This is a genomic window from Ochrobactrum sp. 19YEA23 (assembly GCF_029909865.1).
Classification (GTDB): Bacteria; Pseudomonadota; Alphaproteobacteria; order Rhizobiales; family Rhizobiaceae; genus Brucella; species Brucella gambitense.
In genome coordinates, this window is sequence record NZ_JASAMQ010000016.1 from 1 (window position 1) to 57671 (window position 57671).

Here is a 57671-nt window from a genome sequence, read left to right on the forward strand (position 1 = left end):
TTTGGCGTTTAATGTTCGAGATGAGAGAGGAGGGCACTCTCCTGTAGTCAGGCCCCGGCCTCACGCCACACAAAATGACCGCCGCCAAGCTCCACGTGCTCAAGATGCGGCGCCACATAATCAAGCGACTTCACCGGACTTGGAAGCTCGCCCTCATTGGCAACAAACAACCGACGCTCACGATCCGGATCCGCAACAGGTACAGCTGACATCAGCCGACGCGTATAGCCATGCTGGGGGTTCTCAAACACCTGAGCACGCGTGCCAGTCTCAACAAAACGGCCCGCATACATAACCGCAACACGGTGACTGATCTGTTCGACGACAGCCATGTCGTGGCTGATGAAAAGATACGACACGCCCGTCTCGTTCTGGATGTCCTGCAAAAGATCCAGAACCTGCGCCTGTATCGATACGTCCAGTGCCGCAACACTCTCATCAGCAACAATCAGCTTCGGAGACAACGACAATGCACGCGCAATGCAAATACGTTGGCGCTGGCCGCCGGAGAATTCGTGCGGATAGCGCTTCATCTGATCCGCAGACATGCCGACCCGGCGGAAGAGATATTCGACACGGTCCTTTAGTTCACTACCCGATGCCAGACCATGGATGGTCAGCGGTTCGCCCACAAGGTCGCCAACCCGCATGCGCGGATCAAGCGAAGCATAGGGATCCTGAAAGATCATCTGAATGTCACGCAGTACTGGCCGCATGGCTGTGCGGCTCAAGCCCTTCGTGCTCTTGCCGTCGATGCGGATATCGCCGCTCCATGGAACCAGATTGAGCAGAGCTTTGCCCGTCGTGGACTTACCGCAGCCGGATTCACCGACAAGTGACAGTGTCTCACCGCGATTGACGGTAAAGGATACGCCCTCCACGGCATGAACGCGCCGAACAGGGCGCTGCAAGATACCGCCCTTTATGTCGAAGCGGACAACCAGATTATCGACTTCGAGAATGGGGCTCGATGGCGCAGGCGCTGGCTCGGCTTTCGGTTCGGCTGGCGCGCGTTTGGGCTTATCGGTGCCGGTCATTTCGCCGAGCCGCGGCACAGCGGCGAGCAATCGCTGCGTATATTCGTCACGAGGGTGGTGGAAGACATCGCGAAGCGGGCCTTGCTCCACTTGCTTGCCCTTGTTCATCACAAGAACATGGTCTGCCATTTCGGCGACGACGCCCATATCATGGGTGATGAGAATAACCGAGATGCCGTTCTCTGCCTGGAGCTTGCGAATGAGTGCAAGGATTTGCGACTGAACCGTCACGTCGAGCGCGGTCGTCGGCTCGTCGGCGATGAGGATTTCTGGCTTCTGGGCAAGCGCCATGGCGATCATGACACGCTGGCGCATGCCGCCGGAGAGTTCGTAAGGGTATTGCACCAGACGGCGGCTGGAGTCGGAGATTTGCACCTGATCGAGCAAGTCTTTGCAGCGCTGCTTCAGCGCCGCGCCGGACAGGCCGCCATTCGGGCCAGCTTCATTGGCGACTGCCTCCGCCAGTTGTCGCCCAACAGTCAGAACCGGGTTCAGCGAGGTCATGGGCTCCTGAAAGATCATCCCGATATGACGCCCGCGCACGCTGCGCATCTGGTTTTCGTTGAGCTTGAGAATATCGCGCCCGTTCATCATGGCGGTGCCGCCGGTGACGCGCGCCAAAGACTTGGGCAATAGCTGCATCAGCGAGAGCACGGTCATGGATTTTCCTGAACCGCTTTCGCCGGCAATACACAAGGTTTCCCCGGATTGCAGATCAAAGGAAAGTCGGTCGACGACAGTGCGTGCACCGTCGGGTGTCGCAACCTGCGTCACCAGATCTCTTACCTGCAGAAGCGGAGAAGACGTGTTCATATTTGTGCTCGCTGAGTGATGGAAGAGGGCGACCGGAGCCGCCCCCTTATGCCTTATTCGAAAACGGAACGCGGGAAGTAGAACGATACGACCCAGTTCGGCTGATCGACGATTTCGCTGATACGCAGATCACCGCAGGCCGAGCAGAGCATATAGGCATCCACCGGGTTGAGGTTCTGCGTCTGGCAAAGAAGGTCGATCATGTTGGAGAGGGCGGCTTTCGCGCCTTCCCACAGATCGGACCCGATACCGGTGGTGACTTCGTAACCCTTGGTATCGAGGTGCCGCGTCACTGGCCCCGGCGTGGTGAACCGTGGCATCTTCAGTGGCGTATCCTTGATGAGATCCAGCGTCAGAGCGACATTCATAGCGCTTTCGATGGCGGTGCCGCAGACTTCGCCGTCGCCCTGTGCCGCATGGGTATCACCAATGGAGAACAAAGCGCCTTCGACTTCGATCGGCAGATAAAGCGTGGTTCCGGCTGCAAGATCGCGAATGTCGAGATTGCCGCCGACGCGACGCGGCGGCACGACCGAATGCAGACCCTTTTCCGCCGGTGCGACGCCGATGGTTCCGGCGAACGGCTTCAGCGGAACACGGGCATGCTCTCCGAAAAGTGCTGGCTCCAGCGTTGTGGGATTGTAGTTCCACAAGGCCAGCGCCGGTTCCTTGAAGTCGTCGGCGAGAAGACCGAAGCCCGGAATATTTGCCGTCCAGCCGAAACCTGAAGGCTCAAACTGGTGAATGGTGATTTTCAGCACATCGCCCGGCTTGGCACCATCAACGAAAATGGGGCCAGTAACCGGATTGACCTTGGAAAAGTCCATCGTTGACACATCGGCGACCGTGCTGCCGCGATGATAGTGGCCTGCGCCGCTGTCCAGACATTCGAATTTCAGGGTCGAGCCGGGCGCAACCGTTTCAGCCGGCTGGAACGAGTTGTCCCAGCCGAAATGATGATGCCGACCATGAATGGTGTAATGGCAATTATTGCACATCTTTTGCATAAACCTCGTCGTAATTGACCGGGATGTGGACAGGATCGACGAAGATCGCGTCGGGACCGCCCAGACGTTCGGAGCGTACCGAGAAGCGCTCCTCGTTGAAGATCGGCGCCCATGGCGCGTCGTCCATGATCTTCAGATAAATATCGCGCCACATGGCTTCGCGTTCTTCCTTGCGGGCCGGGTCGACGATGGCGTCAGCTTCCTGCGCCTTCTTGTCCAGCTCTGCATTGCAGTACCACGACCAGTTCCAGCCGCCCTGTACCGCGCCGCTGCAACCCAGGATCGGGCCGTAGAAGTTGGACGGATCGGGGAAGTCGGCAATCCAGCCCATGCCGCCGGACCAGACCATGGGCGCGCCGTCAGGCTCGCCGCCCGCTGCGATGACATTGGCCTGCGCCAGCGACTTGATGGAAGCCTTGATGCCAATGGCGGCCAGATCCTGCTGGATGGCCTGTGCAATGCGCGGCTGCGGATCGGTATTGGCGACGAACAACTCGGTTTCGAAACCATCTGCCACACCGGCTTCGGCAAGCAGCGCCTTTGCCTTTTCAGGGTCGTAAGGATAGCCCTTATAGTCCTTGGCATAGCCCGGCATCGACGGCGGCAGCGGCTGATTGGCCGGAACGGCGCGACCGTTGATGATGCGGACGATACGGTCCTTGTTGATGGCCATGTTGACGGCCTGACGCACCTTCACATTGTCGAAAGGCTTGATCTTGACGTTCATGGTGACGTAGCCGGTGTGCAGCTGACCGCCCTGAATGATCAGGTCCTTGAACTTCGGATCTTTGGTGACTTCGATGAACTTTGCAGGCGGAATGCCGTCACCCGGAATGTCGACTTCGCCGTTCTGCAAACGCAGAAGGGCAACGACCGGTTCTTGGCCGACCTCGAAGGTGATCTGGTCGAGCTTCGGCAGCGACGGATTGTAATAATCCTTGAAACGCTCGAAGACGATGCGCTGGCCGAGCGTCCATTCGGTCATCTTGAAAGCGCCGGAACCGACCGGATGCTTGCCGAAATCTGCGCCGTATTTCTCGACTTCTTCCTTGGGCACGATATGGGCGAAATTCAGCGCCAGCACATGCAGGAAGGTTGCGTCCGGACGGCTCAGTTCGAACTTGATGGTGTAGGGATCAACCACGGTGATGCCGGAAAGCGCCTCGGCCTTGCCTGCGGATGCATCCTCAAAGCCGACGATGGAGCCGAAGAAGCCAGCGCCGGGGCTCTGGGTCTTTGGATTGACGACGCGTTCGATGGAATATTTGACGTCATCGGCGTTCAGTTCGCGACCGTTGTGGAACTTCACGCCCTTCCGCAGTTTGAAGGTGAAGGTCTTGCCGTCTTCGGAGATCGTGTAATCTTCCGCGATTTCTTTGCGCAGATTGGTGGTGCCCGGCTCGTAGTCCATCAGACCGTCGAACAGCGACTTGATCATCGACCAGTTCTGCCAGTCGTAGCCGATGGCAGGATCGAGCGTCGAGACGTCATCCTTATAGGTGACGATCATCGAGCCACCCTGCTTGATGTCGGCGGCCTGCGCGCCGAACGAGATGGCGAGGCCGAGCGCCAGCGCCGATATGCCGGATAGAAAAGTCTTTTTCATTGGTGTCCCTTTCTCTGGAGTCTTTTGGTTTCACCGCAGCTTGATGCGCGGATCGATCAGTGGAGTGATGAGGTCGGCGATGAGATTGCCGAGAACAATGGCGAAAGCCGAGACGATCGTGACGCCCATGATGATGGGAATATCGACGCGCTGGATTGCCTGCCAGGCAAGCTGACCGATGCCGGGCCAGCCAAACACGCTTTCAACGACGACAATGCCCGACATGAACAGGCCGATGTCGATGCCGATCATCGCGATGATTGGCAGGATGGCGTTGGGCATGGCGTGACGCAGCAGGATCTTCCAGCGTGCCAGCCCCTTGGCGCGGGCGGTGCGGATATAATCCTGACGAAGAACGTCGAGCAGCGAGGAACGCATCATGCGCGAATACCAGCCTGCGCCCAGAAGACCGAGCGTCAGGGAGGGCAGAACGAGATGCATGAACGTTCCGTAGCCGCCAATCGGGAACCAGCCGAGCTTAACCGCAAACACGTAGAGCATCAGAATGCCGATGACGAATTGCGGGGCCGAAACGCCGACGAATGAAAAGATCATCAAGGCGTTGTCGGTGCGGCTGCCGCGCCGGGTGGCCGCGATGACGCCCATGGTGAGACCGATGGCGAGTTCCGAGAAGATGGCTCCGGCCATCAGCAGAAGGCTTGCGGGCAGGCGTGACCAGATCAGCGACGCCACTTCGGTTTTCTGAAGATAGGAGCGTCCGAGATCTCCCTGAATGAGCCCCTTCAGATAGCGCAGATATTGCTCATAGAATGGCAGGTTGAGGCCAAGCTGCTCGCGAATATTCTCGACCGTTTGTGCTGTCGCGCTGCGCCCGGCAATCTGGCGCGCCGGATCGGCTGGCACCAGATAAAGCAGGATGAAGGTCACAAAGCTGATGCCGATCAGGATCATCACAGTCTGGATGAGGCGGCGGGCGATATAGGCGAGCATCAGTGGTGTCCCTGCTGGGTTGGGTCGAGCACATCGCGCAAGGCATCACCGACGAGGTTGAAGGCCAGCGCCAGCAACAGGATTGCCGCGCCCGGAATGAAGACGAGCCAGGGTGCGCTCGTGAAATAGGTCTGGTTTTCGAAGATGATATTGCCCCAGGAGGCTGTTGGCGGTTGCACGCCAATGCCAAGGAAGGACAGCGTCGCCTCCAGAAGAACGGTGGTGGCGATGCCAAGCGTGGCCCAGACGATCATCGTGGAAAAGAGATGCGGCAGGATATGCTTGAGGATGATGCGGGGTGCACCCGCACCCATTGCGCGCTCGGCCTCGATGAAATCGCGTTCCGAGAGAGACCGGGTTTCCGTATAGAGCACGCGCGCAATCTGAACCCAGTTGACCATGGCGATCACCATCGCGACGATCCAGAGGCTCGGCTTGAAGATTGCGGCGAGCACAATGGCCAGCAGCAAAGCGGGGAAGGCCATCATCAGATCGGTAAATCGCATCAGCACGGTTTCCACCCAGCCACGGAAATATCCGGCGCAAATGCCGACAGTCGAGCCGATGAGCACCGCGATACCATTGGCCACCACGCCGATGATCAACGATGTCTGCGCGCCATAGATCAGGCGGGAGAACAGATCGCGTCCGACGAGATCGGTGCCGAACCAGAATTTCAGGTTGGGCGCGAGCGGCGCGCCTTCCAGCGTCAGGCCGTCGAAGAACTGTTCGTTGGGATCGAAGGGAACGATCCACGGCGCGAAGAGCGCGGCTGCGACAGTGACGACGATGACCACAAGGCCGAATGCGGCCAGCGGTCGGCGGATGATGCGGCCAAGAACGCCGCGTTCGGCTTTTTTCTGGCCGACCGGAAGAGTGTCAAGCGCGCTCACGATCGTTCCCTGTCTGCTTTTCGTTCAGAAAGCGTCGGGCAAAGGCCTCAACACTGATGCGCTCCGCCATCGCGGCAAGGCGCAGTTTCTGATAGGCTTGTCTGGCGGAAATATTGTCTGCGAACATCAGGATCGCGGTTGCCTGTGCAATGGCTTCGCGCCCGGCAAGGCTTTCGCGCAGTTCGCCGATTTCGGTTGCCAGCGCGTGGCGACGCTGGAAATTATGCATGGCGATGACCAGAGCGCTATAGACGCCCGCATTGCCGATTGGCTTCAAAAGCTGTGCATCCGCGCCCTGATTGAGCGCCCAGCCGATCCGGCCCGGCGCTTCCGAGCCGATCAGGGCAACTGTGGGCACGGGGGCCTGCTGTGGCGGCCACGGAAACTGCTCGTCATATCCCATATCGACATCGAAGAAGACGACGTTGAACCGGGAGATGTCGGCGTGCTCAGGCAGGTCCGGCCAGCATTCCACGGCGTCAACGCCGATGCGGCGCAACTGCTGCACAATTGCATCGACATTGGTGTGGCGGCGATGGACGATCAGCGCGGTCCAGTTTTCGAATGCGCCCCAACTGGCGACGGTGAAGGCCGGGTCTGTCATGGTCATTTGACGAGCCTCAGAAAGCCGGGCTGCTGGCCCGGATTGGCGGATGTTTGAAGATGCGTTCGCGCCATGAACGGGTCCGGCTGAATGGCGACCTCGGCTTCATGCACGATTTCAAAGCTGCAATCTTGTCTGGCCCGTCCGATATGGGCGGGCAGGGCGATATGGTTTGTCCGCGGTTCGACCAGCACATCGCCGAGCGGCGTGCTGGTGGTGTGCGTCTGGACTGCGGCAAGCACTTTTTCGACATCGTCGGTGCCTGCCCGTTCAATGCCGGCGGCGATCATCAGAACACTAGAATAGGCTTGGGCGAATATGGCCGAAAGGCTGCCGTCGAAGCCATTACTTCTGACGGCTTCCAGAAAGGTGCGATTGGTTTCGCCCGGCAGTGTGCGGAAATAGCAGCTTACGCTGTAATTGCCCTCGGCGGCATTGCCGACATGCTCCAGCTCGCTCTCATAGAGATTGCAGCTCAGAACGGGCCTGACATTGGTGCGGAAATCGCTGTTTCTGCGGCCCAGTTCCGCATAGGCGCGCAGGAACGTATAGGACGATTCACCGATCAGATTGTTGAGGATGAAGTCGGGCTTCTTGCTTTCGATTTCCCGGATGAGATGGTCGATGTCCGTGTCGCCGATGGCGATGGCGCGCTCACCGAGAACTTCGCCGCCAGCTGCATTCAGCATTTCGCGGGCGAGGCGGTTGGTTTCCCAGCCCCAGATATAGTTCGAACCGAGCAATATGGCGCGATTGCCAAAGCGGGGCACAATGAAGTCGATCAGCGGCACAAGATGCTGGTTGGCGCAGGCTGCCGCATAAACGACGCGGTCGCTCGCTTCGAAGCCTTCATAAACGCAGGGATACCAGAGCAGTGCATCGCGCTTTTCGACGACGGGAATAACTTCCTTGCGGCTCCAGGATGTGGTGCAGCCGACGATGTGTTTAACGCCCTGTTGCGAAATCAGTTCTTCGCTCAGCGGCGCGTAACGGTCGGGATTGCCGCTCGGATCGGCAATCAGCGGAACGAGATTGAACGGAAGGTCCCGATCATTGACGGCTTTGATCGCTGCCATAGCTCCGCAATAGCCCTCATAGCCCAGTTTTTGATAAGGACCGGAGTGCGAAAACAGAACGCCGACAGGAATGTCTTTTTTGTTGCTTTGAGACATGCGAAAAGCCAAACACAAAAACCCCTCCGGAATTTTTAGATTCCGAGAAGGGCCCAAATGCCAAATAAGAATTTAGCCCGGAAATTACTGAATTCGGAGCATTTCCGTCAAGCTATTTCTTTTTGCTGTTATTTTGAGCAACATTATTATTTTTTATGCAAATGCATATGAAGGAATATTGTTTCTCGCGGTGCCATCCGCCCGGTTCTCAGGCAAGGCTCCCACACACGCAGTTTTGCCTTGTTCGACGGGGGTGAACCGCGATAAGCCGCTGACAGATAAATAGCACCGTTTGACGGGACACATAGCATGACGACGCAGACCACCAGCCACGGCCTCAATGACCTATCCTCACTCGTTCAGCAGCTCTCGGACAAGGTGGAGCCGGATCTGATCGAGATCCGCCGTGACATTCACGCCCATCCCGAAACCGGCTTCGATGTGGAGCGGACGGCTGGTGTGGTGGCGCGCGAGCTGGATCGTCTCGGCATCGAGCATCAGACCGGCATTGGCCGCACAGGGGTTGTGGGGTTGATCAAGGGCGGGCGTCCGGGGCCGACGCTGGTTATCCGTGCCGACATGGATGCGCTGCCCATTGAGGAGCAGACCGGCCTGCCTTTTGCCAGCACCCATCAGGGCAAGATGCACGCCTGCGGTCACGATCTCCACACGGCGATGCTGATCGGTATTGGCAGCGTGCTCAAGGAAATCGCCCCGCGCCTGAGCGGCAATGTGAAGCTGATGTTCCAGCCCGCCGAGGAAACGCTGGAAAGCGGCGCCCGCGCCATGATTGCGGATGGTATTCTGGACGGTGTCGACTACGCGCTCGGCTTTCATAACCAGCCTGAAGAACCGACCGGCACTTTCACCTTTGTGGAAGGCGTGGCCAATGGTTCGTCGGACGAGTTCGACATCACTGTTCATGCGGCTTCCGGCCATGCGGCCCGCCCGCATCAGGCCGTTGATCCGATTGTCGCGACGGCACAGCTGATCAACCAGTTGCAGACGGTCGTATCGCGCGAGGTCGACCCGATGCACACGGCTGTACTGACAATCGGTTCGATCCATGGCGGTCACACCCATAACATCATCCCGGATGCGGTGACGCTGATGGGCACCGTCCGTTGTCAGGATGCCGCGACACGCGATGTGGTCGAGGCTGCGGTTCGCCGCATCTGTGCCGGGCTTGAAGCGTCCATGCGGGTGCGCTGCGAAATCAATTATGTGCGCGGTGTGCCCTCAATGGTATCCGATCCCTATCTGATCGAGACAACGGGTGCCGCCATTCGCGAGCACTACGGCGACGTTTATTTCAAGCGCGGCGGCAGCCTTGGCTCGGAAGATTTTGCTCTGGTGGCCGAGAAGGTGCCGTCGTTCCAGCTGGGCGTCGGCGCATCGCAGGAAGGCCGCAACGACAAGCTGCACAATTCCGATTATCAGCCGGACGAACGCTCGATTGCAAATGGTGTCGTTGCGTTGTCGCTGGCGGCGATCCGCATTCTTTCCTGATATAAAAAAGGCGGCTGAAAAGCCGCCTTTTTCTTTTGAACCTAGAGCATTTCCAGCAAAAGTGCGTAGCGCCTACGCGGGAAAATCAGTTCACTGGACTGATTTTTGATCCCGCTTCGATGCGTAGGATAATACGTAAAAACAAATAAATAGAGCGGTTCCACGATTCCGTTTTAACCGGAACCGCTCTAGACGCGAACTTACGCGCAGAGATATTTGCTCGACAATGCGTGGATGTGGTTGGTGCCGATGCCGCAGCAACCGCCGATAATGCCTGCGCCATTCTTCACCCAGCGCTGCGCCCAGACGCCATAGGCATCCGGATCGAGATCGGCGCGTACTTCCGTAACGGTTGCATTGGCTTCTTCGTCGCCCTGCTGCGACGGGAAGGCATTGGCATAAACGCCGACAGGAATATCTTTGCCGAGTTCGTCGAAAACTTTTTTCGCAGCCAGAATGGCGGCGTCCATGACTTCCGGCATGGCGCAATTGAACAGCAGCGCTTCCGCGCCGATTTCTGCGGCCAGGCGCGCACCTTCGGCAACGGTTTCACCCGAACGAAGCTGGGCTTCGCCCATATCTTCCGGCGCAACATCATCGCGCAGCGTATAGGAAACCCAAAGCGGCTTGCCGGTGCTGCGGGTGGCCTCATGGGCAGCTTTCACTTCGGCGAGGCTGCTTTGGGTTTCGGCAAGCCAGAGGTCGACCGATGGCGCAAGACCGTCAACCAGAACGCCAAGCAATTCGCCCGCACGGGCCGGATCGAACAGGTCCGGCTGGTAAGAGCCGAAGACCGGCGGCAGCGAACCGGCAACCTTCACATCGCGGTCGGACGCATCGGCGGCTTCGCGGGCAATGGTGCCGGAAAGGGCTGCGAGCTTGTGACCATCCGCGGCAAAGCGCTCTTCGCCGATATGGAACGGCACGACCGCATAGCTGTTGGTGGTGATGACATCGGCGCCAGCGGCAATATAGCCGTCATGCACTTCGCGCACGAATTGCGGGCCTTCCATCAGGGCAAGCGCCGACCATTCCGGCTGGCGGAACGGTGCGCCGACGCGCTCCAGTTCGCGGCCCATGCCGCCGTCGAGAATGATTGCCCCGGTGCGCGCGTTGTTGGTCATGAGGTCTTGTCCTTTCAGATATTGTCCTGTGCTGTGCTGGCGCGTGCGGCAATGATGCCGTCGAGCCAGCCGGGTTCCATTTGCGGAACAGAAGCCAGAAGTCTGGCCGTATAGTCGTCGAAGGGCGGCGTCAGCACGCTGGCCTTCGGGCCATAGCGCACCACCCGCCCGCGATGCATGACCGCAATGGTGTCAGCGATGGCGCGCACGATGGCCAGATCGTGCGTCACAAAGAGATAGGATGTCCCGGTCTCGTTTTGCACCCTGCGCAAGAGATCAAGAATACCTTCGGCCACCAGCGGATCGAGCGCCGAAGTGGGCTCGTCGCAAAGCAGCAGCTTTGGCCGCGCGGCAAGCGCGCGCGCAATGCAAACGCGCTGTTTCTGGCCGCCGGAAAGTTCAGCCGGATAGCGCTCCAGCACGGTCTGCGGCAGTTCAATGCGATCCATCAGTTCGGCCACGGCCTTGCGCCGGTCTGCACGACCCATGCCGAAATAAAACTGCAACGGTCGTCCGACGATATCGGCGATGGTGCGACGGGGATTGAGCGCCAGATCGGGCAACTGGCTGATCATCTGGATATTGCGCAGCGTTTCCTTCGACCGGCCTTCAAGGCGTGGCGACAGAAGGGCTCCGTCAAAGCGAATCTCACCGGCGGTTGGCGGCAGAAGCCCGCAAACCACGCGGGCCAGCGTCGATTTGCCGGAACCCGACTCGCCGACAATGGCAAGTGTGCGACCCTTTTCCAGTTCAAGCGAAATGTCGCTCAGAACCGGATTGGCGGGGTCATAGGCAGCGCTGATCTTGCTGACGGTCAGGAGCGGCTCAGCGGTGTGCTGTTTGCCTTCCACTTCCTTCTGGCGCACGGCAACAAGCTGGCGCGTATAATCTTCGCGCGGCGCGTCGAATATCTGGCGAACAGGCCCCTGTTCGACCATGCGACCATGACGCAACACCATGATGTCGTCGGCGATCTGGGCGACGACCGCGAGGTCGTGCGAGATATAAAGCGCTGCCGTGCCGGTGGTTTCGATGGCCTTTTTGATCGCGATCAGCACTTCGATCTGGGTGGTCACGTCGAGCGCGGTGGTCGGTTCGTCGAATACCACGAGATCGGGCTTCGGGCACAGCGCCATGGCCGTCATGGCGCGCTGCAACTGACCGCCCGATACCTGATGCGGATAACGCTCGCCGAAATGCTCCGGGTCAGGCAGGCCGAGCATGGTGAAGAGTTCTATCGCGCGCTTTCTGGCTTCAGCGCGCTTCATCAGACCGTGCCAGACAGTGGCTTCGATCACCTGATCGATCAGGCGATGGGCGGGGTTGAAGGCAGCGGCTGCCGATTGCGCCACATAGGCGACATGGCTACCGCGCATTGCTTGCATGTCCTTGCGTGACAGCGACAGGATGTTGCTGCCATCAAGGGTCACGGTGCCGCCGGTAATCTGCAAGCCGCCGCGTGCATGCCCGAGGGCTGCAAGACCGATGGTCGATTTGCCCGCGCCGGATTCGCCGATAAGGCCAAGAACACGACCTTTGGCAAGGGTCAGGTCGATCTTGTCGACGACAATGCCGTCATCGGAACGGATTTCCAGACCGGTGATTTTCAGCAAGGGTTCAGCCCCAGTCTCAACCATTGTCCTGCGCACCCCGCTTCAGGCTCGATGTGCGCTGCAAAACCCAATCGACAACGAAATTGACGCTGATCGCCAGGGCGGCAATGGTGCCGCCGGGAATAAGCGCGGCGAAGACGCCGAACATCAGCCCGTCCTTATTGTCTTTCACCAGACTGCCCCAATCGGCCACTGGCGGTTGCACGCCAAGCCCGAGGAAAGACAGGGTGGAGAGGAACAGGATTGCGAAGACGAAACGCAGACCGAATTCGGCCAGCAGCGGCGACAATGCGTTGGGCAGGATTTCGTTGAAGATGATCCAGCCTTTGCTCTCGCCACGCAGACGGGCGATCTCGACATAGTCCAGCACCACCACATCCGAAGCGATGGCGCGGCTGACGCGGAAAACGCGGGTCGCTTCCAGCACGGCCATGACGGCGATAAGCACGAACACGCTTTTCGGCAAAACGGCGAGCACCACCAGCGCGAAGATCAGCGTTGGGATCGCCATGAGCAGATCGTTGGTGCGCGACAGAAGCTGGTCCGGCCAGCCCCTGGAGAGCGCAGCAAGAAAGCCAAGCGGCACGCCGATTGCAAAAGCGGCGATGGTGGAGGCCGCGGCAATCGACAGCGTCAGCCGTGTGCCCCAGATAACGCGGGACAGAAGATCGCGACCGATATTGTCCGTGCCGAGCAGAGCTTGCGGTGAGGGACCTTGCCAGACAGCGCCCACCACTTCCGAAATCGGATGCGGCGCCAGAAAATCTGCGAAAATGGCGACGAACAGGAAGAAGGCGATACCGCCGAAACCGATGATCGCCAGCAGGGCTGAAGATTGCTTGCGCTTTTTCATCGCGGGTGCCTCAACCGTGGATTCGTCAGGATCACAATGACGTCGGCGATGATGTTGAGGCCGATATAGACGGCGGCAAAGATCAGACCGCAGGCCTGCACCACCGGCACGTCACGCTTGGCGACGTGATCGACCATATATTGCCCCATGCCGGGATAAACGAAGATCACTTCGACCACCACGACACCGACCACCAGATAAGCGAGGTTCAGCGCAATGACATTGATGACCGGCGACAGCGCATTGGGCAAGGCGTGTTTCAAAAGGATGCGCCAGCGCGGCAGGCCTTTGAGCTGTGCAGTCTCGATATAGGGCGACGACATGACGGAAAGCAGCGAGGCGCGCGTCATCCGCACCATATGACCGGTGACGGCAATCACCAGCGTCATGCAGGGCAGGGCCACAGCCGTCAGGCGCTGCCAGCCGCTCATCGACGACGTGACGAGCGCGCTCGATGGCAGCAGACCGAGCGAAATCGCCAGATAGGCGATCAGAATATAGGCCACGAAAAATTCCGGCAGCGATATGGTGGCGAGCGTTGCCACGGCTATGCCCCGGTCTATCACCGTACCGGCATAAAGAACGGAAATGATACCGAGCACCAGCGCCAGCGGTATGGCGAACAGCGCCGACATGGCAGCAAGATAGAGCGTGTTCGACAGGCGCGGCGCAATGCTTTTGGCGATGTCCTGCCGGTTGGAATAGCTGCGGCCAAGATCGCCTTGTACGGCATTGACCAGCCATTCGGAATAGCGCTGGATTGCCGGTCGCTCGAGGCCCAGTTCCTTGCGGATGCTCTCGACGGCCTGCGGGGTCGCCTGCTGGCCGAGCATCGCGGTTGCCACGTCGCCGGGCAGGATTTGTGTGCCTGCAAAAATGACCACTGATATCGCCCAGAGCAACACGATGCCAAGCAGAATGCGGCGCACGATCAGCCCGAGAAGCGAGTTGCTGCGCAGAAAACCACCAGAACGTTTGCGTGAGGAAGGCCTATAGGCTCCCGCGACGGCGGCTTGCGCGTCGATATCGGGTCGCTCTGTCGGCATGTCTGTCATTCGTGGCTCAGTGTTGGGGCGTCGATCTGCCCCGGAGAAAACCTTGCGGCAAAAGGGTTGCCCGGTTTGGGACCTGCAACGTGTTAATGGTTCACCGCGCCGCTGCCAAGTCCTGTTTGGACCTCACATCGATTTTCTATAAGTTTGCTTCCGGTTCGGAATGCGTCTCAAGGACAAGCAGGGGGATAAAAAGCAAAAATCCCGGACGAAGCCGGGATTTTGATAGTGCCTGCTGGAAACTGGAGCGGGCGAAGGGATTCGAACCCTCGACCCCAACCTTGGCAAGGTTGTGCTCTACCCCTGAGCTACACCCGCTCGCGCCAGTTTCGACCTGAAAACGTTTCCGAAGGAAGTCGTTTCCGTCAGGCAGGCGGTATATGAACCAACGCATTGCAGATTGCAACAGGCAAAACGAGCCTTTCGATGGAAAATTTTTCATCGCTGTGGATGAATGAAATCATGCCCCCACACGACCGGCGCTGAGGCGTGAAAAGCTGATTACCGATGCAAACAGCGCAAAGCCCGAAGCGATGAACAGAATATAGGGCGTGCCTTCCACACCCCATTGCGACAGCAGGAAAGCCACGAAGGCTGCACCCAGCGACTGGCCGAGCAGGCGGGCGGTGCCGAGCATACCGCTTGCAGCGCCAGAACGGGCACGCGGTGTCGAGGTGATCATCATGCGGTTATTCGGCGCCTGAAACAGGCCGAAGCCGATGCCGCAAATGGCCATGCGCCAGCAAATATCGCCAATCGTTGGATGGGCGGGCAACATGCCGACCAGTGCCAGCCCGGCGGCAAAGGTGATGAGGCCGAGCAGGCCCAGAATCGCCGGGGAATGTTTATCCGAAAGCTTGCCGGACAAAGGCGCAACCAATGCCAGCGCAATCGGCCATGGCATCATGAGAAAGCCGACCTCGATCGGCTTGAAACCAAACACGGTCTGAAACAGGAATGGCAGCGAGATGAAGGCCATCATCTGCGCCAGAAACGACATGATCGATGTGCAGATCGAGAGTGTGAATACGGGAATACGCAGCAGATCGAGTGGCAAGAGAGGATCTGAGGTGCGCAGCGAGCGGCGTGTCAAAAGGATGCCCGCCACGAGACACGCGACAGCTTGCAGCACGACAACAGTTTTACTGATTTCGTTACCTGCGCTGTCGATGGTCGTGATCAGAAGGCCGATGGTCAAAGCGCTGAGGATGGCGCTGACGACATCGAACTTGCGCGCCGAGCGCTCGTTTTCCGGCAGGGTCCGGATGCCCATCGCAACCGCTGCGATACCGAGCGGGATATTGATGACGAACAGCCAGGGCCAGGTCAGCGAGGACAGGATGACACCTGCAAGCGTCGGTCCAATGGTCGAAGAAACCGCGACAAAGAGGGCATTTAGGCCGATGGCCGTGCCGAATTTTGCCTGCGGAACTGTATAGCGTAACAGCGCAGTGTTGACGCTCATCAGCCCTGCTGCGCCCAATCCCTGCACGATACGCGCAAGGGTCAGCGTTTCGAGCGAGCGCGCGAAGACGCAAGCCACCGATGCGACCGTAAACAGTGCAACGCCCGCCAGATAGATGCGGCGATAGCCGTAGATTTCGCCAAGCGCTGCCAGCGGCAACAGGCTGATGACGATGGCGAGCTGGTAGCCGTTGACGATCCAGATCGAGGCGGCGGGACCGGCGGCAAAATCGGCGGCGATTGTCGGCAAGGCGACATTGGCAATGGTGCCGTCGATGACGGCAAGCGTCAAACCGACCATCAAGGTAGCCCATGCCCAATAGATTCTCGGCTTGGGCAATCCGTCCGGTGCGACGGACGTGCCTTGCTTGATGACGGTTTCGTGCTTCATGTCATTGACCAGTCTGAGGGATGGCAGCAACCTTAACCCGATTGGGAAGGTGAGCAAGCTATCTAACTCAAAATTGCCCGCCGAACACCGTTTTTGCCCGATAAATTGATCGGGTAACGCTATTGTGTGCCGTTTGCGGGCGAAACGGGCAGGTTCATCACCCGCGCATAGTGGCGGGGGTTGAAACTGAGATAGAGCGGGCAGATCGCCGCGACCAGTACAAGATGCATGATCCAGCCCGCTGCAAAGCCGCCGGTGATACTATGGAGAAGCGCGGTTGCCACAGGCCCAAGTGCTGCAATCAGAAAACCGCCGCCCTGCATCATGGCGGCCAGAGCGCCTGCTTCATCCGGTTTCGGCAAATGGTCCAGCGAGGTGATCATCGCAAGCGCGAAACTGCCGCCGAGACCAGCGCCGCAGATCGCCGACCACAGAACGGGCGAGATATCGGGCGCGAAGGCAAGCCCGGCAAATCCGACAGCCTGCATCAACAGGCTGAACAGCAGCCACGGGCGGCGGTCGACGCTGCGTCTTGCGAGCATGGGCAGTCCAAAGGCGCTCAACGCCTGCGCAATCGCCATGGTGGCGACAAGGCTGCCTGTCGCCGAGGCGCCAAGCCCCAGCGTCTGATAATAAGGTGCAAGCCATGCGACCATCGAGGAATAACCGGCGTTGACGAGACCGAATGCAGCCATCAGCGCCCATGTGCGCGGACGCCGCAGCAGTGTGGCTGTGATGCCCGACTTTCGGCTTGATGCTTTCGTTGCGCTTGGGCCGTCTTTCAGGATTGCTACGGCTGCGACCAGCGCGAGTATGGCGGGAATGGCCAGCAAAGAGAGCGCATAGCGCCAGTTATGGGCCGCACCGGCAAACCATGGTGCCAGTCGCGCGCCGAGCGCGCCGCCGCCCATGATCGTTGCGGAATAAAGCCCGGTGATTGTGGCGATGGACGACGGAAATCTGGCCTTGATGAGGCCGGGCATCAGCGCCTGTATCATGGCAACGCCAGCGCCGCAGAGAATGGCCGTGATGATCAGCGACAGGCCGTCCGGCACGATACCGCGCAGGGCCGATCCGGCTGCAAGGATTGCAAGTGCTGCAAACATGCTGCGGCGTGTGCCGAAAAGCGACTGGATGCGCGGGGCGACGAAAGCGCCAAGCCCCATCAGCAGCATGGGCAGAAAGGTCAGCAGCGAAAGCGCACCGAAACCCATGCCGGTATCGGCGGCAATATCTGACAGAACCGGCCCCGGTCCCGTCAGGAAAGGCCGCAAGTTGAGGCCGATCAGGGCGACGAGCGTGACAAGAGCAATGGGTGCGGTCTGGTTGCCGCCGGTGCTGGCATGGTTGTTCTGCATGGTGAGACTTTATTGTGTGCCGCTGCGATCCTGCCATGCGCGAAGGAGGCGCTCGCCTTCTTCCGATGGATAATGTTCAAAGCGGATACCGGTCTGCGCGCTGACGGGCTTGGCCAGCTCAGCGGCGATTTTGGCGGTGGAAAGGCCATAGGGTTCGGCCTGTTCGTTGGAATTGGCGAACAGGATCTTGTCGACGCCCGCCATGCGCATGGCCGCAAAGCACATCGGGCAGGGCTGGCCGCTGGCATAGACGGCGCAACCGTCGAGACGCGGCGATTGCAGGGCCTTACCCGCTGCACGCAGCGCCAGCAATTCGGCATGGGCGGTCGGGTCGCATTCGGCCTGCATGCGGTTGACGCCGATGGCAATGACGTCTCCGTCCTTGACCACCACCGCGCCGAACGGACGCCCGCCCTGTTCGATATTGTCGAAGGCAAGCGCTATGGCCTGATCGAGAAAGGCGCGGTCGGTGCTCATTTCGCGCCTGCCTTTTCAAGAAGGGCGACCATTGGCGCAAAGCCGCGCTGGCGCGCATGCTGCAATGGCGTCACGCCGTCCTTGTCGGCAAGGTTTACATCGGCACCGGCATCGATCAACTGCCTGACGATTTCAACATGGCGTTCGCCGCCATCGCCCAGAATGACGGCTTCCAGCAAGGCGGTCCAGTGAAGCTTGTTGACGTGATCGACATTCACGCCTGCCGCGATCAGCGTGCGCACCGTCTCGACATGGCCGCGCTCGGAAGCCGGGATCAGCGCCGTTCCGCCATAACGGTTGGTGCTTTTCAGGTCCGCGCCATGGGCCAGCGTCAGTTTCAGGATTTCGAGATGGCCGCGCGCGCCCGCATAAAGATAGGGGCTGTCATGGATCGCGTCCTTGGCATTCACATTCGCACCCGCCTCGATCAAGGCGCGCGCAACATCGATGTGATTGGCGTGGGTCGCGGCGAGCAGGGCCGTTTCGCCATTTTTGCCGCGTGCTTCAAGATCGGCTCCGGCCTTGATGGCGGCATTCACGGCGGCGAGGTTGCCGCTGCTGGCTGCTTCGATAAGGCCGGTTGCGGTTTGTGCGATGGCCTGATGGCCGGGCAAGGTGGGTTCGCTCATGACAATCGCTCCTGCAATCAATGCCAAGGCACTCAAGCTGAATAGTGTTCGGCGCATTTGCGGCCCTCCTTGGTTGATCGTTTTCATACAGCCTGGCCGTTATATTTGAAAATTAAATGTTGAACTGATATTCAGTGGATTTATGAATACTATGTTCAATCTCGATTTGATGCGGGCCTTCGTCACCGTTGTCGACAGCCGCAGCTTCACGGTTGCGGCGCAGCAATTGCATTCGACGCAGTCGACCATCAGTCAGAAAATATTGCGGCTGGAAGAGGTGGCGGGGCAGGCCTTGCTGGAGCGGGCGCGCCGCGATGTGCGGCCCACCGATGCCGGGGAAAAGCTGCTTGGCTATGCGCGGCGCATGCTGCATCTGCATGACGAAGCTGCCGCGGCCATGACCGGCAGCGCGCTTGCGACGGTGTTTCGTCTGGGGCTGCCGGAAGATTTCGCGTCGCGGTTGGTCACGCCTGCCTTGGCCGCTTTCATGCGGGAGCATCCGAATATCAAACTGGAAGTGACAAGCGGTCTCAGCCGCGACTTGCAGAAAGGTTTTGAGACGGGTGATTTCGATCTCGTGATGGTCAAGCAAAAGCGCGGCGAGACGGTCGGCAAAATGCGCTGGCCCGAGCCCTTGACCTGGCTTGAAAGTGCGGATTTTCCGGTGTCTTCGATGTCGCGGCTTGAACCCCTGCCGCTGGTCGCCTTTCCGCCGAACGGGCTTTATCGCAGCGACATGATGGAGGTGCTCGACCGGATCGGCAGGCCGTGGCATGTGGTGTTCACCAGTTCCAGTCTGGTGAGCATTCAAAGCGCCGTTGCGGAGGGGCTTGGCGTCAGCCTGTTGCCGACGCGCGTTATATTGCCCACCCACCGCGCCGTACCGGAGCTTGCGGGCCTGCCTGCGGTCGAGCCGATGGAAATCGTCATCCGGCACATGGATCATGGCCCCGAACAGATCAGGCAACTGGCGGGGATACTGGCCGAAACCGTCGAAAACTGATGATCACCATTCGAAGCGGGATCGGAAACGTTTCGTCCTCCGGAATGATCCTTACTTTCTGTCTGCCTTTCCCAAAATGATCGGTCGTCAACAGGCTTTCATCTTTTCAGAAAAGTCGCCGAAAATCGGATTGACCGATTTTGTATCCAGGATATAGTTTGAGAAAAGTTGGGAGGCTTTTCGATTGTCGGCTTATGAATGGCGTAGTCAGACCCGGTTGCTGGACGAAGTGGCAGAGGCGCTTCGGGAGCGAATCTATGCGGGCGTTTATGCGCCGGGCGCGATCCTCCGGCAGGAGCATATCGCCACCGAATTCGGCATCAGCCGCACGCCTTTGCGTGAAGCCTTGCGTGTTCTGGAACGTGACGGGCTGGTCATCCATCTGCCGGGCCGGGGGGTGCGTGTCGCCTCCGCCGATCTCACCCGCCTGATCGATGCCTATGCCGTGCGTGAAGTGCTGGACGGTGTGGCTGCGCGCTTTGCCGCCGAGCGGGCGAGCGATGCGGATATCGCCAGATTGCGCACGCATGTTGCGGGCCAGTCGGCAGTGGTCGATCTGTGGGATCCCAAAGCCTACACCCAGTCCAATGTCGATTTTCATATGGCGGTGATGAACACCGCAGGCAATGCCTCGCTGATTGCCTTCGTGCCGCTGTTGCGCATGACATCGCAGGTTTTTGCGCCGTCCTTTTCGCTGTCGGTAGACCGTGCGCGCGACGCCATCCGCGAACATGGCGCTATCGTTGAGGCCATTGCCGCGCGCGATGGTGAACAGGCTGAGCGGCTGGCGCGGGCGCATATCCGCGCCACCACGGCAAGATTGGAGGCGGAACAGCCTCTTCGGGAGAATGAAGATGAAGCATGAGAACCAGACGGGAGGAGCGGGCTTGCTCCGTTATGGCAATTTCATCGCGGGTCAGTGGCAGGATGCGGCTGGCGGCGAGCATATCACCCTCAAGAACCCTTCCGATGGCAGCGATCTGGCGCTGATCGCGCGCGGCGCCAAGGCCGATATCGATCAGGCTGTGGCGGCCGCCCGCAAGTCGCTTTCCGGTGATTGGGGCAAGCTGACCGCAACCGAACGTGGCCGTGTGCTGCATCGCGTTTCGGAAGAGGTGTTGAAGAACATCGATCTCCTGACCGATCTGGAATCGAAGGATGTCGGCAAGCCGGTCGGCCAAGCCCGCGCCGATGTGGTGGCGCTGGCGCGTTATCTCGAATTTTACGGCGCATCCGCCGACAAGGTGCATGGCGACACGCTGCCCTATCAGAACGGCTTTACGGTTCTGTCGATCTATGAGCCGCATGGCGTCACGGGCCATATCATTCCGTGGAACTATCCGATGCAGATTCTGGGTCGCAGCCTCGGCGCAGCACTGGCTATGGGCAATGCAGCCGTGGTCAAGCCTGCCGAAGAAGCCTGCCTGACCATTCTCGAATTTGCGCGTATTGCCGAAAAAGCTGGTCTGCCGGTCGGCGCGCTCAATGTCGTCACCGGGCTTGGCGCGGAAGCCGGTGCCGCACTTTCCGAACATCCCGATGTCAACCACATCTCGTTCACGGGGTCGGTGCGCACGGGTGAAGCGGTACAAGCCGCAGCGGCAAAGAACACGGTGCCGGTGACGCTGGAACTTGGCGGAAAATCGCCGCAGATCGTTTTCGCCGATGCCGATCTCGACCGCGCTTTGCCGTTTCTGGTCAATGCGGGCATTCAGAATGCCGGTCAGACATGCTCGGCTTCGTCGCGCATTCTCGTTGAGCGCAGCATTTATGAAGATGTCGTCGCGCGCATGAGCGAACGCTACCGCGCGTTGAAAGTTGGCCCGGCCAGCGCCGATCCGTCGGTCGGTCCGGTGGTGTCACAGCGCCAGAAGGCGATTGTTGAAAGCTATCTCGATCTGGCGAAGGAAAGCGGGCTGGCCATTGCCGCGCAAGGTGTGCTGACCGAAGACGCGCCGGAAGGCGGGGCCTATGTGCTGCCGACGCTGATCCGCGACGTACCTGCCGATCATCGTCTGGCGCAGGAGGAAATCTTTGGCCCGGTGCAGGTTATCCTGCCTTTCGACACGGAAGAAGAAGCCATCGCGATTGCCAATGGGACGTCATACGGCCTCGTCTGCGGCATCTGGACCAATGATGGCGGACGTCAGTTCCGCCTGGCGCGGGCCATCCATTCCGGGCAGGTCTTCATCAATAACTACGGCGCTGGCGGCGGTATCGAATTGCCGTTCGGCGGCGTGAAGAAATCCGGCCATGGCCGCGAAAAGGGTTTTGAGGCGCTTTACGGGTTTGCCTCGCTGAAGACCATCTCGGTCTGGCACGGATAAAACAGCATTTTCAGGGAAGCGGGAACCGGTTTCCCGTCTGAAAATGCGATGAAAATAGCATTTGGGAGAATTGCAGTGTCGCTTGAAGGTAAGGTCGCGCTCATCACGGGAGCAGGTTCGGGGTTTGGCGAAGGCATGGCAAAGCGCTTTGCTGACGGCGGCGCAAAGGTCGTCATTGTTGACCGCGACAAGGCAGGCGCTGAGCGCGTCGCAGGCGAAATCGGCGATGCAGCGCTGGCCGTGGCTGCCGATATTTCCAGGGAAGTCGATGTTGATGCAGCGGTGGAAGCTGCTTTGTCGAAATTCGGCAAGGTCGATATTCTGATCAACAATGCCGGCATCGGTCACAAGCCGCAAAACGCCGAGCTGGTGGAGCCGGAAGAGTTCGATCGCATTCTCGGCGTCAATGTGCGTGGCGTCTATCTGATGACGCGCAAGCTCATTCCGCACATGAAAAAGAATGGCGAAGGCGTCATTCTGAACGTCGCTTCGACTGGCGCTGGTCGCCCGCGTCCGAACCTTGCCTGGTACAATGCCACCAAGGGCTGGGTTGTTTCGGTGACGAAGGCGCTCGCCATTGAACTCGCACCGTCGAAAATCCGCGTTGTGGCGCTGAACCCGGTTGCCGGTGAAACGCCGCTTCTCACCACATTCATGGGTGAGGACACCGAAGAAATTCGCAAGAAGTTCCGCGATTCCATCCCGATGGGCCGCCTGTTGAAACCTGATGATCTGGCTGAAGCGGCGGCTTTCCTTTGCTCGCCTGCTGCCTCTATGATTACGGGGGTTGCGCTCGACGTGGATGGCGGGCGTTCGATTTAAATCAAAAGGGATAAGGGGAGCCCATGGGTAACTTACTGAAAGCCGGGCTTATAACGGCTGCGATGCTGGCATCGATCAACGGTGCTTTTGCGAAGGACACGCTGGTGGTCGGCGAAGTGCTGGAGCCTCCGGGTCTGGACCCGACCGCCAATGCCGCCGCCGGTATCCGGCAGGTTACCTATGCCAACCTTTATGAAGGTCTGGTGCGCATAGTCGAAGACGGCACAGTGAAGCCGCTTCTGGCTGAAAGCTGGACCGTTTCCGACGACAAGAAGACCTATACGTTCAAGCTGCGTCAGGGCGTGAAGTTTCACGACGGCACGCCGTTCGACTGCTCGGTGGTGAAATTCTCCTATGAGCGCGCTGTCGCTCCGGATTCCACCAATGCGCAGAAGGGCCTGTTTGCGCCGATTGAAAGCACGCAATGCCCAGACCCGGCGACAGCCGTTGTCTCGCTGAAGCGCCCGACCTCGAACTTCCTGTTCAATATGGGCTGGGGCGATGCGGTGATGGTCGCGCCGAATTCGGCTGGCGACAACAAGACCAAGCCGGTTGGCACGGGTCCGTTCAAGTTCAAGCGCTGGGTGCAGGGTGACCGCGTCGAGCTGGAACGCAATGCGGATTATTGGGGTGAGCCTGCAAAGCTCTCTGCCGTCACGTTCCGTTTCGTCAGCGATCCGTCGGCTGCAGCCGCCGCCATCCTTGCGGGTGACATTGACGTATTCCCGATGTTCCAGGCCCCGGAGCTGATCAGCCGCTTCAAGAGCGACGACAAGTTGCAGGTCGAAGTTGGCGATACGGCAGGCAAGGTCATCCTGTCGCTGAACAACGCCAAAGCGCCTTTCGACAATGTGAAGGTGCGTCAGGCGCTGGCCCATGCCATCGACAGCAAGGCGCTGATCGAAGGCACCTATTCGGGCTTCGGCACGCCAATCGGTTCGCATTATTCGCCGGTCGATCCGGGCTATGTCGATCTCTCGCAGACCTATCCGTATGATCCGGCCAAGGCCAAGCAGCTTCTGGAAGAGGCGGGTGTACCGGCAGGCACATCGATCACCATCACGCTTCCGCCGCCCGCCTATGCACGTCGCGGCGGCGAGATCATCGCGGCGATGCTGGCCGAGGTCGGCATTCAGGTCAATCTCGTGCCGATCGAGTTTGCGCAGTGGCTGGATCAGGTGTTCAAGCGGTCGGATTTCGACGCGACGATCATCGCCCACACCGAAGCGCGCGATCTCGATATCTATGCCCGCGACAAATACTACTTCAACTATAACAGCCCGGATTATAAGGCGCTCTACAAGGCCTATGCCGAGGCTGGCAGCGACGAGGAACAGCTGGAACTCGTCAAGAAGTTGCAGGAAAAACTGGCCGCCGACGAACCGAATGTCTTCCTCTATGCGCTGCCGAAAATCGGCGTCTGGAACAAAAACGTCAAGGGTCTGTGGAAGAACATGCCGATCCCGGCTGATGATCTGACCCAGGCTTACTGGGCCGAATAAAAACCTCCGCCCCGGCGCTTTGGCAAAGGGGCGGCGAACAACAAGAATGGCCGTGCGCTCCATAAACATAAGGGGAGAGCGTGCGGCGAGTTGGAATGTGGAAAGCGGATATCCGTCTTTTCAAGGAGGTCGTTTTGCTGGCTTATATATCCGGGCGGTTGGTCTCGCTCTTGCTGACGACGCTTGCGGCTTCCGTCATCGTCTTTCTGCTGATGCAGGTTCTGCCGGGCGATCCGGCGGCGGTGATCCTCGGCATCAATGCGCAGCCTGAAACATTGGCTGCGCTCCATACCCAGCTCGGTCTCGACCAGCCGATCTGGTGGCGCTATCTCACATGGATCGGCGGCTTTCTTAAAGGCGATTTCGGCACGAGTTACACCTATTCCGTGCCGATCAGCGAATTGCTCGGTCCGCGCATCATGGTCACGCTGCCGCTGGCACTTTTGTCGATGGTTTTGTCGGTCGCGGTTGCCATTCCGGTCGGCGTATATGCGGCGTCCAAACGCGGCAAAACCGGCGACGTGCTGTCCATGGGCGTGGCGCAGGTTGGCGTGGCTATCCCGAATTTCTGGCTTGGCCTGCTCTTGATCCTGCTGTTTGCCTTGCAGCTCGGCTGGTTTCCGGCCTCGGGCTTTGCGGGGTGGGAAGGCAGCTTCTGGAACGGTATCCGCTCGCTGTTCCTGCCAGCATTGGCGCTTGCGCTGCCGCTTGCCGCCATTCTTGCCCGCGTGACGCGCTCTGCCGTCATCGAAACATTGGGTGAGGATTTTGTGCGGACCGCGCGCGCCAAGGGCCTGACACGCAAGGCGGCACTTTGGCGTCATGCGGTGCCCAATGCGCTGATCCCAGTTGTCACCATTATCGGCCTGCAATTCTCCTTTCTGCTAGCGGGAACCATCATCATCGAAAACGTCTTCAATCTGCCCGGCCTGGGAAGGCTGGTGTTTCAGGCCATCGCGCAGCGCGATCTCGTCACCGTGCAGTCGCTGGTGACGCTGCTTGCCGCTTCCGTGATCGCGGTCAATTTCATCGTTGACCTTGTCTATGGTTTCATCGATCCGCGCCTTTCGACGGGAGGCAGCCGATGACCGACACGCAAATCCTGCCGAAGCCCGGCTTTTTCCGAACGGTGCTTTTGAGCCGCAGCCTGACCATCGGCACGCTGATTACGGTTGTTCTCGTCGCGATGGCGCTCATCTCCTTTTTGTGGACGCCCTATTCGCCGACGGCCATGAATTTCCGCGACAAGTTGCAGGGGCCAAGCCTCAATCATCTGTTCGGCACGGATAATTTCGGTCGCGATGTGTTTTCCATGATCATGGTCGGCGCGCGCAATTCCATCGCGGTGTCGATCATCGCCGTGCTTGTCGGTGCGGGGATCGGCATTCCGCTGGGCGCTTTCGCGGCTGCACGCGGCGGCATGGTGGACGGTTTCGTCATGCGCATGACCGATCTGGCCTTCGCCTTTCCGGCGCTTCTGACGGCGGTGATCATCACGGCTGTTTTCGGTCCCGGTGCGGTCAATGCGATGATCGCCATCGGCATTTTCAACATTCCTGTGTTTGCGCGTGTCACGCGCGGCGCATCGCTGGGGCTTTGGAAGCGGGAATATGTGCAGGCAGCCCGTTGCGCAGGGCGTGGCGATGTGTCGATCACGCTTTTGCATGTGCTGCCCAATATCAACCATGTGCTGATCGTGCAGGCGACGATCCAGTTTGCGCTGGCTATCGTTGCCGAAGCGGGCCTTTCCTATGTCGGGCTTGGCACCCAGCCGCCGATGCCAAGCTGGGGCAAGATGCTCAACGACGCACAGACCTTTATTTACGACGCGCCATGGCTCGCCATTTTCCCCGGCCTCGCTATTACGTTTGCCGTGCTTGGTCTCAACATGCTGGGTGACGGATTGCGCGATGTGCTCGACCCGCGCGTCAGGAGGCAAAGATGATCACTCCCTTGCCCAAAACGCCTCTTCTTGAAATGGACAATATGTCCGTCGAGCTGCCCTTCGGCGCTCGTTCGGCGGATATTGTCTCCGGCATTACGCTGACGCTGAACCGTGGTGAGCGCCTCGGCATTGTGGGCGAATCCGGCAGCGGCAAGTCGATCACGGCACTTGCCGCCATGGGCCTGCTGCCTGATCGCATGCGCGTGCGCGGTAGCTTGCGTTTTGACGGGGAGGATCTGGCGAACAAGCCTGAAACGGAACTCTGCAAGATGCGCGGACGGCGCATGGCGATGATCTTTCAGGAACCGATGACGGCGCTCAATCCGGTCAAGTCCATCGGCGCGCAGATTGCCGAAGGCCGCCGTCTGCATCTGGGTGAAAGCCGCGCCGATGCAGAGCGCAAGGCGCGCGGGCTTCTGGATCGTGTGGGGCTGCCTGCGCCGCGCTTCAATCTCGATCTTTACCCGCACCAGCTTTCCGGCGGGCAACGCCAGCGCGTGATGATCGCGATGGCGATTGCCTGCGAGCCCGACCTGCTGATCGCCGATGAGCCGACAACGGCGCTTGATGTGACCGTGCAGGCGCAGATCCTCGATCTGATGGACGAGTTGATCGACGAAACCGGCACCGCCCTGATGCTGATTACGCATGATCTCGGCGTGGTGTCGGAAATGACCGACCGGATTGCCGTCATGTATGCGGGCCGCATTGTCGAGACGGGCCGCACGGAAGCAGTCTTTCAGCGCATGGCGCATCCCTATGCCCGTGGCTTGTTTGCAGCCTCGCCCCATGGTGCGGCACTGGTGCGCAACCATGGCACTGGGCGTCAGCGCCTTGCCGCTATTCCGGGTGTCGTGCCGGATCCGCTGGCGCGCCCGCCTTATTGCACCTTTGCCGACCGTTGCGCCTTTGTGCAGGACGACTGCCGACAGGCGATACCGGGTCTCGATTTCATTGCCGAGAATGACGGTATCGTGCATCGCGCCGCCTGCCTGCATCCGCGCGAAGGCGAGGTGGTTTCATGAGCAAGATGATTTTACAGGTGCGCGATGTGGTGCGCGAATATCAGCTTCCGCGCGCATCCTTTTTCTCGCGGACGAGTGCATTGCGGGTTCTGCATGGTGTAAATGTCGAGATCGAAGCAGGGCAAAGCCTTGGCATCGTCGGCGAAAGCGGTTCCGGCAAATCCACGCTGGCGCGTGCCGTGATGGGGCTGGAACGTCCGCAATCGGGTCAGATTCTCATCAACGGTCAGGATATCTATGCGCTGGATCGCTCGGGCCTGCGTGAAGCGCGCAAAGGCTTTCAGGCAATCTTTCAGGACCCTTACGGCTCGCTTGATCCGCGCCATACGGTCAAACGCATCATTTCCGAGCCGATTGTGTCGCTGGAAAGCGGCACCAGCGCCAAGGACCGCGACGACCGCGTTGCGGAAGTGCTGGAAGCGGTTGGCCTGCCCAAAGCATCGGCGGAAAAATATCCGCATGAATTCTCCGGCGGGCAGCGCCAGCGCATTGCCATTGCGCGCGCCCTGATCACCAAACCGGCGCTGATTGTCGCCGACGAGCCGGTCTCTGCGCTTGACGTTTCCATTCAGGCGCAGGTCTTGAACCTGATGATGGATTTGCAGGAAAAGTTCGGTCTGTCCTATCTTTTCATCAGCCATGACCTCGGCGTGGTGCGCGCGATTACCGATCGTGTTGCGGTGATCTATCGCGGCAATATTGTCGAGCATGGGCCGACCAATGCGGTGTTCGACAATCCGCAGCATGACTATACGCGGGCGCTGGTCGACGCCGTGCCAAAGCCTTTCTCCGGTCGCCGCAAGCGAGCGCGGCGATCCGATTCCACACTGAAATTGCCTGAGTGATTTGAGGAAATATCCAATGTCGAATCTTGCCGATTTGTCAGCCGTCGAACTCGTGGCCGCCTATCAGGCGAAGTCGCTTTCGCCGGTCGAGGTCACGGAAGCTGTCATCACGCGCATCGAAGCCTATGAGCCGAAGCTGAATGCGCTTTGGGCTTACGATCCCGATGCAGCGCGGGCGGCGGCCAAGGCCTCGGAAGCGCGCTGGTCGAAGGGTGAGCCTGCGGGTCCCATCGATGGTGTGCCGCTGACGATCAAGGAAAATATCGCGACCGAAGGCACTGCGGTTCCACTGGGCTGCGCGGCGCTGCCGCTGAAGCCAGCCGCCGCTGACGCACCGCCTGCGGCCCGCACGCGTGAGGCTGGCGGCGTGCTGCTCGCCAAGACGACCATGCCTGATCTCGGCATGCTGTCGTCGGGCCTGTCGAGCTTCCATAAGCTTGCCCGCAATCCGTGGGATTTGAACACCAATCCGGGCGGTTCGAGCGCCGGTGCGGGCAGCGCCGGTGCCGCCGGTTACGGTCCTTTGCATATCGGCACCGATATTGGCGGCTCCATTCGCCTGCCTGCCGGCTGGTGCGGTCTCGTCGGCCTGAAGCCGTCCTTCGGGCGTATTCCGATTGATCCGGCATTTCTCGGCCGTGTTGCCGGTCCGATGACCCGCACGGTTGCTGACAGTGCGCTTTACATGTCGGTGCTGTCGCGACCTGACCGCCGCGACGCCATGAGCTTGCCCTATCAGGACATTGACTGGATGAACCTTGATATCGACGTCAAGGGTCTGAAGATCGGTCTGTGGCTCGATGCCGGTTTCGGTGAGCCGACCGGCGATGAAACCCGCGCTGCGGTAGGGGCAGCGGCCAAGCTTTTTGCTGATGCGGGCGCAATTGTCGAGCCGGTCGCCCCATTTCTCAATCGCACCATGATCGACGGTCTAGACCGCTTCTGGCGTGCACGGTCCTGGGCGGATGTGAAGAAGATGACGCCGGAAAACCGCGCGAAAATCCTGCCTTACATCTATCAGTGGACTGAAACCGCCGAAGGTCTGAACGGCGAGGAGGTCTATTCCGGCTTCGCACAGATCGATGCGATGCGCCATGCGGCGCTCGCCGCGTCGAAGGATTTCGACTTCATCATTTCGCCGACCGCGCCTATGCCGACCTATCCGGCGGAATGGGCATCGCCGGTCAATGATCCGCAGCGTCCTTTCGAGCACATCGCCTTCACCGTTGCGATGAACATGTCGGAACAACCGGCGATCTCGATCAATTGCGGTTATACATCGACGGGACTGCCAATCGGCTTGCAGATTTTCGGCCAGCGTTTCGACGATCTGGGTGTGTTGCGACTGGCGCAGGCTTATGAAGAGATGCGGCCAGCGCAGCGCCCTTGGCCGGTTTTCTAGATTCCGCCTCTGGCTGCCTGCAAATGGCGTCGCTCTGTGCTTCCGGTGCTCATGTACGTTAAGTACACTCCGCTCCGGTTCTCGAGCGCCACCATTTTCGGCTACCCATAGACGGAATCATTCGCGTCGCAAGAAAAAGGCCGCTGAACGCGGCCTTTTCTATTTACCGGGCCTGAGTGGTGCGCGTTCCTTATAGCGATCCACGGCGGTGAGCTTCTGGATCAGCGGCTCGGCATCGCGCCATGGGTAAATCTCGGTGCGCAGATATTCGAGTTCGGCGTCGAGTTCATCTTCGCCAATCTCGGTCCACCATGATTTCGGGCGACCGTCGCTGCCGTCCGACCAGCGATAGCGACGCTCCTTCAGCTTGTCCTTCATCTCGAAAGGGCTGTTCTCGGCATAGATGCGCAGGCGCGATTTCTGGCTGGCTTGCAGCAGTTCGGCAAAGGGTGTGGTGTCGCCCGACTGTTCCTTCAGCACAGCGAGCAGCGCCTGACAGTCATCCTCGGCGCGGTGTCCATTATGGAAATAGCCGCTCTGGCCAATCAGATAGCCAAGCTTGGTGCCTTCGAAGCCCCGCGCCGTCCAGTCGATTTCCTTGACCGAACAGGCCCATGGTTTGTTGGCGAAGACCGGCGAAAACCGCTCCAGAAACGGACGGTCGAAACCGGCATTATGCGCGATGATCAGATCAGCATCCGCAATCAATGCTTCAAGCTCCGCCAGCGGAATTGTCTGGCCCTTCACCATCTCGTCGGTGATGCCGGTGATGCGCGTAATGTCCGTCGGGATCGGCTTTGACGGTTCCTGCAAGGCGCCGAAAGTGGCGCAGACATCGCCAATTGCGCCATCATCGGCATAGCGGAACGCCACGGCACCGATTTCGATGATTTCTTCCTGCGCGGCATTCAATCCGGTGGTTTCCGTATCCACCACGACGCCAAGACGCGGAAATGCTTGTGTGTCGGCATCGGGCACGACGGGAAGGGGATCAAGGCGGCGCAAAATGCGATAGCGCCCGCTATCCTTCAACTGACGCACCATTTCCGCTTCGTTCAAAGCAGGTGCTGCGCCGATGTCCCGCTTGGGCTTCGCGCGGGCAGGACGCAGCTCCGCCCGTTCTTCTCCTGCCTTTGCAGCGGGAGCAAAAAGGTCGAACTGGTGGCGCATCGAAATTCTCCGCGAGGACATTGCCAGCACACGTGTCGAAGGGCCTGGCGTTGGAAATGCAAAACAACAAATTGAGCGCCAGCAGCCTGATTTCCGGCTGGAACCGCTCGAATGGCATGGTCACAGGATCGCACTTCGCCTTTTTCAGACCAAGCCTTCATTCTCATTAGTAACAGGTAATAATGGTCTAAAATGGCTTCAAGCGGGCAGGCGTCTTCGCGAGGTGATGATATCTGGGGATAAACATTAATTGACGACTTAAGAATAAATTTCAGTTCTTTGATGGATGCCCTTGTTTGTATTTTTTTATTAGCGTTTGCTGTATTTAAAAAAGGGAATGTATTATTTCGATGTCTTCAATTGCTCTACAAAAGTTAATTTGACTCATATATGCAATTGCACATTCAGATTGGCCTAACTACTTATTGAATATTAATTCAATCGATTAATGGTCTGGTTTCTCGTGAAGATTGTCCCCTCTCTGCTGATCATGCTGTTTGCAGTCGCGATGACGAGCCTGTGGGTGCTCGACAGACGGCGAAAGCACATGCTGCTTTTCGGCCTGAGCTTCGCGGCATTTTCTCTTGGACATTTCGTGCAGGTTTCTCCGCCGCTGCCTAATCTGCGGCAGACATTTCTTCTGGCGATCCTGCTGCAACTGGGTGCTGGCTGGCTGTTCTGTCAGGCAGTGATGGTGCGGCTCGGGCGGGAGTTCCCGCCGGTACCAGCGTCGCTGATAACAGTTTCAACGCTGGCGGCCGTCGGCCTTCTTTCCTGGCAGGGCGCGATCTACAGCTATCTGGTCGTTGCGGCCAATGTCGGTCTTGGAACTTTAGCCGCGGTTCTTTGCCTGCATGCCCGTCGCGTGCCAGGTGACCGGTGGATCGAAACGGCGTTGCGTCTGGTTCTGGCGCTGCTGGCGGCGCATTTCTTTCTGCGCAGCATCTTCACGATTGTCATGCTGGATGACGTGGTCAGTTCCGGAGAATTGCTGTCCTTGCCTTATTGGTCGTGGGTGACGGTGGCTGCGTCGATGGGGGGAGTTCTGCTCGGTCTCTTCATTCTGACTGTAGCCGCCCTCGATATTATCGACAAGTTGCGCAATGAACGCGATGCCGACCCGTTGACCGGTCTTCTCAACCGGCGTGGTATGGAGCGCCACGCAAGACGCAAACTGGCAAATGCCGCGCAAGGTGCAACGCATGGCGTCATTATTGCGGATATTGATCATTTCAAGGCAATCAATGATGAGCTGGGCCACGCGACCGGCGACCGCGTGCTGGTGGAGTTTTCGCATCTGCTGCAGTCACTGGCGGGGCAGGATGTGATCGTCAGCCGTGTCGGCGGGGAAGAGTTCGTTCTGCTGGTTGCGGGCAGCGCCCAGCACTGCGAACGCTTTGCCAAGCGACTTTGCAATCAGGTCGGTCGCCATGCATTTGCGGCGCTGCCGAGCGACCGCCATGTGACATGCAGCTTCGGTATCGCCATGCTTCGTCACGACGAAACGTTATGGCAAACGGTGTCTCGCGCCGATCTTGCCCTGATGCGCGGCAAGCATCGCGGGCGCAATCGCACGGTAACCGAGGGCGATGAATTCCCTGAATTGTCTGGTGATGCGCCAGCCACTTTTCGCCTGACGGGCTGATGCGGCTTTCCTCCTTCGGAGAGGAATTATCAGTCAGACGCCGTTCGTAAAGACTTTGGTTACCATAATTCGCCATGCTGGAAGCGACCAATGCGGTCACTGCTTCGCTTCGGCCACCGCTTTGCCATGTCCTGTTCGCTTTTTTGCCGAACTGACATGCGAGGCGAGGCCGGAAGTGGGGCCGCGAAGTCGAATTCCAGTCGGGTTAGTATCATGGCGTGTGTAACAGAAGTGTATGGCTATGCGGCTCCGCGTAGCGGCCGTATCGGCCTTCCGTTCAGTTTGCGTGGCGTTTTGCGCGTGACGGCATTTGCCGCGACAGGTCTTGTCGCTGGCGGCTGGATGCTGACCGCGCTCGGCACGCTTGAAACGGCCATTCCCGCATTTGCGCCTGTCGCTCCGGTCATGCGGCGCATTCCAGCAGCCATGCCGCAAGCGCTGGCGCTTGTCGACCAGACCCGCACCCCGGCGCACAAAATGCGTGAAAGCTTCATCAAGGCCTATACGGCGGATGCCGCCTATTCCAACCTCGACTGGCGTCGCAACAAGATGAACGATGATCAGCCGATCATCGCCGATATCGGTCCGGATTCGGTGATCGAGCCAAAGTCGGTCGATGTGGCATCGTTGATCGAACCGCGTGCGGATCGCGTGCGGTTGCCTGAGCAGATTGCGGTCGCCTCGGCTGATCCGATAACCGACAAGACGGGCGAAAAGATTCCAGCCGACGCGGCTGCGAAAGCCGCCATACCAGGCGCGGTTGCGCTTGGTTATGCCAGCGCGCCACAGACGCCTGCAGCACTGGTCGCGCTCGCCAAGATCCAGCCGCAGAGCCAGTCTGGCATTCTGCCCCTGTCGCAGGCTGAAGAAGCCGATGCGGAAGGTGGTGACACGCCCAATCTGCCGATCGGCAATGCGATACCGTTGCCGCAATCAGCCCCTGACCAGAAGACGGATATGGCGGCTGACGACGAAGCCGACCGCGACATGTTCGTGCCCGACGATGTGCCTCTGCCGGGGGCCAAGCCGCCTCTGCGCGCATCGCGCATGCATCCCAAGACACAGCTTGCCTATGCGCCCGAAAGCGGCCTGACGGAAAGCCCGGAACCTGGTCTTTTCAGCCCGCTGATCAATCAGGCTGCGCGCAGCCGCGTTGCCATCTATGATATTTCCGCCGCAACCGTCTATTTGCCAAGCGGCGAAAAGCTCGAAGCCCATTCCGGGATCGGTCGCATGCGTGACAATCCCACCTATGCGAACCAGAAGAACCGTGGCCCCACGCCGCCGCACAGCTATAATCTGCGCATGCGTGAAGCGCTGTTCCATGGTGTTGAGGCGATCCGCCTGACGCCAGCCGACGGCAACAATCGCTATAATCGCGACGGGCTCCTGGCGCATACATTCATGCTGGGTCGCAATGGCGATTCCAATGGCTGCGTGGTGTTCCGGGATTATCCGCGCTTCCTGCGCGCCTTCAAACGCGGCGAGTTCAACAAGCTTGTCGTGGTGCCCCGGATGTCATCATCCAAGCCTGCGCGCATTGCTTCGCTTTTCTGATCGCGACGTTTTCCGGCAAAGAATTTCCGGCATCGGCTGAATACACGAAAAATTGCCCCCAACAATATTGCAGGGGCTGCGGGAATTGATAGAAATCCCGCGTTGCAATTCTTCGGAGATATCCTCAGTGAAGCTCTATTATAAAGCCGGTGCCTGCTCGCTCGCACCGCATATCGTTCTCAGCGAAGCCGGTCTGCCTTACACGTTTGAAGCCGTCGACCTGAAAACCAAGGTCACCGAAAGCGGTGCCGATTTTCTGGCGGTCAATCCGCGTGGCGCAGTTCCGGCTCTGGAACTTGAACCGGGCGTGGTGATCACCCAGAACGCAGCCATCCTGCAATATATTGGCGACCATTCGGATGTTGCGTCGTTCAAGCCTGCCTATGGCTCGATGGAACGCGCGCGGTTGCAGGAAGCGCTCGGCTTTTGCGGCGATCTGCACACGGCCTTCGGCGGATTGTTCGCGCCGAACCTGACCGAAGAAGCCAAGGTTGGTGTGCTTGCCAATATCAACCGTCGCATGGGCCAGTTGGAAGCTATGCTGGTGGATGGCCGCAGCTATTGGCTGGGCGCAGAGCTGTCGCAGGCCGATGTCTATGCGTCCGTCGTGATTGGCTGGGGCTTGGTGATGCAAGTCGATCTCAGCGCCTATCCGAAGGCGCTTGCCTTGCGTGAACGCGTCATGGCGCGCCCGGCAGCGCAGAAGGCGCTGAAGGAAGAAGGCCTTATCTGATTACCTCCAACGGAGGTCGATCAGTAACGAGATCCCGTGGGCCACGGCTCACGGGAAGCAAACAGCACGGTCAGCCGATCGGAGTGTCTCAGATCGTTTCGTCGATGTTTCTGAATTCCGGGGATTAAATGGCGGAGAGAGAGGGATTCGAACCCTCGATACGGTTTCCCGTATACACGCGTTCCAGGCGTGCGCCTTCAACCACTCGGCCACCTCTCCGTCTGCCTTGCTGTCGGGGAAAACCGCGTTTCACGGTGAAATCTGACTGCAAACGAGTTACCGCATTTTGTCTGGCGCTGGTTATTCGCCAACATACGGTAGCGGCGCGCAATATAGCCAGAATACGCATATGATCAATAGCTCTTTGCAAGTTTTTACGCCAAATCTGCCGAACCTGTGCAAAGAGCCTCGGTCGCCTTGTAACGCACTGTTTTTAAACAATATATTTGAAAGCATTATTTTGTTGCACGAAGGTTTGAGGGGCGACGCCTTCCTTAAGTCAGGATTTGGCGGTATGAAAAGGGACAGGTCGGCGATGTCGGGACGCGCCCGATGCGCTTGAATATGTGCCTGAAGGTCTGGGGCAGGGAATCGTGATCCGATTTGTATTGCGTAGTTTCGCGGTTATTTTTCTGGCGTTGGCGGTTCTCTTCGCCATTCTCGATGGCGCCCGCTCGGTCGGTGCGTCGAAGCTGGTTGCCAAACCGCTGCTTTCCATGTGGTCGCGCAACGCGCCGGAAACGCTGGCCGATGTAGAATCGTTCGTGACGCACTATATAGGAGCTACATTCTGGAACGCGGTCTGTGTTCCAGCGCTCGGGCAGCCCGGATGGCTCTTCTTCGGCGTGCTCGCATTGTTGTTCTATGTGATTGGTCATCGGCGCGGACGTCCTCTGGGGCGCTTCACTGCCTGACCGTCGATTCCGCCACAGGGCTACAGGAGGTTGAAGTCTATGAGTTTCCTCGACAGCTATCGCAAGAAGGTACAGATGCCCGCTACGGACGAGGCTTTGCCGGGTCGCGCAACAGCGCTTCCAACGTCTACGACGCATTTCGTCTCGGGCCATCCGTTGAAGGGCCCGTGGCCGGAAGGTTTCAAGCAGATCCTATTCGGCATGGGCTGCTTCTGGGGCGCGGAACGGCTGTTCTGGCAGGTGCCGGGCATCTATGTGACGGCAGTGGGTTATGCGGGCGGTATGACGCCCAACCCGACCTATGAAGAAACCTGCACGGGACTGACCGGCCATGCCGAAGTGGTGCTGGTGGTCTATGATCCGAAAATCGTGAGCCTTGATGAATTGCTGACCCTGTTCTGGGAAGAGCATGATCCGACGCAGGGCATGCGACAGGGCAACGATATCGGCACGACCTATCGTTCGGTCATCTACACCTTTGATGACGCGGATCGGGCGGCGGTTGAAAAGAGCCGCGATGCTTATGGGAAGGCGCTGGCAGGGCGCGGTCTCGGCCCGATCACCACCGAAATCGAAGATGCGCCGGTGTTCTATTATGCCGAGGATTACCACCAGCAATATCTGGCGAAGAATCCGAACGGATATTGCGGTCTGCGCGGAACTGGTGTGAGCTGCCCGATCCCGCTGGCACAGTAAAGCCGTCTCGAAGAAAAGAATCGCGCGGATTATCGCGCGATTTTCTTTTTCATGATCAGCATGCCGGCATAGTGGCCGTCGAGCTTTTCGAAATCCACCCAGCCGATCTGCCGGTAGAGGTCGGGCTTGTCCGTATAGAGATAAGCCTCGTTGTGGCCAAGTTCTGCGGCAGCCTTCTCGATGGTGTCGACAAGGCTCTTTGCGATGCTCTTGCCGCGATAGTCCGGCAGAACAAACACGCTGGCCACCCATGGCTTCAGATGCGGGTGCGTTTCCAGATCATTGTCGATCAGAAGCGCAGTGCCTGCCAGTTCCCCATCAAAAAGCGCGATGCGTGCGATCTGCCCATCATTGGCCTGCACGAGATTGTGGAAGTCTGTGATGGTCTGTTCCAGCGTTCCGCCACAGAATTCGCCCCATTCGCCAAAATTCCATGTGGCACAGGCGGGGATGAGGTCGGGGCGGTCGGCTAGATCGATGATTTCAAGCATGATCTTACCAGTGCGGAGGTTTGGTGACCGGCACATCGGGCGCGGTCTGTTCTTCCAGTTCCAGAAAGCGGTCGGTCAGCGCGCCGAGTTTCTTGGATAGCTGATCGATGAGCTTCCATTGCTCGGCCAGCACGGACGACAGTTCATCGATGGTCTTTTCCTGTTCGGCGACGCGAATTTCGAGCTCGGTCAGGCGTTGGTCCGCGGTCATGGTTGGGTTCCGTCATGTCAAGAATCTGAAGCACGCAACTGTAGTGCCAGCAGAGAAACATGTCACTGCGTGAGGACAAGCGCGCCGTTTGCCACTTCATAATGGCGCAGGCGCTTGAGGAAAGTCATGCCGAGCAGGATATCGGAAAGCGCTTCGTCGCGCAGCACGAGGGCCTCGACATTTTCCACGCGAATGCGTCCGATCTCCACGCTGCTGAGAACAGCGCGCGCCGCCGGTGTTTCGCCATTGGCTGTCGAAACGCGATAACGAAAATCGTCGGGGCGTAGCGAAATGCCGATGCGTCGGGCAGTGCTGGCATTGATGGCAACCGAGCTTGCGCCCGTATCGATCATCCCGCGCAGATTCTGGCCGTTGAAACGGATATCGGTGATAAAATGCCCGCGGCTGTCGGGCGCAATCTGCGCGCGGCGTCCGCTATAGGCGGAAGGGTTTTGTGAGGATGTTGCAGCGGGTGTTGCCGTTGCGGCTTGCTCGACGGTTGCTGACTGGAATTTTTCGAAGAGAATCGGAAAGGCCGTAGCCAGCCCCGCCAGCATCAGAACAATAAAGAAAATCCGCGCCATGCTTACCCCGCTTTAAAGGCAGAGTATCCGGCGCGGATTACTGTCTGGTTACGTTGTAGTTTATTTCGTGCCGTACATGCGGTCGCCCGCATCGCCAAGACCGGGGACGATATAGCCCTTTTCGTCGAGGCGCTCGTCGATCGAGGCGGTGTAAACATCCACATCCGGATGCGCCTTGACGAAACGCTCGATGCCTTCAGGCGCTGCCAGCAGGCACAGGAAGCGGATATTGGTCGCGCCGCGTTCCTTCAGCTTGTCGATGGCGGCAATGGCCGAATTGGCGGTGGCGAGCATCGGATCGACCACGATGATGAGGCGATTGACGATGTCTTCCGGCGCCTTGAAGTAATATTCGACCGGCTGCAACGTGTCGTGGTCACGGTAGAGGCCGATATGGGCGACGCGGGCTGCGGGCACCAGATCGAGCATGCCTTCCAGAAGGCCGTTGCCTGCGCGCAGGATCGAAGCGAAAACCAGCTTCTTGCCTTCGAGGATTGGCGCTTCCATCGGCATAAGCGGGGTCTCGATCTCCATGGTGGTGAGTTCGAGATCGCGCGTCACTTCATAGCAAAGCAACAGCGAAATTTCTTTGAGAAGCCGCCGGAAGCTGGCCGTGGAAGTCTCGCGCTTGCGCATGAGGGTGAGCTTGTGCTGGACAAGCGGATGGCTGACGACTGTAACGCCCATGATCTTTCCACTTTTCTTGTTATCGTTTTGAACTTTAGCGGCAGATTGCGCCGGAGAAAACGCGTGGCAAGCGCACACGCACAGTTTTATGTCTCTTTGGCCATTTTTCAACGTTAACGCAAGCTGCGATCACAAAAGGGGTAGTGGGAAAAGGTCTGTGCTTGTATCGTTCGGCACAAGCTTTATATGCATAACCGAAAATCGTTTTCGTCAGACTATTCAAAAGCAGGATGAGCTATGAGCCAGCAGAACGGCAATGCGGACCGCGTGGGCGCAAAAGGCGGCATGGAGCATTCCTTCGGCTTCCAGTCGGTTGACGAAAACGATAAGCAGACCCTGGTCAACGACGTTTTCCATAAGGTCGCCAACAAATACGACGTGATGAACGATCTCATGTCGGCAGGCATGCATCGCGTCTGGAAAGATGCGATGATCGCCTGGCTCGCACCATCCAAGTGTCCGGGCTGGACGTCGCTGGATGTGGCCGGCGGCACTGGTGATATCGCCTTTCGCATTGTTGAGGCTTCGGGCCGTCAGGCCCATGTGACCATTCTCGACATTAACGGCTCGATGCTGGGTGTCGGTCGTGAGCGCGCGATCAAGAAGGGCCTTGCCGACAATCTCGAATTCGTTGAAGCCAATGCCGAGGAACTGCCCTTCGAGGATAACAGTTTCGACGCCTATACGATTGCCTTTGGCATTCGCAACGTGCCGCATATCGACAAGGCCCTGTCAGAAGCCTATCGCGTGCTGAAGCCGGGCGGCCGTTTCATGTGCCTCGAATTTTCCGAAGTTGAATTGCCGATCCTCGACAAGGTCTATGACCAGTGGTCGTTTCAGGCCATTCCGCGCATCGGCAAGATGATTACCGGCGATGCGGACTCCTACAGCTATCTGGTCGAATCGATCCGCAAATTCCCCAAGCAGCAGGATTTTGCCGCCATGATCGAAACCGCCGGTTTCGAGCGCGTGAGCTATCGCAATTTCACCGGCGGTATTGCGGCGCTTCATTCGGGCTGGAAACTGTGATCGTGCCTGTCATGAATTCGGGCTTGGATGCAGGGGCGGGCTTTATCGCATGAGTAATCTTTCCGCCGCTTTCCGGCTGGCGCGCGCCGGATGGATTTTGACGCGTGAAGGCGTGATCAGTGCGCTTCCCGTGGAAGGGCTTTCCGGTCTTCCGGCTTTCGGCCACAAGATTGCAGGCATGCTGGCGCGTCCGCGTGCGCGACACATGCAGCGTTCCGAGCGCATGTCGCGTGCGATGAACAAGCTTGGCCCATCCTATGTGAAGCTTGGCCAGTTTCTGGCGACCCGCCCCGATATTGTCGGGCGCGATGTGGCTGCCGATCTGGAGCTATTGCAGGATCGTCTCGATTATTTTCCGCAGGCTGATGCGGTTGCGGGTATTGAAGGTTCGCTCGGTCGCAAAATCGACGATCTTTACCTGCATTTCGATGCGCCGATAGCGGCGGCGTCGATGGCGCAGGTGCATCCGGCCGAAGTCATGAAGGACGGCAAGCCGACGAAGGTTGCGGTCAAGGTCATCCGCCCCGGCGTTCGCCAGCGTTTTGCCCGGGATCTCGAAGGTTTCTACATGGTTGCGCGTATGCAGGAGCGCCATGTGCCCTTCACGCGCCGCCTGCGTCCGGTTCAGGTTGTCGAGACGCTGCAACAGACCACCCGCATCGAGATGGATCTGCGACTGGAAGCGGCAGCACTTTCCGAGATTGCCGAAAACATCAAGGGCGATGAAGGTTTCCGCGTTCCGCAGGTGGACTGGGAGCGCACCGGTCGCGATGTGCTGACGCTCGAATGGATCGATGGCACCAAGATGTCGGATATTTCGACGCTGGCTGCCGCTGGCTTCGATCTGAAGAAGCTTGCCGAAACGCTGATCCAGTCTTTCCTGCGCCACACGCTGCGCGACGGCTTTTTCCATGCCGACATGCATCCGGGCAATCTGTTCGTCGATCCGCAAGGTATCATCGTTGCGGTCGATTTTGGCATCACCGGACGGCTCAACAAGCAGCAGCGCCGGTTCCTGGCAGAAATTCTCTATGGCTTCATCACGCGCGACTATATGCGCGTGGCGGAAGTGCATTTCGAAGCGGGTTACGTGCCGCACACCCACGACGTGGCAAGCTTTGCGCAGGCCATTCGCGCCATCGGTGAGCCGATCCACGGCCAGCCGGCAGAAACCATTTCCATGGCCAAGCTTTTGACGCTGCTGTTCGAAGTGACCGAGCTTTTCGACATGGAGACCCGGCCGGAACTCCTGATGCTCCAGAAAACCATGGTTGTCGTTGAGGGCGTGTCGCGCACGCTCGATCCACATTTCAATATGTGGAAAGCAGCGGAGCCGGTTGTCGGCGACTGGATCCGCAAGAATCTCGGCCCGCAGGGCATGCTGCTCGACGCCAAGGACAGCGCCTATGCGCTGCTGCATTTCACCCGCAAGACGCCGGAACTGGTGGCACGTGTTGAACGCGTTTCGGTTGCGCTGGATGATATGGCTGCCAATGGTTTCCGCTTCGATGCTGCCACAGCGGAAGCCATCGGTCGCGCCGAAGCCAAGCATTCGCGCTGGGGTCGCATCGCACAGGTCGTGATTGCAATTGCGCTCGCTGCGATCGCGATCAAGTTTGTGGCCGGTTGAAGTTTCGAGCTATCGGTTTGATTTTGTATTTTGTATAGCAAAGTGATTGCACAACAACGAGCCTTTGGTTGACCTACATGCAAGGCTGTTGTTCAGCTCTATCGCCCCGAATAGCACCTGACACTGTTTTCGTTAAATCTAGACTAACCACAGGAATAAATTTCCCATACATTTCGCAATAATCTTTCTGATACTCTAGAGCATTTTTCCGCCCGTCATCGTGTCCGAATAAATAGAAAAATGCAATTATTGGTAAGTTTTTAGCGTCTTCTTCCGTCCAAATGCTAGTAATGAGTTCATTCCAGTATATGGATTTTGTTTTTATCTGCACATCAATCGATGTTAGAAATGGATCCATTTTATTTGGTTCAAAAGAACATTGTTCTGGTACAAATGGGGCGGTGACTCCATCTGGAACATACTTGTTGATGAATGCGTCTGCTGTTGTGATAGAAACATCAGGGCATGAGGAAAAGCTTTTAGCCTTGTCCTGAGTATCTGCGAAGCCGCAACCGTGTGAGGCTGCAGAATGAGAGTCAGGCATGGCTGAAAATGAATCGAATGGGTATATGCAATAATATTGGAGAAAGGCTTTTTCGCTTTGATCTTGTTGATCGTATATATACCCGGAAGGGTCATATAACTCGGTAGTAGGTATATCATATCTTAAATATGAAAAAGAAACGGCATTTCTTGGATCATTTATATTTGGAATCCATGCGTGGCTTTCTGGCGGTTCTTTCCCGTGGACAATTATACCTGAACACAAAATCGGAGAAATTCTAAGTAAATTTACGGCAAGACGGCAATCTTTATTGTTGTAGTATAAATTATCGATTTTAACTACAGAGTCCTCCAGTTTATCAGATATTTCATCCGAATTTGCGTGCATTGAGATCATAAAAAAAGATAGAATTGCGATAAAGAAACTGAATGCTTTCATTATTTTTCTCCTCTTAGGGAGTAGTTTCTATAAAAACATGACATTGTCGCCCGTTGTGCCTGACAGGTTGTATATTCCGCCAGTCATTGATGGTGAAATTTATGATGACAATTATGATGCAATATGATTGCATTGATTGCACTTGCAATAAGCCGGTGCAATCAAATGGCCAGTATCACTATCCGCAATCTCGACGATGCCGCCAAGGAAAAGCTGCGTGTGCGCGCTGCGCGCAACGGGCGTTCCATGGAAGAGGAAGCGCGGCTTCTTCTCACAGCACTGGAGGAAACTGCGCAGGTCACGCCCGCTCCCGCTGGTTTGGGTAAGGCTGGTGCGTCACTTACGGGCAAGCGCGTTCTGCTCATCATTGGTGGCGGTATTGCTGCCTATAAGACGCCCGACCTGATCCGTCGTTTGCGCGAGCGTGGCGCACAGGTTCGCCCCTTGATGACGGCCGCTGCACACCAATTTGTAACGCCGCTGACCATCGGCGCGGTTTCCGCCGATCATGTCTTTACCGATCTGTTTTCGCGGGAGGATGAGCAGGATGTCGGGCACATCAGGCTGGCGCGCGATGCCGATCTGATCGTGGTTGCACCTGCGACCGCCGACCTGATGGCCAAGATGGCCAATGGTCTGGCCGACGATCTGGCCAGTGCCGTTCTGCTCGCGCGCAAGGTTCCGGTTTTGATTGCGCCTGCCATGAACCCGGCCATGTGGGACAACCCGGCGACCCGCCGCAACCGTCTGACGCTGGAAAAGGACGGCGTGCATTTCATCGGCCCCGAGAAGGGCGAAATGGCGGAAAGCGGCGAGGCGGGAACGGGCCGGATGAGCGAGCCGCTGGCCATCGTGGCGGCTGTGGAAACGCTGCTGGTGCCGCGTGCGCTGCCGCTGGCTGGAAAATCCATCGTCATGACATCCGGACCAACGCATGAGCCGATCGACCCGGTCCGCTACATCGCCAACCGCTCGTCGGGCAAGCAGGGCCACGCCATCGCCGCTGCTCTGGCGCGGTTGGGTGCCACGGTGCATCTGGTGTCCGGTCCGGTCACGATTGCCGATCCCGAAGGCGTCGATGTCATTCAAGTCGAGACGGCGCGGGAAATGCAGGCTGCCGTGGAGCTGCATCTGCCCGCCGATGCGGCAATCATGGTGGCAGCCGTTGCCGATTGGCGCACGGCCAATGAGGCCGGGCAGAAGATCAAGAAGAAGCCCGGAGAAGGCGCTCCAACGCTTGCCATGATCGAGAACCCCGACATTCTGGCGGGTGTTGGCCATAGCGACAAGCGCCCTGGTCTGGTAGTCGGCTTTGCGGCTGAAACGCAGGATGTGGCCGAAAATGCGAGAGCCAAGCTTGCGAAAAAGGGCGCCGACTGGATCGTCGCCAACGATGTTTCCTATGGCGCGGATGGCAGCAGCGTCATGGGCGGCGACCACAACCGCGTGCGGATTTTAAGCCGTTCTGGCATTGAGGAATGGCCGGAAATGAGCAAAGGCGAGGTGGCCGAAAAGCTGGCTGCGAAGATTGCTGAACGGCTGCTCGACGCGAAGCAATGAAGCTGTCTGCCTAGAAGAACTCGTCCAGCAGGCGGTAATAGGTGATTTTCGCTTCATCGATGGCCGTTGCGCCATAGAGGTCGAGGAAGGGTTTCACCCATTCGTCGCCGAGATTATAGCGGATGCTCCAGCAGGCGAGTCCCAGATCCTGATGGCGGTCAGCGAGGCCAAGCCTGCCGCAGTCGATAAAGCCGGTGAAAGCGCCGTCGCTGGCCATGAAATTTGGCAGGCAGGCGTCGCCATGGGTGACGACAACATCTTCCTGCGACGGTTTCAGGCGGTGTAGTTCGGAGAACAAATCTTCGGCGCTGCGGCCTTCGCGCTCATCATCGAAATCATCTTCATCGACCGCACCCGCTTCCACGCGCTTGCGTGCATCTTCAATGCGGTGCGCCAGCCGGTGGTCGAAAGGGCAGGCCGCGGGGTCGACGCTGTGCAGCGCCTTCAAGGCTGTTGCGAGAATGGAGACGATACGGTCCGGCGGAAGAGTGCCGACAGACGACGCGAGGTCGGACCCGGCAAGGCGCGTCATCAGGAGAAAATGGCGGTCGGCCATCGTCTCGTAAGCGACGACCTTTGGGCAGGGCAGACCCTGTGCGGAAAGCCATTCAAGTCGGGCGCGCTCATCGGCCAGTTCGCTGACCGTGCTTGCCGGTTCGATTTTCAGAACAAGCGGTTCGTGCGCATCATGATCGAGCAGCAGGACATTGGCGGTCGAACGGCCAAGCTCGTCCTGCTGGCTGCTATAACCGGCAAGCCGATGCAGCAATGCATCAGGCAGATCGAGGGCAGCCAGAACAGGATCGGTCATAACATTACCGCATCAAGCCTTGTCGCGGACCTGATAGTCCTTGATGGTTGCAAAGCGGATGTTCTTCCAGCGCTCGGCTTCGTAATTGAGCGAAAAGCCGTTTTGCGCCAGGAACACGGGATCATTGTCGAGATCATGCGCAATGTCGGCGCGATGAGATGCAATGAAGCGGTCGAGTTCGACCGGATCGTCCGCTGTAATCCACCGGCAGACCGAGAAGCGCGACATTTCAAAGCCGACCGGCAGCGAATATTCCACTTTCAGGCGTTCGGTCAGAACGTCGATCTGGAGCGCGCCAACGACACCGACAATCGCCGGAGAGCCGTCATCGGGCACGAACAGCTGCACGACACCTTCTTCCGCCATCTGCTGCAGTGCTTCGCGCAGCTTCTTGGCCTTCATCGCATCGTCGAGACGCACGCGGCGCAGAATTTCCGGCGCGAAGTTCGGTACGCCACGGAACAGGATATCCTCGCCCTCGGTCAGCGTGTCGCCGATGCGCAGCGTGCCGTGGTTCGGGATGCCGACCACGTCGCCAGCAAAGGCTTCGTCGGCGATCTGGCGTGAACGCGCAAAGAAGAATTGCGGCGCAGACAGGCTCATCGGTTTGCCGGTGCGCACCAGCTTGGCTTTCATGCCGCGTGACAGCTTGCCCGAGCAAACGCGCAGAAAGGCGATGCGGTCGCGATGGTTCGGGTCCATATTGGCCTGAATCTTGAACACGAAGCCGGTCATCTTGTCTTCGGTGGAACCGACCATGCGCGTGTCGGCCTGCTGGTCGCGCGGCGAGGGGCCGAAATCGCAGAAGGCTTCGATCAGATCGCGCACACCGTAATTCTTCAGCGCCGAGCCGAAATAGACCGGCGTCATATGGCCTTCGCGGAAGGAAGCAAGGTCAAACGGACGGCAGACGCCGCGCGCCAGTTCCGTATTTTCCAGCCAGGCTTCACGCTCGTTTTCAGGCAGCAGCGCGGCTGCTTCTTCCGGGCCGCTGACCTTGGTCGGCTGCTCTTCATTGTCCTGACGGCGCATCGTATTGTTATGCAGGTCGAACGTGCCTGCAAAGCTCTTGCCCGAACCGATCGGCCAGGTGATAGGCGCCGTGTCGAGCGCCAGCTTTTCTTCGATTTCGTCAAGTATTTCGAGTGGATCGCGTGCTTCGCGGTCCATCTTGTTGACGAAGGTGACGATGGGAATGTCGCGCATGCGGCAGACTTCGAACAGCTTCAGCGTGCGCGGCTCGATACCCTTTGCGGCGTCGATGACCATGACGGCGCTGTCCACCGCGGTCAGCGTGCGGTAGGTGTCGTCTGCGAAGTCTTCGTGGCCCGGCGTGTCGAGCAGGTTGAAGATGCAGTCCTTGTATTCGAAGGTCATCACCGAGGTGACGACCGAGATACCGCGGTCGCGTTCGATGTTCATCCAGTCCGAACGGGTCTGGATGCGATCCTTCTTGGCCTTCACTTCACCGGCAAGCTGGATAGCGCCGCCAAACAGCAGCAGCTTTTCGGTCAGCGTGGTCTTACCGGCGTCCGGGTGCGCGATAATCGCGAATGTGCGGCGCTTGGAAACGGGATTGTCAGCAGGCATGAAGAAACTCGTGATGGCGAAATGTTGGGCCGCGCAAATATGCGCCGCAAAGATGTTGCGCTGCATCTAGCAGTCATTGGGCAAAATCTCAACAAGCGCCGCGTTACAAGTCCTGGCAAGACATGAAAAAGCGGCGCTGAAGACGCCGCTTTAAGGAAATGACTGCGCTTTGTTACCGGCTTTTGATGCCGAGACCGAAGGCAATATAGGTCCAGCCCTGGAAAATCAGATCGATGGCCAGGAAAAGGCCGAGGATGAACAGGCTGTTGACCGGCCATTGAATGGCGATGATGAGGCCGAGCAGCGCGGTGATGACGCCACCGGCCACGATCCAGCCCCAGCCGGATGTCGGTTTCGACTTGAAGCCCATCCAGACGCGGAAAAGGCCGGAGCCGAGAAGGGCTGCCGCCAGCAGGAATGTCAGGATGCCTGCCGCCAAAATGGGATTGATGAAGGTGACGACACCCGCTGCCGCATAAAGCAGGCCGCTCAGGAGCCAGAAGAAAAACCGGCCCCAGGTCTTCACACCGAAAGCATGGATGATTTCGATCACACCGGCGATCAGCATCATCATGCCGACATAGTAGACAGAAACCACCGTGGCCAGCACCAGATTGCCGAAGGCAATGCCGCCCAGAATGAGAAGCGCCACGCCGAGCGCAACGAACCATCCCCACTTGGATGTCAGCTCTGTCGGTAACACCGGATTGTCGAAATCTTTGTTCGTCGTTGCCATCGAATAACCCTCTTGTCCCTCGAATTGTCGTGACCCAATTTTCGTAACCCAAGCAACAATATAAGGCATGCGGAGCGTTTGACCAGCTTTGGCCGCGCATGCCGATCCGGACAGCCTGTTTGGCGCGTAAAGCTGCAGCGGTTTCCGAGACGGGAGACGATATCTCTTTGTTTTTGCGCATAAACTAATTCGCGGACGCAACACCTTTTTGGCCCGTTGGCCTCTATCTCTTTGCCGTTACACCTGTTTTAATCTCTATCGGCTACATATTTCAGGAACTTGACGCGGGGGCGCTGCCGGTTTCCCGGTACTCAATTGTTGTTGGAAAAGTCTGTTCGATGTTCGATCTGGTTTCCCATTATTGGCCGCATATTCTGGCTGTCCTGTCGATTGTGCTGGGCACGATAGCGGCTATTCATGCGACCATGACCAAGGACGAAGTGCGCACAGCACTTGGCTGGGTTGGCGTGATCGTGCTGTCGCCCATTGTTGGGGCTGTGGTCTATGCCATTGCGGGCGTCAACCGGATCAGGCGCTCGACACTCACCCAGCAGCGCGCGCAAGGGCATATTGCGCTTTATCACCTCTCGCATTTCGACACGACCAACGACCTGGTGCGCGCCGCATTCGGACGACAGTTCGGCGCGATGAAAATTCTGGGCGATGCCGTCAGCCTTTATGATTTCACCAGCGGCAATCGCATCGAAATGCTGGAAACGGGTGACGAGGCCTATGCCGCCATGCTGGAAGCCATCGGCAAGGCCGAGCGCAGCATCTTGCTGGAAACCTATATTTTCGACCGCGACGCCATAGGCATTCAGTTTGCCGAGGCGCTGGGCGCTGCCGTCAAGCGGGGCGTGGAAGTGCGGGTGCTGATCGATGCGGTCGGCGCACGTTATTCCATCCCGAGCATTGTGAGCCTGCTCAAGGAAAATGGCGTGACGGTTGATGTCTTCAACGGCAACATCATCATCGGCCTGCGCCTGCCTTATGCCAATCTGCGCACGCACCGAAAAATCCTTGTCGTGGACGGGCGATACGGCTTTACCGGCGGCATGAATATCCGCGCCGGCTTCGTGCGGGCGATTGCTGGCGATGCAGTGGCAATCGATACGCATTTCCGGCTTGAAGGACCGGCCATTGCCGATCTCTTCCACATCGCTTCCGAGGACTGGCGATTTGCAACGGGTGAATTGCTGACCGGTGACGCATGGCGCATTGCCGCACCCGAAAGCCCGCCGGGTACAGGTACGCTGGTGCGCGTGGTCGGCTCCGGCCCCGACAAGAATGTCGAAACCAACCATCGCATGATGATGGGTGCCTTCTCGATAGCCGAGCAGCATATCCTCATCATGTCGCCCTATCTGTTGCCGGATCGGGAACTGATCAGTGCGCTGGTCACGGCGGCGCGGCGCGGCGTGTCGGTGGATATCGTCGTGCCGGGGGTCAACAATCTCAAGCTCGTCGACCGAGCGATGCGCGCCCAGTTCGACCAGCTTTTGAAGGATGGCTGTCGGATCTGGCGCGCGGGCGGCGCGTTCAACCATTCCAAGCTGATGACGATTGACGGCACCTGGTCCTATGTCGGCTCCTCGAATATCGATCCGCGCTCGTTGCGGCTCAATTTCGAGATCGATCTGGAAATTCTGGATCGCGATGTGGCGCGTCAGGTGGAAGAACGGATCGGCAAGGTTATCGAGGAGAGCCGTCAGGTCAATCTCACGCGTCTCAAGAACCGCCCGTTTCTGGTGCGCCTGATCGACCGGATCATCTGGCTCGGTTCGCCCTATCTATGAGCCGGTTCTGCTTGCGGGTATCTCTGGATTGAGATTGTGCAACAGGTCTATTTATTTTCACGCATTTCCAGACGCAAAACCGTTTCACACTTTTGCTGGAAATGCTCAATCGCCGTCTTCAGGTCAAGATGCGCCTTGATCGGCAGATGGTCGGATGCCATGCGCGCCAGCGGCGTGTTGTGAACCTCCACCGATGTCACGAGATTATGCGGCGCGCCCATCACCCGGTCGAGCGCGAAGACCGGAAAACGTGACGGAAAGCTCGGTACCGCCGTTGCAACATGGTTGAAGGTCGGCATAAGCGCGGCGAGCGAAGAACGCTTGCCGATACGCCATTCATTGAGGTCGCCGATCAACAGCGTCGGCAGCGTGTCGGCCTCTTGCAAGGCGGTGAGGATGCTTTCCGCCTGCTGCTCGCGGGAGCGTTTCAGGAGGCCCAGATGCGCGGCGATCACGCGCAACGGTCCCGCCGGAAATTGCAGGTCGGCCACAAGCGCGCCGCGCGGTTCCACGCCCGGTAGTTTCAGCTGCTGCACATTGCGGACGATACCTTCGCGAAACAGCAGCACATTGCCGTGCCAGCCATGCCCCTTGGGCATCGTGGAGGTGATGGGGACGGGAATGAGGCCGTGGCGACGCTCCAGCAAGCCAAGATCGAGAAGCCCTGACCGTTCACCGAAACGCTTGTCGGCTTCCTGCAACGCTATAACGTCCGCGTCGATTTCGCTGATGACATCTGCGGTGCGCTGCGGATTGAACTGCTTGTCGATGCCGATGCATTTGTGAACATTATAGGATGCAATAACAATATCACCGCCAGTGATATTGGCGTTGAGAGGCCTGAAACCCGGCCTGTTGCGGATCGCCGTCAGGATCGACTTCGATATCCGGTTTGCTTCCTTTTTCTTCTGCACCCTTTTCACCCTTAAGGTCGTCAGTTCAAGATCAATATTTCAAATCTATACTCTTCTATATAGATAGTTTGCTATGCAATTTGAACAGAGCGGTTAAGCACAAATGAGTGTTTAGATGGCGAATATTCAGCGGGCAATGAAGCGAACCAGCCTGTCGGTCAGGCCGCGATAGGGCGGCTTGATGAGGTCGCTCGGGGCAGGCGCATATTTCGTCAATATCGGCATGGCCTTGGAAAAGGTCAGGAAACCATCATAACCGTGATACTGGCCCATGCCGCTTGCCCCGACACCGCCGAAGGGCAGGCTGGTGCAGGCAAAATGATAGAGCGTGTCGTTGATGCAGACCCCGCCTGCAACCACATGGGCGAGGATCGTCTCGATCTCGGCTGTATTTTCGCTGAAACAATAAAGCGCCAGCGGGCGATCATGGCCAAGCACATGGGCAATGGCGTCATCGGTCGAGCGATAGCTGATGATCGGCAGCAGCGGTCCGAAAATCTCTTCCGCCATGATGGTGCTGGTCGCTTGCGGCTCAAGAATAAGCGTCGGCGTCATGAGGCGCGGTTCGGCGGATGGCGCGAGCAGCTCGACGATGCCTTCGCTCTTGTCCTTCGCACCGGCCAGCAGGCCGGTTAGCCGCTGCAATTGCGCATCGTTGATAATGGTGGTGCGGTCTGGATCTGCGGACGCGCCGCCAAAACGAGCCTGTATTTCCGCGCGCAGCAGGGCAATGAATGCGTCGCGTTTGCTGTGGTGGATCAGTACATAATCCGGCGCGATGCAGGTCTGTCCGGCATTGAAGAACTTGCCGTTAGCGATGGCGCGTGCGGCCCGAACCAGATTGGCGTTTTCGCTGACGATGGCCGGAGACTTGCCGCCAAGTTCCAGCGTCACCGGCGTCAGATTGGCCGCTGCTGCCGCCATGATCTTGCGCCCGACGGCGGTGGAACCGGTAAAGAACAGATGGTCGAAAGGCAGGCTGGCAAAGCGGGCCGAAAGCGCTGCATCGCCTTGCACCACGGCAACGCGATTGTCCGGAAAGACCGTGCTGATGAGCTTTTGCAGAAAGGCCGCCGTCTGCGGCGTGTGTTCGGACGGTTTGATCAGAACGTGATTGCCTGCGGCAATGGCCGCCACCAGCGGCGCGAGCGCCAGATTGACCGGATAGTTCCACGGCGCGATGACGCCCACGACGCCGAGCGGCACGAAGCGAAGCTCTGCTTTCGCCGGCCATAATTTCCAGCCCGCCTTGCGGCGTTTCGGCTTCATCCAGCGCTTGAGATGATGCAGCGCATCATCGATTTCGGCAAAGACCACGCTGGCTTCACCGAGCAGAGTTTCATGGGCGGAGCGGTTTCCAAAATCGGCGCTGATCGCCTTCGCCATGTCGTCAAGCCGGGCCGCCAGACCAGCGCGCAGGCGCTTGAGATCATCGATGCGCTGCTCATAGGGCGGGCGATGATCCAGCCATGACTGACGCAGACTGGCGAAAACTGCGTCAAGATTATCGCTCATGGGTGAAATCCTCCGTCGACCGGGCGAACAGGAACTGCGCCACATAATAGGTGGCGAGCACCCAGAACCCGCTCAGCGGAATATCGAAGCGAAACCGGTCATAGGCCAGCAGCGTGTCGCTGACCATGAAGCACACACCGCCCAATGCCGCCAGCCAGGCGGCATAGTGTTGCGGTGTTTCCGGTTCGGTGCCGGTTGCCCGGCTGAAAGCCTGCGCGGCCATGACGCCGAGAGCCGCAGCATAGATGACGACGGGGATTTTCATGGCCCCCGGCAGGGCCGTCCAAAGGCCGGTAATCACCGCAAATGCCGCAAGCGAGAAGACGACAAACGCGCCCTTGTTCTGTGCAAAGCGGGTATGGCGCGACAGGGCGTAAATATAGGCGCAATGGGTGATGAGAAAGCAGATCAGCCCGGCCATGAAATAGTCGCTTGGCAACATCAGGAAAAAGTCGCCAAGGGCGGCGAGGGCAAGGCCGAAGGCCACGGCAAAACCATAGGATTTCGAGCGCGGCTTGCCGGAACAGAGCACTGCCGCCAGCAGCAACAGCGTTGCGGTCGGCTTGGTGAGATAATGCAGCCAGCGCCAGAAAGAGGTCTCGCCATTATAGCTCAGCAGACTGCCCGCGATGGCGCAGACCGCGCAGAACAGGAAAAGTCCATAGAGCGTCCGATTCCGCCCGAATTCCAGCAGACCCTTGTGCCGCATCTCAACTCCCCCGTTTTATGATGTGGGTTTATTCTTGTGTTGCCGCCGCCTCGCGCCGCCTTTTGCGGCCAATGCGTTCGGCACGGGTGGAAAGCTCCGTATTCCCCTCAAGATCGGTTTGCAGGATCAACCCTTCCTGCTTCAGCCACCGGATAATCTCGCCGAATGCGCGGTCGTAATCGGGCTGTTCCATGGCGGGCCTCTTAGTCGTTCTGCCGAGACAAACAACGCATAATCTATTGCTAACTATTTGTTTTTACGCATATGAAAACACAAAACCATTCCATACTTTTGCTGGAAATGCGTCCCGTTGCAAGGCGGAAAATGTCACCGTCATGAACGCTTCAAATCTTGCCGCTATCAGATAGGCTTTCTGTTTGTGAACCGGCCAAGGTACGTTTGATGAAGTCTCCGCTTTTTGTTGCAGCATTTTGCGCCGTTGTTTCTTTGACGACTGCGGCCTTCGCGCAGGATTTCAAAAAGCCCACGCTGCTTGGGGAGATCGTGCTGCCAACCGGGCTGCAAATTGCAGGTGTCGAGTTCGGCGGCATATCCGGCCTCGACTATGATACGGCGCATGACATCTACTACGCCATTTCCGACGACCGTTCCGAAAAGGCACCAGCCCGGTTCTATACGCTCAAGATTGTCGCCGACGAAAAGGGGCTGCACAGCGTCGATATCCTCTCCACCGTCACGTTGTTGAATGCCGAGGGCAAGCCCTTCGCGATCAAGGATGTCGATGCGGAATCCATTCGTTTCCATGCGGGCACCGGAACGCTGTTCTGGACCAGCGAAGGCGACAGCAACGGCAAACCCGCCGTGCGGGAATCGCGCATCGATGGCAGCCTGATCCGTGAATTTGCCTTGCCCGATTATTACATCCCGAATGGCGACGGCACACGCGGCATTCGCGACAACCTGTCCTTTGAAAGCCTGACCTTTTCGCCGGATGGCAAGACGCTGCTCGTCGGGCTGGAAAATGCGCTGCTTCAGGATGGTGACAAGGCAACGCTGGAAAAAGGCAGCCGCGCCCGCATCCTCGCCTTCAACATTCTGTCTGGCGCGGTGAAGGCGGAATATGCCTATGATACGGGGCCGATCTTCACCAAGGCGACCAAGCTGCCCTATTGGAACGACAACGGCATGTCGGAATTTCTAGCCTGGGGCGATGATCTGCTGACGGTCGAACGCTCCTATGCGCATGGCGTTGGCAGCCAGATCAATTTCTACCGCGCGCGTTTTGCTGGGGCGACCGATATTAGCGGCATGGCGACACTCAAGGATGCCTCGCTAACGCCGATGGCCAAGGAAGCTGTCCTGCGGCTGGAGGAAGGTGATTTCGGCCTCGACATCGATAATATTGAGTCGGTCACCTTTGGGCCGACAATCGACGGACGTAAAACGGTGGTCATCGCTTCCGATAATAATTTCAATCCGGAACAATTTACTCAGTTTGTCATGTTTCAGCTTGATGCAGAAGCAAATTGAATTCAGCATCAAGTATAAATCAATTAAGTAAACATGGTAATTCTTCTAAATAAACCTGCATTAACCCGATGTGGGCTTATACAGCCATAAGCTGTTCAAAATATTGTGTTTTATGAAAATTACAGTCCGGTAGCGAAAATGTGACATCAGACTGTCGTCAAATCGATTATATATTCCAACTTCACTTTTCATATTCACCATTCAAGAGGGAATACATGCTGTCACAAGCCAAGGTAGACCAACTCGGAATTACGATCGATGTGTATCAGAAAGCGGCGAAGCAGTGGGTTGCTTCCGGCATTTATGAAGGCCATCACATCGTCGTCGAAAATCAGACACAGGGTACCGCCGTCAGCGCATGGCGTGACCGGGCGCTTTCCGTTTCGGATAGCGGAACCGCATAATAGCATTTGAGTTTGTTTCAAAAGGCGGTCAACGGTTGGCCCGCCGCCAATTTCTTTTCAAAGCCGGGCTGTTACGGTCGATTTTCAGATGACTGCAACAGCCGTTACGATCAAATTCCTTGGGGCTAGCCCCCGCGTTCCTCGAACCCTTCGGCATTACCTTCGTCCACCTTGTGACGCAGATATTGCTTCAGCCGGTTGATATCCTCGCTCTGCCAGTTTTCGGCGCCGGTGATGTCACGCCAGGCTTCCAGATAATGCTCAGGGGCATAGACATGTCCATGCCCCATGGGCGCGCTGTCGGCAAATGCCATGTCGACCACCAGTTGCAGCGCGGTCACGATCGGATACCAGCGTAAATCGGCTGATACATCGGGACCGCGCGGCTCTTTCATCCAGTCCGGCTCGCGATAGAACATGCTACTGTTGAAGAACACGATGGCATCGCTGGCATATTGCAGATAGATCGTGCGCATCACGCCCCATTCGCGGCCATTGCCGGGCGCTTCGCCATTCTGGTTCATGAAGCGCACGAAGGCGCCATCGCGCACCACAGGCAGCCATTCTGGCGTATCGGCATTGCGGCTGCGCGTCAGCGAGCGCCACAGCGCGCTGGGGAAGGGCGGGCCGCTCCACAGGGCGCCATTCAGGGGCGCATCCAGTATTTCAAACAGCGATACCGAGCTTTGCGAATTGAAAGCGCCGAGGCTCAGGCCATGCAGATAGATCTTCGGCCGTTTGTCGACGGGCAGGCTTTTCCAGTAATCATAGACCGTTTCAAACAGCGCGCGCGCTGACTCCGCGCCATATTCGGGCTGGAACAGCAGCGATAGCGGGCTGTTCAGATAGGAATATTGCATGGCAATGCTGGCAACGTTACCGTCGCGCAGATATTCCAGCCCGATCATGGCGGATGGATCGACCCAGCCCGTACCGGTCGGCACGATGATCACCAGCGCGGAGCGGTCGAAACCTCCCTGCCGCTTCAGCTCTTCAAGCGCCTGTTGCGCCCGTTCCTGCGGCGTCCGGCTGACATTGAGCCCGGCATAGACGCGGATCGGGTCCATTGCCGTGCGCCCGGTAAAGGCGGAAATCTCCGCTGCGGTCGGCGCGGTGGCGACATATTCGCGCCCGGCGCGACCCAGATCCTCCCAGTTGATCAGGGAGGCGGCACTGCCGGTCTTGTCGGGAGAGGATGGCTGCACGCGGTCCGGCTCCATCAGGGAGTCGTAGCGCTTGAACGACGCATCAAGCGATTTGAAGGCCGTATTGATCAACACGCCATTGGCGACGGTCCAGATCAGAAAAGCCGTCACCGAAGCCGCAATGACGTTTGCAACGCGCCTCGGCATGATGCGGCGCATCTTCGCCGAGAAATAGCGGCCGATGCGAATGAGGATACGGGCGATGATCAGCAGTACCAGAAAGACAGCAATGGCAATCGCGGTTAGCGTCGCGGGATAGGCGGAAGGCACCGGCGGCATATCCATGGCCGTGCGGATAGAGTTCTGCCAGCCAGCGGATGAGCGAAGGGCGATTAGCGCCACGGCAAGGCAGACAATGCCCACGACGATTTTCAGGATAGCGCGCTTGCGGCCCTGTATTTCCGGCAGTTCGAGATAGCGCCACAGCGCGCCGAAAAGCACGCCGATGCCATAGCCGATTGCGAAGACCAGCCCGCACAGCGCACCCTGAATGACATAGGTGCGCGGAATGAGGCTCGGTGTCAGCGCTGCGGCAAAGAACAAGGTGCCGAACGCCAGTCCGGTCGCGCAGAATGACGAGGTGCCGCGAAAAAGGGCGAGAACGAAGGCGCGCATCAACACTTGCTCCAACGGAATTGCTCGTCTTTGGATATAGTTAGCGCAGGACAGAGTAAAGGCCGTTGGCAGGATTGCTAATCGCGCTGCAATCTCCGCGAGACGAATCAACTGAGCCGGATTACCAATTGCAAAGGGCTGCTATGCGGCGGCCCTTCGCTCTTTGTGGTCAGGGTGCTTGCGACGTATGTCCAAGCTTCTCTGAAGCCAAAGGTCGTGAGGCCGCCACTACACGGTTACTAACGCCCTGATCGCCAAGGATCGAACAGCAAGACTAGTGCTTGCTTCTATAAGACAAGGAACTCTTCGCTCTTTATGGTCAGGGTGCCCACGGCGAATGTTCAGGCTTCTCAGAAGCTAAAGGCCGTGGGGCTGTTTGAACGCGGTTTACTACGCCCTGACCACCAAGGGTCATGAGAAAAGGCATAGCCGCGCGTGCTTCCTGCGCAAAACTGCCGCTGAATATTACTTCATTCTAAAACAGAGATATCGTATGATTGCTGCGGTTATCCAGCCATCGATTTCGCTTGTTTAACAGTGCGTTGCGATCATCCGGCACAAGCCTGTCGCGTGACAGATTTTGCGTGTGACAAGCCGTCAGAAATCCTCTACGCCTAAGGGTGGACCGCTACGCGGCGGTCTGGGGTGTCGTAACCCCTCCTAGATAATGGCTGGTGTCGCCCAAAGGCACCAAACCTTCGTCCTTTATGGTCAGGGTGCCTGCGACGTATGTCCAGGCTTCTCTGAAGCTAAAGGTCGCGGGACCGTGTCTAGGCGGTTACGAACACCCTGATCACCAAAGATCGAAGGGCACAACGCGGGGGCGTACCGCGAGAGTGCACCGGGGTGGAGACTGATCGTGACAAAAATGCTCAGTTACTATGCAATCACCGATGACGTTATGCCGGAATGGGATGATGCGTTCTATGTGGACTTGTCAGAAGCCGAAGCTGCAATCCAGAGAACATTGAACGAAATCGAAGAAATGGTCGTCGTTTGGCCCAGCCGTCCGCAGCATCGTTCGAGAGCGCTTTACCTTGAGCGGATCAGCGTTCCGTTTACCGAGGAAACACTGTTTGCCTTGCTGAATAATAAGGGGCCGCTCAGCGTTTTTGCAGAGCGGGAAGTCCTCAACGTGTATTACACGTACGGAGCGACCTGGTTGGGGCCGGGCTTCTGCTCTTAGAGTACATCAGCAGGAGCGCCAGTCGGTCCTGCTGTTTTCCTGCCAGTGGGATGACGACTGCTATTCTTCCTTCTCATCGGGCATCTCTTCCGCCTTGCCGAGCAGCAGTAGATGATACCGTTTCAAGCGTTCGAAATGAGCGTCCATCGCGCGAGCGACTTGAGAGGAATTTTTGACGGCGACGAAATGGCCCACGATCTGGGCGTAATGGCTTGCCTGTCTGGGAAGCCGCTGTTCGGGCTGTTTGCGATCATCTATTTCTTCGTCAGACATCACTTGGACGATCTGGAACGGTTCGGGCATATCAGGAAGTTCAGTCGGCATCTTGGGCAGTGTGCCATTCATCAACTGAGAACGCGGGTCTAGATGATGGAATAGGACAGCTTCAAGGCCATTAATTTCTGCCTTGTCCTCGACAGGAAAGGCCCAAACAAATGCGATCTCCCAGACATCGATCTGACGGTTGGCGATGATGTCTGATCGAGCAGAAGTCAGATGGCGACTGACACGCGAACGAATGCCGTCTTTTGACTGACCAACATAGATCGGTACGTTATCCAAGTCAGCAAGGACATAGACGCCGATCCGATTGGTGAGTGAGCGTACTGCACTCTTTCGGAAAGCAAAATTAACGGCCAAGAGATGCTACTTTGTTGCTGTCGATTGCTGCTATTTGTTTTCCAATAGCCAGCGGCTCGAAGAGATAATGGGAGAGGAACCGAACGACGGGGACAGCTACGCCGTCACCAGTCAGGTGATAAGCTTCGTTATACTTTTTCGGTAGTCTGTAGCTCTCTGCAAGCCCCATTAAGCGGGCGGTTTCACGCGCAGAGATCAACCGGGAGCGGACTCGCTCACCCTCGACCACCAAAAGCGTCTGCCTTGAAGATCCGCCATTCGGCGTACGAAGGCATCCGGCAATATCGTCAAACCGGACTTCAGCGCGAACAACGCGCCCATTGGCTTCAGGCCTTGTACGCTTGTAGACGCCCCCGACGATACGCCTTTCGGCCCGTTTGGCGGCTTCGACTTTCGCCACATTGACGGGAGTCATAGACGCTAGAAGCCGGTTGGTTTCAGCAGGCGTATGCCACTTAACATCGACAGGGTGATCCTCGATAATATCTGAGAATGTCGTGGTGCGGAGCGGTGGAGAAGGTAGATTCCACCAAACCCAATCGGCCTTCGCATTGTCGCTGATACGGGCATACGCATTTTGGAGACTGCGCGTATGGAACGGTACAGTCGCCCCAGGAGACAACAGACAAGGATCTATCGCAATGTCCTTGCGAACGCCGACCACGAATAGGCGCGGACGAGAGTGCGGCAAAAACAACTCAGCATCAATAACAAGCGCCCCATAGCGGTAGCCTGCATCCGAGAATGTTTGGCAGATCGCCCGAAAGTCGGCGCCTTGATGCGAGG

The 57671-nt window shown here is 58.2% G+C and carries 54 protein-coding genes and 2 tRNA genes (1 of these 56 running past the window's edge); 23 read left to right on the forward strand and 33 right to left on the reverse strand.

Features of this window, described 5'->3' with window-relative positions; all coding sequences use genetic code 11:
• Positions 1-47: 47 nt before the first annotated feature.
• Genes QBD01_RS24165 through QBD01_RS24195 form a run of 7 tightly spaced genes read right to left on the reverse strand, consistent with a single transcriptional unit; the run spans position 48 to position 8083 of the window.
• Complete coding sequence (locus QBD01_RS24165) at positions 48-1850, reverse strand: ABC transporter ATP-binding protein (RefSeq protein WP_280994869.1); 1803 nt, start codon at positions 1848-1850, stop codon at positions 48-50.
• A 53-nt stretch (positions 1851-1903) separates the two neighbouring features.
• Entirely contained in the window at positions 1904-2848 is a 945-nt protein-coding gene (locus tag QBD01_RS24170; protein ID WP_112592762.1) for an acetamidase/formamidase family protein, read from the reverse strand.
• Entirely contained in the window at positions 2838-4463 is a 1626-nt protein-coding gene (locus tag QBD01_RS24175) for an ABC transporter substrate-binding protein (protein WP_280994870.1), read from the reverse strand. The genes QBD01_RS24170 and QBD01_RS24175 overlap by 11 nt, the downstream gene beginning before the upstream one ends.
• A gap of 30 nt (positions 4464-4493) precedes the next feature.
• Positions 4494-5414, reverse strand: a complete 921-nt coding sequence (locus QBD01_RS24180; RefSeq protein WP_280994871.1) for an ABC transporter permease — start codon at positions 5412-5414, stop codon at positions 4494-4496.
• On the reverse strand, positions 5414-6244 hold the full coding sequence (locus QBD01_RS24185) for an ABC transporter permease (RefSeq protein WP_371830809.1): 831 nt from the start codon (positions 6242-6244) through the stop codon (positions 5414-5416). The genes QBD01_RS24180 and QBD01_RS24185 overlap by 1 nt, the downstream gene beginning before the upstream one ends.
• 49 nt (positions 6245-6293) lie before the next feature.
• On the reverse strand, positions 6294-6911 hold the full coding sequence (locus tag QBD01_RS24190; protein WP_078339954.1) for an ANTAR domain-containing response regulator: 618 nt from the start codon (positions 6909-6911) through the stop codon (positions 6294-6296).
• A gap of 2 nt (positions 6912-6913) precedes the next feature.
• Positions 6914-8083, reverse strand: coding sequence for a transporter substrate-binding domain-containing protein (locus QBD01_RS24195; RefSeq protein ID WP_280994872.1), 1170 nt, complete (start codon positions 8081-8083; stop codon positions 6914-6916).
• Positions 8084-8392: 309 nt separating this feature from the next.
• On the opposite strand from QBD01_RS24195, the gene QBD01_RS24200 reads away from it, so the two are divergent.
• Positions 8393-9592: a M20 family metallopeptidase gene (locus QBD01_RS24200; protein WP_280994873.1), complete on the forward strand. Its 1200-nt coding sequence runs from the start codon at positions 8393-8395 to the stop codon at positions 9590-9592.
• Positions 9593-9792: 200 nt separating this feature from the next.
• Here QBD01_RS24200 and QBD01_RS24205 read toward each other — a convergent pair whose 3' ends face one another.
• From QBD01_RS24205 to QBD01_RS24245, 9 genes are all read right to left on the reverse strand, one after another.
• Complete coding sequence (locus QBD01_RS24205) at positions 9793-10716, reverse strand: homocysteine S-methyltransferase family protein (RefSeq protein ID WP_280994874.1); 924 nt, start codon at positions 10714-10716, stop codon at positions 9793-9795.
• A 14-nt stretch (positions 10717-10730) separates the two neighbouring features.
• Positions 10731-12353, reverse strand: a complete 1623-nt coding sequence (locus QBD01_RS24210; protein ID WP_280994875.1) for an ABC transporter ATP-binding protein — start codon at positions 12351-12353, stop codon at positions 10731-10733.
• Positions 12346-13182, reverse strand: coding sequence for an ABC transporter permease (locus QBD01_RS24215; protein WP_280994876.1), 837 nt, complete (start codon positions 13180-13182; stop codon positions 12346-12348). The genes QBD01_RS24210 and QBD01_RS24215 overlap by 8 nt, the downstream gene beginning before the upstream one ends.
• Positions 13179-14228: an ABC transporter permease gene (locus tag QBD01_RS24220; protein WP_392391473.1), complete on the reverse strand. Its 1050-nt coding sequence runs from the start codon at positions 14226-14228 to the stop codon at positions 13179-13181. The genes QBD01_RS24215 and QBD01_RS24220 overlap by 4 nt, the downstream gene beginning before the upstream one ends.
• Before the next feature lie 249 nt (positions 14229-14477).
• A tRNA-Gly gene (locus QBD01_RS24225) sits at positions 14478-14552 on the reverse strand.
• A gap of 142 nt (positions 14553-14694) precedes the next feature.
• Positions 14695-16089 carry an MFS transporter gene (locus QBD01_RS24230; RefSeq protein WP_280994878.1) on the reverse strand — a complete coding sequence of 465 codons (1395 nt, stop codon included), beginning with the start codon at positions 16087-16089 and terminating at the stop codon, positions 14695-14697.
• Positions 16090-16208: 119 nt separating this feature from the next.
• A complete protein-coding gene (locus tag QBD01_RS24235) occupies positions 16209-17447 on the reverse strand; it encodes a cyanate transporter (RefSeq protein ID WP_280994879.1) in 1239 nt (412 codons plus the stop codon).
• Positions 17448-17456: 9 nt separating this feature from the next.
• Positions 17457-17924, reverse strand: coding sequence for a nucleoside deaminase (locus tag QBD01_RS24240; RefSeq protein ID WP_280994880.1), 468 nt, complete (start codon positions 17922-17924; stop codon positions 17457-17459).
• Complete coding sequence (locus QBD01_RS24245; protein ID WP_280994881.1) at positions 17921-18553, reverse strand: ankyrin repeat domain-containing protein; 633 nt, start codon at positions 18551-18553, stop codon at positions 17921-17923. Before QBD01_RS24245 ends, QBD01_RS24240 begins: the two co-directional genes overlap by 4 nt.
• Positions 18554-18704: 151 nt before the next feature.
• Here QBD01_RS24245 and QBD01_RS24250 point away from each other — a divergent pair, with 151 nt between their 5' ends.
• The 10 genes from QBD01_RS24250 (at position 18705) to QBD01_RS24295 (ending at position 29424) form a co-directional block, all read left to right on the forward strand.
• Positions 18705-19556: a LysR family transcriptional regulator gene (locus tag QBD01_RS24250; protein ID WP_280994882.1), complete on the forward strand. Its 852-nt coding sequence runs from the start codon at positions 18705-18707 to the stop codon at positions 19554-19556.
• Positions 19557-19740: 184 nt separating this feature from the next.
• On the forward strand, positions 19741-20421 hold the full coding sequence (locus tag QBD01_RS24255) for a GntR family transcriptional regulator (protein WP_280994883.1): 681 nt from the start codon (positions 19741-19743) through the stop codon (positions 20419-20421).
• Positions 20411-21883 carry an aldehyde dehydrogenase family protein gene (locus QBD01_RS24260; RefSeq protein WP_280994884.1) on the forward strand — a complete coding sequence of 491 codons (1473 nt, stop codon included), beginning with the start codon at positions 20411-20413 and terminating at the stop codon, positions 21881-21883. Before QBD01_RS24255 ends, QBD01_RS24260 begins: the two co-directional genes overlap by 11 nt.
• A gap of 75 nt (positions 21884-21958) precedes the next feature.
• Positions 21959-22705 carry an SDR family oxidoreductase gene (locus QBD01_RS24265; protein ID WP_280994885.1) on the forward strand — a complete coding sequence of 249 codons (747 nt, stop codon included), beginning with the start codon at positions 21959-21961 and terminating at the stop codon, positions 22703-22705.
• Positions 22706-22728: 23 nt separating this feature from the next.
• Complete coding sequence (locus tag QBD01_RS24270; protein WP_280994886.1) at positions 22729-24207, forward strand: ABC transporter substrate-binding protein; 1479 nt, start codon at positions 22729-22731, stop codon at positions 24205-24207.
• A gap of 134 nt (positions 24208-24341) precedes the next feature.
• Positions 24342-25295, forward strand: a complete 954-nt coding sequence (locus QBD01_RS24275; protein WP_280994927.1) for an ABC transporter permease — start codon at positions 24342-24344, stop codon at positions 25293-25295.
• Positions 25292-26152: an ABC transporter permease gene (locus QBD01_RS24280; RefSeq protein WP_280994887.1), complete on the forward strand. Its 861-nt coding sequence runs from the start codon at positions 25292-25294 to the stop codon at positions 26150-26152. Before QBD01_RS24275 ends, QBD01_RS24280 begins: the two co-directional genes overlap by 4 nt.
• Positions 26149-27177 (forward strand): ABC transporter ATP-binding protein, encoded by a 1029-nt coding sequence (locus QBD01_RS24285; protein WP_280994888.1) that lies wholly within the window; start codon positions 26149-26151, stop codon positions 27175-27177. The genes QBD01_RS24280 and QBD01_RS24285 overlap by 4 nt, the downstream gene beginning before the upstream one ends.
• Positions 27174-28022: an ATP-binding cassette domain-containing protein gene (locus QBD01_RS24290; RefSeq protein WP_280994889.1), complete on the forward strand. Its 849-nt coding sequence runs from the start codon at positions 27174-27176 to the stop codon at positions 28020-28022. Before QBD01_RS24285 ends, QBD01_RS24290 begins: the two co-directional genes overlap by 4 nt.
• A gap of 16 nt (positions 28023-28038) precedes the next feature.
• Complete coding sequence (locus tag QBD01_RS24295) at positions 28039-29424, forward strand: amidase (protein WP_280994890.1); 1386 nt, start codon at positions 28039-28041, stop codon at positions 29422-29424.
• A gap of 159 nt (positions 29425-29583) precedes the next feature.
• On the opposite strand, the gene QBD01_RS24300 is transcribed toward QBD01_RS24295, so the two are convergent.
• Entirely contained in the window at positions 29584-30594 is a 1011-nt protein-coding gene (locus QBD01_RS24300) for a 3'-5' exonuclease (protein ID WP_280994891.1), read from the reverse strand.
• A 448-nt stretch (positions 30595-31042) separates the two neighbouring features.
• Here QBD01_RS24300 and QBD01_RS24305 point away from each other — a divergent pair, with 448 nt between their 5' ends.
• From QBD01_RS24305 to gst, 3 genes are all read left to right on the forward strand, one after another.
• A complete protein-coding gene (locus tag QBD01_RS24305; RefSeq protein WP_280994892.1) occupies positions 31043-32239 on the forward strand; it encodes a GGDEF domain-containing protein in 1197 nt (398 codons plus the stop codon).
• Positions 32240-32452: 213 nt separating this feature from the next.
• On the forward strand, positions 32453-33796 hold the full coding sequence (locus QBD01_RS24310; protein ID WP_280994893.1) for a DUF2778 domain-containing protein: 1344 nt from the start codon (positions 32453-32455) through the stop codon (positions 33794-33796).
• A gap of 127 nt (positions 33797-33923) precedes the next feature.
• Entirely contained in the window at positions 33924-34529 is a 606-nt protein-coding gene (gene gst / locus QBD01_RS24315; protein WP_280994894.1) for a glutathione transferase, read from the forward strand.
• Positions 34530-34658: 129 nt separating this feature from the next.
• Here the strand turns inward: gst and QBD01_RS24320 are convergent.
• Positions 34659-34748 (reverse strand) — tRNA-Ser (locus QBD01_RS24320).
• 374 nt (positions 34749-35122) lie between these two features.
• Here QBD01_RS24320 and QBD01_RS24325 point away from each other — a divergent pair.
• Both QBD01_RS24325 and msrA read left to right on the forward strand, forming a co-directional pair.
• Complete coding sequence (locus QBD01_RS24325) at positions 35123-35443, forward strand: hypothetical protein (RefSeq protein ID WP_280994895.1); 321 nt, start codon at positions 35123-35125, stop codon at positions 35441-35443.
• A 39-nt stretch (positions 35444-35482) separates the two neighbouring features.
• Positions 35483-36139: a peptide-methionine (S)-S-oxide reductase MsrA gene (gene msrA / locus QBD01_RS24330; protein WP_280994896.1), complete on the forward strand. Its 657-nt coding sequence runs from the start codon at positions 35483-35485 to the stop codon at positions 36137-36139.
• Between the two features lie 29 nt (positions 36140-36168).
• Here msrA and QBD01_RS24335 read toward each other — a convergent pair whose 3' ends face one another.
• The 4 genes from QBD01_RS24335 to upp form a co-directional block, all read right to left on the reverse strand.
• Positions 36169-36630 (reverse strand): GNAT family N-acetyltransferase, encoded by a 462-nt coding sequence (locus QBD01_RS24335; protein ID WP_280994897.1) that lies wholly within the window; start codon positions 36628-36630, stop codon positions 36169-36171.
• Between the two features lie 4 nt (positions 36631-36634).
• Positions 36635-36841, reverse strand: coding sequence for a SlyX family protein (locus tag QBD01_RS24340; RefSeq protein WP_078339885.1), 207 nt, complete (start codon positions 36839-36841; stop codon positions 36635-36637).
• Positions 36842-36903: 62 nt separating this feature from the next.
• Positions 36904-37425, reverse strand: coding sequence for a TIGR02281 family clan AA aspartic protease (locus QBD01_RS24345; protein ID WP_280994898.1), 522 nt, complete (start codon positions 37423-37425; stop codon positions 36904-36906).
• Between the two features lie 60 nt (positions 37426-37485).
• Entirely contained in the window at positions 37486-38112 is a 627-nt protein-coding gene (gene upp / locus QBD01_RS24350; RefSeq protein ID WP_182522247.1) for a uracil phosphoribosyltransferase, read from the reverse strand.
• Between the two features lie 237 nt (positions 38113-38349).
• Here upp and ubiE point away from each other — a divergent pair, with 237 nt between their 5' ends.
• Both ubiE and ubiB read left to right on the forward strand, forming a co-directional pair.
• A complete protein-coding gene (gene ubiE, locus QBD01_RS24355; protein ID WP_280994899.1) occupies positions 38350-39141 on the forward strand; it encodes a bifunctional demethylmenaquinone methyltransferase/2-methoxy-6-polyprenyl-1,4-benzoquinol methylase UbiE in 792 nt (263 codons plus the stop codon).
• A 49-nt stretch (positions 39142-39190) separates the two neighbouring features.
• Positions 39191-40771, forward strand: coding sequence for a 2-polyprenylphenol 6-hydroxylase (gene ubiB / locus QBD01_RS24360; protein WP_280994900.1), 1581 nt, complete (start codon positions 39191-39193; stop codon positions 40769-40771).
• A gap of 73 nt (positions 40772-40844) precedes the next feature.
• Here the strand turns inward: ubiB and QBD01_RS24365 are convergent, their stop codons facing one another.
• On the reverse strand, positions 40845-41714 hold the full coding sequence (locus QBD01_RS24365) for a hypothetical protein (protein ID WP_280994901.1): 870 nt from the start codon (positions 41712-41714) through the stop codon (positions 40845-40847).
• Between the two features lie 165 nt (positions 41715-41879).
• Here QBD01_RS24365 and coaBC point away from each other — a divergent pair, with 165 nt between their 5' ends.
• On the forward strand, positions 41880-43274 hold the full coding sequence (coaBC, locus tag QBD01_RS24370; RefSeq protein WP_280994902.1) for a bifunctional phosphopantothenoylcysteine decarboxylase/phosphopantothenate--cysteine ligase CoaBC: 1395 nt from the start codon (positions 41880-41882) through the stop codon (positions 43272-43274).
• Between the two features lie 10 nt (positions 43275-43284).
• Here the strand turns inward: coaBC and QBD01_RS24375 are convergent, their stop codons facing one another.
• The 3 genes from QBD01_RS24375 to QBD01_RS24385 all read right to left on the reverse strand — a co-directional run bounded on the left by QBD01_RS24375 (position 43285) and on the right by QBD01_RS24385 (position 46411).
• The gene (locus QBD01_RS24375; RefSeq protein WP_280994903.1) at positions 43285-44085 is read right to left on the reverse strand and encodes an APH(3')-II family aminoglycoside O-phosphotransferase; all 801 of its coding nucleotides are present in this window, start codon (positions 44083-44085) and stop codon (positions 43285-43287) included.
• Between the two features lie 12 nt (positions 44086-44097).
• Complete coding sequence (locus tag QBD01_RS24380) at positions 44098-45675, reverse strand: peptide chain release factor 3 (RefSeq protein WP_151591731.1); 1578 nt, start codon at positions 45673-45675, stop codon at positions 44098-44100.
• A gap of 172 nt (positions 45676-45847) precedes the next feature.
• Positions 45848-46411: an HdeD family acid-resistance protein gene (locus QBD01_RS24385; protein WP_280994904.1), complete on the reverse strand. Its 564-nt coding sequence runs from the start codon at positions 46409-46411 to the stop codon at positions 45848-45850.
• A gap of 338 nt (positions 46412-46749) precedes the next feature.
• Between QBD01_RS24385 and cls the strand changes: the two genes are divergently transcribed.
• On the forward strand, positions 46750-48207 hold the full coding sequence (gene cls, locus QBD01_RS24390) for a cardiolipin synthase (RefSeq protein WP_138787240.1): 1458 nt from the start codon (positions 46750-46752) through the stop codon (positions 48205-48207).
• A gap of 47 nt (positions 48208-48254) precedes the next feature.
• Here the strand turns inward: cls and QBD01_RS24395 are convergent, their stop codons facing one another.
• From QBD01_RS24395 to QBD01_RS24410, 4 genes are all read right to left on the reverse strand, one after another.
• Positions 48255-49121 (reverse strand): endonuclease/exonuclease/phosphatase family protein, encoded by an 867-nt coding sequence (locus QBD01_RS24395; protein WP_078339893.1) that lies wholly within the window; start codon positions 49119-49121, stop codon positions 48255-48257.
• A gap of 126 nt (positions 49122-49247) precedes the next feature.
• Positions 49248-50636, reverse strand: a complete 1389-nt coding sequence (locus QBD01_RS24400; protein ID WP_280994905.1) for a coniferyl aldehyde dehydrogenase — start codon at positions 50634-50636, stop codon at positions 49248-49250.
• Positions 50626-51345 (reverse strand): lysoplasmalogenase, encoded by a 720-nt coding sequence (locus QBD01_RS24405; RefSeq protein ID WP_280994906.1) that lies wholly within the window; start codon positions 51343-51345, stop codon positions 50626-50628. The genes QBD01_RS24400 and QBD01_RS24405 overlap by 11 nt, the downstream gene beginning before the upstream one ends.
• A 28-nt stretch (positions 51346-51373) precedes the next feature.
• Positions 51374-51538: a hypothetical protein gene (locus QBD01_RS24410; RefSeq protein WP_162762703.1), complete on the reverse strand. Its 165-nt coding sequence runs from the start codon at positions 51536-51538 to the stop codon at positions 51374-51376.
• A gap of 209 nt (positions 51539-51747) precedes the next feature.
• Between QBD01_RS24410 and QBD01_RS24415 the strand changes: the two genes are divergently transcribed.
• Together QBD01_RS24415 and QBD01_RS24420 are read left to right on the forward strand one after the other, a co-directional pair.
• Positions 51748-52836 (forward strand): esterase-like activity of phytase family protein, encoded by a 1089-nt coding sequence (locus QBD01_RS24415; protein ID WP_280994907.1) that lies wholly within the window; start codon positions 51748-51750, stop codon positions 52834-52836.
• Positions 52837-53051: 215 nt separating this feature from the next.
• On the forward strand, positions 53052-53240 hold the full coding sequence (locus QBD01_RS24420) for a hypothetical protein (protein WP_109369667.1): 189 nt from the start codon (positions 53052-53054) through the stop codon (positions 53238-53240).
• Positions 53241-53365: 125 nt separating this feature from the next.
• Here QBD01_RS24420 and QBD01_RS24425 read toward each other — a convergent pair whose 3' ends face one another.
• Positions 53366-55060 (reverse strand): alpha/beta-hydrolase family protein, encoded by a 1695-nt coding sequence (locus QBD01_RS24425; RefSeq protein ID WP_280994908.1) that lies wholly within the window; start codon positions 55058-55060, stop codon positions 53366-53368.
• Between the two features lie 859 nt (positions 55061-55919).
• On the opposite strand from QBD01_RS24425, the gene QBD01_RS24430 reads away from it, so the two are divergent.
• A complete protein-coding gene (locus QBD01_RS24430; protein WP_280994909.1) occupies positions 55920-56246 on the forward strand; it encodes a hypothetical protein in 327 nt (108 codons plus the stop codon).
• A 60-nt stretch (positions 56247-56306) separates the two neighbouring features.
• Here the strand turns inward: QBD01_RS24430 and QBD01_RS24435 are convergent, their stop codons facing one another.
• Positions 56307-56885 (reverse strand): GIY-YIG nuclease family protein, encoded by a 579-nt coding sequence (locus QBD01_RS24435; protein ID WP_280994910.1) that lies wholly within the window; start codon positions 56883-56885, stop codon positions 56307-56309.
• On the reverse strand, positions 56875-57671 hold the 3' portion of the coding sequence (locus QBD01_RS24440) for a DNA (cytosine-5-)-methyltransferase (RefSeq protein WP_280994911.1). It continues 379 nt past the right edge of the window; only the last 797 of its 1176 coding nucleotides appear in the window; its start codon lies off the right edge, out of view; it ends in the stop codon at positions 56875-56877. The genes QBD01_RS24435 and QBD01_RS24440 overlap by 11 nt, the downstream gene beginning before the upstream one ends.

Coding starts and splice junctions, on each gene's coding strand:
- QBD01_RS24235 (WP_280994879.1), bottom strand. CDS start 17,447: ATGCAGAACAACCATGCCAGCACCGGCGGCAACCAGACCGCACCCATT.
- QBD01_RS24335 (WP_280994897.1), bottom strand. CDS start 36,630: ATGCTTGAAATCATCGATCTAGCCGACCGCCCCGACCTCATCCCCGCC.
- QBD01_RS24375 (WP_280994903.1), bottom strand. CDS start 44,085: ATGACCGATCCTGTTCTGGCTGCCCTCGATCTGCCTGATGCATTGCTG.
- QBD01_RS24420 (WP_109369667.1), top strand. CDS start 53,052: ATGCTGTCACAAGCCAAGGTAGACCAACTCGGAATTACGATCGATGTG.
- QBD01_RS24280 (WP_280994887.1), top strand. CDS start 25,292: ATGACCGACACGCAAATCCTGCCGAAGCCCGGCTTTTTCCGAACGGTG.
- QBD01_RS24260 (WP_280994884.1), top strand. CDS start 20,411: ATGAAGCATGAGAACCAGACGGGAGGAGCGGGCTTGCTCCGTTATGGC.
- QBD01_RS24400 (WP_280994905.1), bottom strand. CDS start 50,636: ATGAGCGATAATCTTGACGCAGTTTTCGCCAGTCTGCGTCAGTCATGG.
- QBD01_RS24310 (WP_280994893.1), top strand. CDS start 32,453: ATGGCGTGTGTAACAGAAGTGTATGGCTATGCGGCTCCGCGTAGCGGC.
- QBD01_RS24305 (WP_280994892.1), top strand. CDS start 31,043: ATGGTCTGGTTTCTCGTGAAGATTGTCCCCTCTCTGCTGATCATGCTG.
- QBD01_RS24205 (WP_280994874.1), bottom strand. CDS start 10,716: ATGACCAACAACGCGCGCACCGGGGCAATCATTCTCGACGGCGGCATG.
- QBD01_RS24170 (WP_112592762.1), bottom strand. CDS start 2,848: ATGTGCAATAATTGCCATTACACCATTCATGGTCGGCATCATCATTTC.
- QBD01_RS24270 (WP_280994886.1), top strand. CDS start 22,729: ATGGGTAACTTACTGAAAGCCGGGCTTATAACGGCTGCGATGCTGGCA.
- QBD01_RS24290 (WP_280994889.1), top strand. CDS start 27,174: ATGAGCAAGATGATTTTACAGGTGCGCGATGTGGTGCGCGAATATCAG.
- QBD01_RS24425 (WP_280994908.1), bottom strand. CDS start 55,060: ATGCGCGCCTTCGTTCTCGCCCTTTTTCGCGGCACCTCGTCATTCTGC.
- QBD01_RS24405 (WP_280994906.1), bottom strand. CDS start 51,345: ATGCGGCACAAGGGTCTGCTGGAATTCGGGCGGAATCGGACGCTCTAT.
- QBD01_RS24295 (WP_280994890.1), top strand. CDS start 28,039: ATGTCGAATCTTGCCGATTTGTCAGCCGTCGAACTCGTGGCCGCCTAT.
- ubiE (WP_280994899.1), top strand. CDS start 38,350: ATGAGCCAGCAGAACGGCAATGCGGACCGCGTGGGCGCAAAAGGCGGC.
- QBD01_RS24240 (WP_280994880.1), bottom strand. CDS start 17,924: ATGAGCACCGACCGCGCCTTTCTCGATCAGGCCATAGCGCTTGCCTTC.
- QBD01_RS24215 (WP_280994876.1), bottom strand. CDS start 13,182: ATGAAAAAGCGCAAGCAATCTTCAGCCCTGCTGGCGATCATCGGTTTC.
- ubiB (WP_280994900.1), top strand. CDS start 39,191: ATGAGTAATCTTTCCGCCGCTTTCCGGCTGGCGCGCGCCGGATGGATT.
- QBD01_RS24245 (WP_280994881.1), bottom strand. CDS start 18,553: ATGAGCGAACCCACCTTGCCCGGCCATCAGGCCATCGCACAAACCGCA.
- QBD01_RS24415 (WP_280994907.1), top strand. CDS start 51,748: ATGAAGTCTCCGCTTTTTGTTGCAGCATTTTGCGCCGTTGTTTCTTTG.
- QBD01_RS24365 (WP_280994901.1), bottom strand. CDS start 41,714: ATGAAAGCATTCAGTTTCTTTATCGCAATTCTATCTTTTTTTATGATC.
- QBD01_RS24200 (WP_280994873.1), top strand. CDS start 8,393: ATGACGACGCAGACCACCAGCCACGGCCTCAATGACCTATCCTCACTC.
- QBD01_RS24195 (WP_280994872.1), bottom strand. CDS start 8,083: ATGTCTCAAAGCAACAAAAAAGACATTCCTGTCGGCGTTCTGTTTTCG.
- QBD01_RS24380 (WP_151591731.1), bottom strand. CDS start 45,675: ATGCCTGCTGACAATCCCGTTTCCAAGCGCCGCACATTCGCGATTATC.
- QBD01_RS24340 (WP_078339885.1), bottom strand. CDS start 36,841: ATGACCGCGGACCAACGCCTGACCGAGCTCGAAATTCGCGTCGCCGAA.
- QBD01_RS24210 (WP_280994875.1), bottom strand. CDS start 12,353: ATGGTTGAGACTGGGGCTGAACCCTTGCTGAAAATCACCGGTCTGGAA.
- QBD01_RS24300 (WP_280994891.1), bottom strand. CDS start 30,594: ATGCGCCACCAGTTCGACCTTTTTGCTCCCGCTGCAAAGGCAGGAGAA.
- QBD01_RS24230 (WP_280994878.1), bottom strand. CDS start 16,089: ATGAAGCACGAAACCGTCATCAAGCAAGGCACGTCCGTCGCACCGGAC.
- QBD01_RS24345 (WP_280994898.1), bottom strand. CDS start 37,425: ATGGCGCGGATTTTCTTTATTGTTCTGATGCTGGCGGGGCTGGCTACG.
- QBD01_RS24165 (WP_280994869.1), bottom strand. CDS start 1,850: ATGAACACGTCTTCTCCGCTTCTGCAGGTAAGAGATCTGGTGACGCAG.
- cls (WP_138787240.1), top strand. CDS start 46,750: ATGTTCGATCTGGTTTCCCATTATTGGCCGCATATTCTGGCTGTCCTG.
- QBD01_RS24250 (WP_280994882.1), top strand. CDS start 18,705: ATGTTCAATCTCGATTTGATGCGGGCCTTCGTCACCGTTGTCGACAGC.
- coaBC (WP_280994902.1), top strand. CDS start 41,880: ATGGCCAGTATCACTATCCGCAATCTCGACGATGCCGCCAAGGAAAAG.
- QBD01_RS24385 (WP_280994904.1), bottom strand. CDS start 46,411: ATGGCAACGACGAACAAAGATTTCGACAATCCGGTGTTACCGACAGAG.
- upp (WP_182522247.1), bottom strand. CDS start 38,112: ATGGGCGTTACAGTCGTCAGCCATCCGCTTGTCCAGCACAAGCTCACC.
- QBD01_RS24180 (WP_280994871.1), bottom strand. CDS start 5,414: ATGCTCGCCTATATCGCCCGCCGCCTCATCCAGACTGTGATGATCCTG.
- msrA (WP_280994896.1), top strand. CDS start 35,483: ATGAGTTTCCTCGACAGCTATCGCAAGAAGGTACAGATGCCCGCTACG.
- QBD01_RS24175 (WP_280994870.1), bottom strand. CDS start 4,463: ATGAAAAAGACTTTTCTATCCGGCATATCGGCGCTGGCGCTCGGCCTC.
- QBD01_RS24190 (WP_078339954.1), bottom strand. CDS start 6,911: ATGACAGACCCGGCCTTCACCGTCGCCAGTTGGGGCGCATTCGAAAAC.
- QBD01_RS24410 (WP_162762703.1), bottom strand. CDS start 51,538: ATGGAACAGCCCGATTACGACCGCGCATTCGGCGAGATTATCCGGTGG.
- QBD01_RS24285 (WP_280994888.1), top strand. CDS start 26,149: ATGATCACTCCCTTGCCCAAAACGCCTCTTCTTGAAATGGACAATATG.
- QBD01_RS24220 (WP_392391473.1), bottom strand. CDS start 14,228: ATGCCGACAGAGCGACCCGATATCGACGCGCAAGCCGCCGTCGCGGGA.